Consider the following 46305-nt stretch of genomic DNA (forward strand, 5'->3'; position numbering starts at 1 on the left):
AGGCCGGTGATCACAATCGCCTGCCATTTACAGGACATGGCACCAATGACGGAAACCAGCGTTTCAGGTTTCATCCCGCCGGGATTTAGGCCGACGCTGCCAGCTGCATGCCCCAGATCAATGACCGATATGTCGATCCACAAGACAGCGCGCTCGGGCGTGTCAGAATAGTCGCCGTGCCCTTCATCCAACTGCCGCGCGGTGCGCCAATCCATCTTGCGCTGGCTGATCAGATCCCAGACACCAGCAGGTTGATCGCCGTTCAATCCCACCCAGATCGTGTTGGCTGTTCGCGTCGCGATATCACGCCGGGCCAACGGCATGGCCGCGACAACTGGCAGATCAGGCAAGGCCCCCAGCACACCCGAGGCGACATCAGACGCGCCACCCAAGACAACGGGTACAACACCGTGATCCACCATTTGCGTCACAAGTTGTTCCAACGCGGCAGGCCAATCCCCTGACAGGTCCAGATTGCCAAGATCCCGACCATCTACAGGCAGTCCGATCCCAAGTTGGGCAGTCATTTTGCGCAGCGCATCGGGTGCCAGAGAGGTGCCGGATCGGGGCCCGGTGTTAACTTCGCTCGGAACGCCCATAACCCCAACACAATCAGCCTTACATTGCGAATGAATGCCAAAAGGAAGGTCCGCATAACCAGCTGTTATCATTTGTTTCCGCGCGCTATTCATTGCCAGACGCCTTCGTTATTTGCGATTTCCAATTGCGCTCAAACCGGCTATAAAAAGCGACGGATTTGCGTCGAAAGGTCTGCCTATGCCCGACAAGCCCCGATCCCCTGACGCCAATGGTGGTGTCGAAGCGGTAGAGCGCGCATTGCGTGTGCTGGACATCTTTGAGCCGGGCGATGCAGGCCTCTCTTTGAAGGAGGTTGCGGACCGCAGCGGGGTCAACAAGGCGACAATTCTGCGTCTGAGCGTGTCGCTTGAAAAGTTTGGTCATATTACGCGAGACGCCGAGGGTCTGTTTCACCTCGGGCCGTCTTTGTGGCGTCTTGGATCCGTGTTTCGCCAAAACCTGCGGATGGGGCCAATTGTGCGACCGGTGCTTGCGAATTTGGTGAATGCGACCGGCGAAAGTGCGTCGTTTTATGTGCAACGCGGCAACTCTGGCGTGTGCCTCTACCGGGTCAATTCGCCAAGGCTTGCGCGGGATCACGTTCAGGAGGGCGAGATCATTCCGCTGAGCATGGGCTCTTCGGGTCAGGTGCTGGATGCTTATTCCATCCGGCAGGGAAAACAGGCGGCCAGCATCCGAAAGGCCGGGTATTATCTCAGCCTTGGTGAACGCGATCCTGACGTCGCCGGACTGTCGGTTCCTGTTCTTGGGTTCGAAGATGAATTGCTGGGCGCGATCAGCTTGTCCGGCCTGCGCGTCCGCTTCAATGACACAGCCGTCGAAAAGTATCGCGCGGCGGTCCTTGATGCCGCCCGCCAGATTCGGGTGGAGTTTGGCGAAAAATAAGACCCGCATCATTGTGCCTTGTCTTTCCGACGCCCGATCATCTGCACACCGATAAGCGCCGTGATGGACACGACAATCAGACAGGTCGAGATCGCCGCGATTGTCGGATCAAGCTGATCACGCAGTGAATTGAACATGCGCCGGGTGATTGTGGCGTTTTCCCCGCCCGAGACCAGCATCGAGATCACAACCTCGTCCAGCGACGTGATAAATGCCAGAAAAGCCCCTGTCTGGATCGAGAATTTCACCTGCGGTACGGTGATTGTCCACAATGCGTATGCACGGGACGCCCCTAAGCTGCGCGCTGCAAGCTCCTGATCGAAATCATAATTCTGCAATCCCGACATCACCGTCACGATCACGAATGGCAGCGCCAGCGCAGTATGGGCGATCACGATCCCGGTCAGTGTGTAATTGAGCCCCAGCTTGGCATAGAGGCTGAACACTCCAACAGCGATCAGGATCACTGGCACGACAATCGGCATGATCACAAGGATTTGAGCCGCGCTCCTGATACGAGGCGCAGAGCAATGCAGACCATAGGCACAAAGTGAGCCCAGGGGCGTCGCGATTGCCGTGGTCAGCGCCGCCGCGATCAGCGAGGTCTTTGTTGCGCTCATCCATTCCGGCGACGTGACATAGGCCACGTACCAGCGAAACGAGAGCGATGTCGGCGGGAATTCCAGATAGGATGCCCCCGAAAACGACATCGGGATAACGATCAGCGTGGGCAGGATGAGAAAGAACAGCACAGCAATGCCGACCACTGTCAGCCACAGGCCGTCGATTTTACGTTGTCCGACTTGTTCCATTTTCAGATCCTCAGCGCATAAACAGTTTGTCGAGCCCGAAGACACGGTTCATCAGCCAGATCATCGCCAGCGCCAGCAACAGCAGGACCACGCCCAGGGCTGATGCGGCCCCCCAGTTCGAATAGACTGTGATGGTGCTTTCGATACGCTGCGCCAGCATCTGAACCCGGCCACCGCCCAGCAAAGCCGGTGTGACAAAGAACCCAAGCGACAGGATGAAAACCAGCACGATGCCGGCAAAAAGGCCCGGCAGGGACATTGGGAAAAATACCCGCCAAAAGGCCCCGCGCGGGCTGGAACCAAGGCCCACGGCGGCTCGGACCAGGTCGCCGTCAATATTGCGCATAGTGGCGTAGAGCGGCAGAACCAAAAAAGGCAGCATGATATGCACCATGCCAATGATGGAGCCGGTCAGATTGTGCGCCAGTTGCAGCGGTTCTTCGATAATGCCAAGTGACATCAGCGACGAATTGATGATCCCATTGCGCTGCAAAAGCACCAGCCACGCATAGGTCCGCACCAGAACCGAGGTCCAGAAGGGGACCAGCACAAACACCATCAGAATGGCCGCTGTTTTGTTCGGCATCTTTGTCAGCCAGTAGCACAGCGGGTAGCCGAGAAGGACGCAAATCACCGTCACGGCAATGCTGATCTGAAACGTGACGACAAAGGTTCGCCGATAGAGAGCACTACTAAAGATGCGCGTGTAATTTTCCGTGCTCAGTTCGCCTGCCGCATTGAAAAACGACAGCGAAGACAGCCAGAAAATCGGCAGGAAGACGACGATCAAGATCGTCAAAACCGCAGGCATCGAAAGCCCAAGAAACGTCAGTTTTTCGCGGCGTTCTTCGGATTTGAGCGTGCTGGCATTCTGAAGAGTCCCAGCACCTTCATACGTCTCGGCGATACTCATGCCACATGTTCCGGTACGATGATCGTATCTTCGGGATGCAGGGCAAGGCCGATTTGCTCTCCCTTCGACGGCAACCCGGTTTGGCCCGCGCGATTGGCAGGCACACGCACATTGATCTGACCAGCGCTGTCGTGCTGAACGATCACTAGAACGCTGTCGCCCTGATAAATGATGTCATGCACTTGGCCGGACAGGTCATTGGCGGCGTCTGGCACCGCGCCTGCTGTGACTTCCAGCAACTCGGGCCGGATGATCAGACGATGGCCTCCGCTGCCCAGCGCAATAGGCGTATTGGATTTCAGAACGCGCTCGCCAAGCTGCGCCGTGTCATTCGCTACACTAACCGGCAGGGAAATGGATTCCCCGATAAAATCCGCCACAAAGAAACTATGCGGCTGGCGATAGAGCCGCTCAGGCGTCGCGATCTGTTCGATCCGCCCATGATTGACCACTGCAATCCGGTCCGACATCGTCAGGGCTTCGCGCTGGTCATGGGTCACGTAAACGACAGTTGCATCCAGCTTTTCATGCAGCGCCTTCAATTCGATTTGCATATGTTCGCGCAACTTCTTGTCGAGCGCTGACAACGGCTCATCCATCAGAATGATCTGCGGCTCAAAAACCATGGCGCGGGCAAGGGCCACGCGCTGTCTTTGTCCCCCGGATAATTGCGTGATGCGCCGGTCGCCATAACCGCCCAGCTGCACGGTCTCCAGCGCGCGCTCGGCGCGGGCCTTCTGATCGCTTTTGGACACCCCGCGAATTTTCAACGGATAAGCCACGTTTTCTGCGACCGTCATGAACGGAAACAACGCATAGCTTTGGAACACCATGCCAAGGCCGCGCTTGTGGGGCGGCGTTGCAATCATTTCCTGTTCGCCAAACCGGATCGACCCGCCATCAGGACGCACAAATCCGGCCAGCGCCATCAAAAGCGTCGTCTTGCCGGAGCCTGATGGCCCCAGCAATGTCAGGAACTCGCCCGCGGCGATGTTCAAAGACACGTCATTCAGCGCTTTGACCGATCCGTAGGCCTTGCACAGGTTGGATATATCGATGGGAAGGGAGTGGGCTGCAGGTGACATGGGGGCTCCTAACCTGACAAAAATGGGCGCAGCACAAGATGTGCCGCGCCCAGATATTTTTTACTGTTGGATCAGCGTGTCAAACTCTTCGGTCAACTCGCCCAGCTGGCCGATGTAAAAGTTCGGATCGACCAGAAGCTGCTTGCCATAGTTGTCGGGATGTGTGTTGACCTTCACTGCCATCTCATCCGAGATTATCCCGGTGCCGAAGGCACCCGAATTCACCGGACCCAACGGCATGGTCACCGCCAGCCTCGCCTGTGCTTCGGCGCTCAGCAATTCGTTGATAAGGCGCATCGCGTTGTCTTTATTCGGAGCCCCCTTGGGAACCAACAAGCAGTCCACGTCCATCGTGCCGCCATCAAAGGCATAGGCCACATCAATGCCCGACGCGATCACGCTTTCTACGCGGTTATGGCCCATATGGATCACGTCCACTTCGCCGTCACGCAGCAACTGCGCCGATTGCGACCCGCCGCGATACCAAACGGTAACTTCGGGGGCAATCTCACCCAGCTTGTCCCATGCGCGCGCCTTGCCCTCATTCGTGGCCAACGTGTCATAGATCTCGGCCATCGGCACACCATCCGCCATGAGCGCGGCTTCGAGGTTATAGTTCACCTTGCCGTGCATACCGCGCTTGCCGGGGAAGTTTTCCAGATCCCAGAACTCTGCCCAATTGGACGGGCCATTGTCGCCAAATGCATCCTTGCGATAGGCAATCACCTTGGTGAAGTTGATGAAGCCGATGTAATTGTCATGGATCAGCTCTTTCGGAATGCCTGTGGTGTCAACAATCGAATAGTCGATCGGCTCAAGGCTGCCTTCCCGGCTCAGGGTTTCACACGAAGGCAAATCCTGTTCTGTAACGTCCCATGCAACGGCACCCGCCGTGATCTGCGCGCGCACGTCCTGAATGCCGTTTGTCGTATCTTCCTTGACAGTGATATTCAGCGCACCAGCGGCAGGTTCCAGCATGGCTGAGCGCAAGGCATCCTGAAACGAGCCTCCCCAGGACGCAAACACGACCTCTCCCTCGGCAAAGGCAGGCGAAGCAATGGCCAGGCCACCTGCCACTAGCGCCGTGGTGAGCTTCAGTTTTTGGTTATCTTTCATCATGTCAGGCTCCTCCCGAACTGTTGGTTGGTTTGTGGCTTCGCGACATGCGCGGCTCCACATAATCATTCGCAATCGTTTCATCTAGCAAAACGTCATTTCAGTTTTACTAGAGCTGATGTTGGAATTGGTCAAGGATTCTTTTGCCCCGTAGGATTCACACTCCCGTTTCCTGAGCATCAGAGCCTGGAAAATCTCGCAATTCGCGCATTGGTGCAGCATTCATCTGGGTTCGATCTTGCACATATGGCGTCTGAAGCGATCTTCGTCTGACCCGAAGTTAACTGCCACCGATTGAAGCATTTGGTGGAACGTGCGGACCGCAAACTCTCACTCGCTTTGCGTTGATCCGCGAATTTGAGTGGCAGCTTCTTGACAGTATGCGCCAATTGATCCTGACGACAGAATTGGTCAATTTGGGCTCAGCCCCGACCTCGGATGCGACGCAGCATCCCGTGATATGGAGGCATCGTCAACGTCAGGTTGTCGTTGTGGGAGGGCATGGCGGATCGGAGGATCAGTCATGGAAACACCAAACTTACCGGCCATTCGTGCGCTTCGCCCGGCTTGGAACAAAGGGCGCATCGTTGGGCAAAAACGGCCACTGAAACCAAAACACGTCTGGGCAATCCGTGTTCGACTTGAACTCGCCGAGAACCATCGGGACCTGGCGCTGTTCAATATGGCAATCGACAGCAAACTGCGTGGCTGCGATCTCGTGAAGATGAAAGTCGTCGACGTGATGGCGTCCGGCCAGATCAAGGAACGAGCTTCGGTGTTGCAAAGCAAAACGCAGAAGCCGGTTCGTTTTGAAATCTCCGAAGGCACACGCGCCTCGGTTGAAAAGTGGATGGAAGATGAGCTCATGGTCGGCTCGGAGTACCTATGGCCGGGTCGTTTCCATGAACGCTTGCACATCTCGACACGCCAGTACGCCCGGATCGTCCGGGATTGGGTCACGTCGATCGGTCTGGAGGCCAGTGCATACGGAACGCATTCGATGCGGAGGACAAAAGTCACACAGATCTACAAGAAGACCGGCAACCTGCGGGCGGTCCAGCTGCTACTTGGGCACACCAAGATGGACAGCACCGTCCGGTATCTCGGTGTTGAGCTGGAAGATGCGCTTGCGATCGCAGAGGCCATTGAAATCTAACAACTTGGGCCGTCTTCGCGGACGGCCCAAACAAGACCTTGGCGAAATCTGCGGCGAACAGCGACGAGGAGCCCAGAGCGACGGTCTTCTTGCGGAGCAGGCAAGGACATCGCTTTAAAGTTTCAACTGACACGGCGTATTAGAAAATTCAGAAAAAACTGCCCGTCAATCCTGCGCGGCTCGTAGACAAGCCTTCTTCCTGGCGAAAGTCCTTCGGGCAGTTTGACGCTTATATTGACCTTATAGGGTGTCGCCTGCCCGAAATGCGAACTCAATGTGAAGCGCAATTTCAACTGACCGGAGTCATCGAATTTGCCAGTGAAGTCCCTAAACCAAGGCCCTTCGGCCGCAAAGCCTTGGGCAGATAGCAAGGTCAGCTTGTCTCCATTGCGATTGATGCGCAAGGCTGCAAGTGGCTCGATTTTTCCGGGGAAATAGGCCTTGTCGGGCCGACTGGTTGTTTGCCAATAATCATCGTCCCATCTGCGTCTGATTAAGACAATGTAGTCACCATCAAAAGTCGCGAAAGACGGCGCGACCAACTGATTACAGACTCTTCCTTGCTCTCCTCGAAGTGCGGCAAGAGTTTCACTGGTCTCGAGGCTCTCAGGCGTCAGTCCAAGATTCTCTCTAGCGCTGATATACCGAGAGAAAGCAGATCTCGTGCGTGGGCCCGCAACACCGTCCGCTGTGCCAGCGCTGCAGCCAACGCGATTTAGCTCAGTTTGTATATCACGGATCAGGCTGCGCGTCTCTGTATCATCCTTCGCGCTTTGAGGCGATGTCGGCACAAGAGCTGCTACTTTGTCTCGCGCAGTACTACTGTTGCCCGGCACTTCGTCCTTCTGGTGCTCAGCAAGCAAGTCGTCCCGCAACGAAAGGGCGAGCGCGACTGCAAAATGATCCCTTTCGCCTTCGTATCGCTCCAGAAACATCTCGATCGCATCAAGCCTTCCGAGCGAACGCGCAAGTTCAAAGTCCGCATAAATCTGGTCTTCGACACGCTCAATTTCTTCCTCTGGCGTCGAGCCTGCAGCCGCATCTGGAACAAGAAAAATGTCTCTGGCGGGAAGCGAGCCATAAGTAAATGGCTCCTGATAGCCTTCTGTCAGAGTGTAAACCCTGTCGCGGACTCGCCGAAACAACTTGCCAATCTCAAGTCCGGGTTCCTCGATGTGGTTGAGCAGAGCCTGAGCATAGGGGCTGTTGCGGCCATCGCCGTCAAGCGCCAGCGTTCCGCTCCTTGCAGCATATCCAACCAACACACCTCCCGGATCGATACGTGCAAGTCCGCGTCCAATTGAGCGGGTGCTGTTTGTGCGCTCCATAGTCGCGAGGAATGGATTGTTGCGGCAGGCGTCAACCAACACGATCTTCAAGCCGGGTGCGCCCGCGATGGAGCTAATCAATGTGTTGAGGCGGATTGCCTCGAGTTCGATGTCACGGTCGCTCCGCAGTTCCGCACTGACAGGGATCAGGAAGTTCGTGTTGTCCAACTCGATGCCGTGGCCGGCGAAGTATACGATGACCGACTCGGCGTTTTTTGCCTTTTCTCCAAAGTCACGTATGGCAAGGCGCATGTCGCGGTAATCCAGATCAAGACCTGTTGTGACCTCAAACCCGATCCTGCGCAATGCCTCTGCAATGTCGATCGCATCATTCGACGGGTTTTTGAGATTGCTGACATGTTGGTAGTTCGCATTGCCAATTACCAAGGCAACTTTGTCCGCCAGCACCATCGCAGGCAGAAAACAAAACACAACTGAGAACAGGATACGCTTCATGTGAAATATCGCCGTTAACGCGTCTACCATATGAACGTTTCCACACTTTCGGAATTCAATCAATATGACCGGCGTGGACAAGCTCTAGCTCGGCTTAGGCCGCATAGCGGAGTTCGGGATTGACACGACGAAGGTTCGTTTCCCGCCCATTGCGCCAGTTTCGGCATGGACCATTCATATGAAGTACGAACTCGGAGCCGCCTTGCGGCGGGACAGAAAGATGCTCGCTTGGGAAGCTATCTAAACGTCAGCTTCCGCATTTCCTGCGAGCATGCGTAGCGACTGCAGCGAACTTCCACTTCCCGCGCTTCGTGCCGTACTTCAGCCCCCTACCCGTCCCGATCTAGCTTTAACCAATATCGCGTGTACCGGAGTTCACCCGTTCGGATCAAAGCGCCCTTCTCTACCAGGTTCTGGAGATCCCGCGTTGCTGTGGCGCGCGATGTTCCCGTGATCGAGATATAGTTCTCAGCGCTCAATCCCCCTGTGAACCCATCCGGCCCAGCCTTGAACAAACGGGCGATTACCTTGCTTTGGCGAGTGTTGAACTGATCACGGTACCGATCATAGAAGTGCGTCTTGGAAATAAAGAAACCAACCCGCTCAAGCGTCACCTGCTGTGCTGTAAGGACAGTTTCGGCAAACCAGACGAGCCACGGTGTGACTTCCAGCGTCTTTTGATGGCGTTCGAGTTGGTCGTAGTAAGCCTTCCGCTCTCGCTCGATCGTGAAAGCAAGGGCAATCAGACTTGGCTGACCGATATTCTGGGCCAAGGACTTTTCAGCCAGCGCCCTACCCAACCGGCCATTGCCGTCCTCAAAGGGATGAATGCTCTCGAAATACAGATGGCTCAAACCGGCCCGGATCAGTGCGCGCAATGGTTCGGGACCATCCGGTGCGGTCCGGTTGAACCAGGCTACGAACTGGTCCATTTCAGCCGGAACCTGATGTGAAGGTGGAGCTTCGAAATGCACCGTTGGGCGGTCGAGCCTGCCTGAGACGATTTGCATCGCATCCTCATGGCTCCGGTATGATCCAATCGTTTCCAGATGCCTGTCATGGGACAGAAGCATGTCATGCCACCGAAACAGGGTGTCGTGTGACAGTGGTTCCGAATAGTTGGAATAAACATCCACCATCATTTCAGAAACGCCCTGCTCGCGCGGTTTGGATGGATAGCTGTCGGGAGCCAGTCCAAGATGTCGGCGCAAGGAAGATTGCACGCTGAGACGATCCAGCATCTCACCTTCGATCGCGCTGGTCTTCATTGCTTCTTCGCTTAGCAGGTCGATACGCAATTGATCTCGATCCGATGTGTTCACATGATGAACCGCTCCAAGAACTTCCCCTGAGGACAACAGGAACTGTTGCTCGTATGGTTCGAGTCTTGCGGCGTCGTAACGAAAGGTAGGCCAGTCAGGGTTCTGCCAGTTCCACATCGTGAGGTATAAGCTTCCTTTCTATAACTCACTATTTATGGTTGCGTGATTTATAGAGGTCAATCCTATAGCTCACCTTTTTCAGACCCTTCGATCCAGTCATCACTTGGAGGTGTAATCTGAAAACGGTAAATTTCATCCTGTTTCCCCAAATTTACGTAGCATTGGATGTCCGCGAGAGCATTGCCTTTGGAGACAATTCGCCCTTTTCGATCTTGGCCAGCAACGAAATCAGGTAAGCCCCTGGAGATTGTATGTTCTCAGCACGTTGAAAGATGTATCCGAGAACAATGAAGCGAATAGCTGGGCCAAAAGTTGATTTCATTGCATACCAGGTTTGGCCAAGCCGTAGATACTCGGCGATATCATCCATAAGCCGATCACAGTGGTGCTGATCTTTTGCAAAGCGTAGTTCTGAGCATAGCCGTGGAAAACTGCGCTCCATTTGGTCTGGAGAAACCTGAATCTGAGAAAGCTTTTCTTTCTTAACTTCCGGATTCAAAGAGTCCTCTTTGTGCCCCTCAATTTCACTGTCACTGGCCCTCAAATTTTCTGTATCAGTCTGTGTTATCTCGGAGATTTCCACAGAGATTTCTGCCAACAGCTCGCTGAGTACATTCGCATCTGGTTTGCGACGCAGAGCATTGCGTACGGTGGTCACCAAATCAGAGATCGCGGTGTCATTTGCTACGAGTTCCTTAAGGCGCGCCAGAGCGGCGGAAACTTTGTCACGGAGTACAGTGAACTCGAGAACGCGATCAGCATGCCTCTGGGCTTCCTGAATGAACTCAGCGTGCCGTTCAGACAAAGGCATCAAGGAGAGCCCAGTTGCGGTGACCACCCTGCCCTGGCGATCCCGGCGCGCCCATCGCTTACCGTTTGCGCTCATGACGCGGCGGATAAGTCCAAGGTCCACCAGCGTCGAGATATGACGCTCAACTGTCTGCACGCTGACATGAGTTCGTTTGGCTATCGCCGCGTTGGACGCGAAACAGATGTGATGATCATCCTGGTCCGCAGCAATCTGATCACCGCCCATAAAGGAAACCATCGCTCTCAGGACATTGAGAGTTGTGGATTTTAACCCAAGAGGTTCTCTGGCCTCTTCAACGGCGCGAAGAAGTATCCATTTTTTGGGCGTACTGTTCCCCTGCCCTGCCGTTCCCGACAAGGTCGCTCCAATTGGAGCCAATGCTGTTAGTGTTTTCATGATTATCTATCGGCAGACAAAAATTACCCGTTCGCTCAAGAGCGTTTTTTCTTGTGTGGCGATTCGGGTGCTGCTAGATTCTAGGTGTCTAATCTAAGAATTGCGCTTTGCGCAGCAGCCCTCGAAGCTCCGGTTTCGGGGGTTTTGTTTGTTTGCCTTCCTCCTTTCTGCTCGTCCTCAGTTCTTTTTCTTGGCGTTTACAGCTGTAAACTCAGCGTGTGAGCGCTTAATGATTTCAGCCATGTTTTCGTCCAACCAGCTAGCGAAGCCAGCGTTAGCTCCGGTCCTTTTGACCGAAACAGTTAGTGATCCGTTGGTAGATTTGATTGTAACGCCTTCGATTGGGTTGAGTTCGGCTGCACCTTCTCTTTGTCTTGCACCGCGTTTGGCAGCTGCTTTTAGGAGCATTTCCAGCCGATCATCTGACGACATCGATGGCTCAATGGTTGCAAGAAGATTTGCAGCTTCATCTTCCGCTAGCTTGCCTGCAACGAAGTGCTCTGCAAGCACGGTCCATTTTGGGCGGCCTGATTTTGGGGCTGCGCCGATCATGTCACCAATCTTTGCAGGAACATGTTGCGTAATTTTTGTCAGGTGAGACAGCCCTGATTTCGAAACGTTCAATACTTGCCGCACCGTTGCCGTGTCATGCCCGGAAGTCAGGATCGCCTCGGCGAAACGTGCTTTCTCGTAGAAGGAAAGATTGCGCCTCGCAGCATTCTCAAGCCCTTTGGCGAGAAGCGCTGAAGCATCGTCGATATCCTGAACATTGGCGCGGACTTTAATACCAAGTTCACGACAGGCTTTGAGCCTCCTCCGTCCATAAATTGCCTCGTATCGACCGTCGGATTTCGATCTTCTGACAAGAATGGGAACTTGTTGGCCACCGTCTTGTATACTCGACATCAAGCTTTCAAAACTATCGTCTTCTTCGTCAATGTTTACAGCTGTAAACTCACCGAGCCTATCGGCAGGCCCCCAGTCGTCGATCAGAGCAGGGTCAATTTCCCTGATTGCGGCAAGAGAGCCCTGAAGCGCACCAAGAGCAGGGGCATTGGGTTTTGGAGTTTTATCGATGGCCTTGGGGCCAGAGCGCGCGATGGTGTTTGCGATCCCCGACATCTCCTGAAGCGACTTTCTAGCCATTAGCTGCGTCCCCATGCTTGATGGATCATTTGCTCTACCTCAGAGCCGATCGCATCCATTGAGTTCTTTGCCCGATCATAAGTTGCGCGTGTCATTTCTGACCGCACGACTTCGTAAATTGATTGTTTGAGCATTGTGGCGTCACTGACCGCGGTGCTTTTGAGGGCTGTGGCTGACATAACGCGATCCTGAAACAGTGCCCGCATGAACGAAGCCAGTTGTTGAGACGGTACGTCTGTTGGCTCGTCACGCGTTATCAGGAATTTGAAGTTGTCGTATTCGAGCGTAGCGCCGGCATCTTCAATGACTGCCATGTAAGCACCAGCGAGTTCGAGAAATTGAGCCGTCGAAGACACGTCCAGCATCGAAGGTGTAAGTGGCACAAGCAATGAACTGGCGGCCGCCATCCCAGCAATTGTCAAGAATCCTAGCTGAGGTGGGCTATCAATCAGAACAAGGTCAAAATCTCCTTCCACCTGGGCCAGGGCATTCCGTATTCTTGTAAAGAACGGATGGTCTGGGTTGGAGTGAACGGCAGATTCTGTCTCAAATTCGGAAAGAACAAGCCGTGACGGAGCCACAGAGAGACCGGGGAAGTACGTCGGAAGCACGACGTCCGCCATATCTACCGGATCTTCATATCGAATAGCATCGTAAATCGTCAGCCCGTCAAACTCTATTTCGGGGCTTATGCCGCACATGGATGTAAGAGAGCCTTGAGGATCCAGATCAACAGCCAGCACACGGTAACCGCGAAGCGCAAAATAGTGAGCCAAGTGAATTGTTGTGGTGCTCTTACTGCTGCCGCCTTTGAAGTTCATCAACTGCCAGACTTGGAGCTTTTCTCCTTCAGTCCGGCGAGGGACATAGCGCCCTTTTTTGCGTGAGGTTTTCTCAAGCGTTTCGCGAGCCTCCCAAAGTTCTTGGGCAGTATAGTAACGCCTACCGCTGCGTACGTCATTCGGTTCAGGAATCGTTCCCTCTGCGTGGACTTTGCGCATGAATTGACCTGAGACTCCTAAGAGTTCAGCAGCTTCTGGCGCTGCAAAATTTCGCAGTGATTTGGTGTTGTCGGGGGCAAATGCAGCAAGTAGATGTTCCCGGATAGCCGAGTTTAATCTCTCAGATATTTCCGTGGCGAGTGCCGATGGTCTTTCTGCCGCAAGTGGTGTCACGGGAATCATGTAGTTGCCTCAAATTAAAGAATGTGGTCATTTTTGCGCCACTTGAGATAAACAGCCGTGATTCATAGCACTAAGTCAAGGATTTTCGCCTATATTGTAGGTTTTCCAACGCGGAGGACTACATACGCTTTGCATCAGAGCAGGGTGGTTTACAGTTGTAAACTCGGTTGAGCGGGATCATGGGTTCTTTCAGTCGATGAAGTTCTAACGTAGGCATGCGAAGGCATTCCTGTAAAACTCCTCCCTATGCTCCGCTTTGAGTAGAACGCCTCTAGCATGGAGTTGGAGTGAAGGCCGAACGGCTTTTGGCGCAAATTGCGCAATTGGGAAGGGCAGGGAGCTAGTTGAGCTGATTGGTCAAATTCTCTCACCAACAATTTCGTTATCGAGTTTTCTGCGATACCAACTTCGTAACAATACTTCTGCGCCAGTACGGGAGTACGATGCGGTGAGAATGGCATGGCGATCTGGGTCAGATACACCGAGCTCAGCCCGTGCGCAGAGGAAAACACGCGAACATTCCGGCTAGAGTCAGCCGCTCGCCAATTGCCCAAGAAATGGCATACCGTGAGGGCGGGGTTTCGGGAATTGTGCGCCTGTAAGTTGCGACGGAACACGGAACTGTCCTCGATCCAGTGCAGCTGTGCTTGCGCGGCGCGGCTTTTGACGCAAGTCTCTACCGTCATTGGATTCATATGGGATCACAGACATGATCCGTGTGTTCACGTCCCATTAGCGTCCATAAAACCAGCTTGCTCGAATTAGTGATTTTGGGCTCCTCAATCGTTGAACAGACGGTCTCGTTGGCATATATTGCCAAAAAGGAGGCTTACGCCATGGTAACCCGCAATGTTGTACTTACAGAATCGCAGGATCAACTGGTGCAGAATCTGGTTGCGTCCGGTCGATATCAGAACGCCAGTGAAGCGTTGCGCGCCGGCCTTCGGCTTTTGGAGCGGGAAGAAGCGGGGCTGGAGTCTCTCAAACAAGGCTTGCAGGAGGGTGTAGCGCAGGCTCAGGCCGGAGATTTGGCAGAAGGCAGGGGTTCGGATGCGATCCGTCGTGCCTTTGCAAGGGCACGAGCCAAGGCGTGACCAGACCCTTTCGACTGACACGCCGCGCTGAATCCAGCCTGGTGGAAATTGCCCGATGGACCATCGACAAGTTTGGATCGCATCAAGCCGATCTTTATGAACAAGAACTAATAGCGCGCTGTCAGGCCATCACAGAGGGCAGGGTGGCCAGCCGAAGTTGTTCTATATTGGTCGAAGAGGCGGCGGATCTCAGATATGTGCGCGCAGGAGAGCATTTCCTGGTTTATCTGGATCAGCCGGACGCGGTGATCATTGTTGATATCCTGCATTCCCGTTGCGATCTGCCGCGACATGTTTCCGCGCTGGCCACGTTAACAGATGCGACAGGAAACAAGACATAGGCACAGCAGCCGGAGTTTCCCTCAAGCGGGGATTATTAAATAGTCAGTAACTACTCACCCCAGTAGATCAGTCGCCGGGTTATCCGCGATGTCCACATCGTCGTAGTATTTCTGCGCCTGGGCCATGGAGCGATGCAGGGAGAGGCGCATCGCGGCCTGGATCGGGGCGCCGTCCAGCGCGGCCTGGGTCAGGAAGCCCGAGCGCAGCCCATGGGGGGAAGCGAACCCGTCCGGCAGGCCCGCCAGTTTCGCCCGACGCTTGACGATCTGCGCGATGGCATCCGGGCTGAGGCGGCGGGTTAACACCCGATCGGCTTTTGAAACAGGCCGGAACAAGGGGCCGTCCTGAATCTCACCCACCTCGATCCAATGGGCCAGCGCTTGGGCTGCGCGGCCTTTCAACACCAGCCGCGGCGTTTCACCTTTGGTTGTCGTCTTGGTCTCCAGCAGTGAAATCCAAACCAGGCTTTTCTCGTCGAACTCCTTCAGCGAGACGTCTTCAAACATCAACCCGGTGATCTCCGAGCGCCGTCTACCACCCGAAGCCCAACCCAGCATCAAGATGGCGCGGTCGCGGCAATCCCGCCGGGACCCCCGACAAGTGGACAGCAACTGCTCGAGCACATCGCGGGTAATCGGTTGCTGCGATTTTGGGGCAGGGGGCCGGGCGGCGGCGCGGCGCGCCTTGGCACGGGCCTGCTTCACCTGCGGCGCATCAAAAGGGCTGGTCAGGTTCTTCATTCGATGAAAGGCCAGCCAGGAGGCGATGCGCCGGTCCAGCGTAGAAGGGGCCGGGCAGGCGAGGGACTTGCGTAGCCCTTGCGCGATCAACATCTCGGCACTCTGACGCGCGACATCCTCGGGCGCGGCATCTCCCAGATCGCGGGCGTGATCGAGAATGAAGGCCAGCGCTGTGGCCTCGCTCTCGGGCCAGTCCAACGGCACTCCGAACCGTGCTGCCTTCCAGGCCGTTACATAGAGCAAATCGCGCTCATAGGCCCTGAGCGTGTTGGCGGGTGTGCCGCGGACATAGAGATCGGTCAGGGCGTCCTGGTCAGACTGCGACAGGGCAGGGGAGGGGGCGGGGAGATAGGGCTCAGGGGTGCTCATACGGCCCACTCTGCGCCCATTTTCCCGCAAAATCAATTATACTTGATAAGGGATACTTATCGTGTTTATTTGATGAAAGCTGAAACTGGAAATGTTGTGAGCAAAAAGATATGGAATTGCACATTAAGCGGATGGAGCCGTGCAAAGCATCATTTTTTCGATGAGTTGCGCGCGGCTGGATTTGTCAGTACTTTTTCAATGTTTCGAAAACTGCATTGCGAGTTGCGTCGTCGTTTTGAAAAATCCTGTCGGCGAGAAACTCAGACGGAAACTCGGGCCAAGTTTTGCGCATCTCGTTTACGAGGCGTTGTGCCTCTCCCGAATTTCCCAACTGATCCTGTGCAACAGCTTGGAATAATAGGGAAGGAGCGCTGACAGGATCACCAGCGGCTGGTGCGCCCTGAAAGGCATCGACAACATTTTCGTAGTTCCCGAGCATAAGTTGCGACACGCCCCAAATGTTTCTTGCGCCAAAGCGGCCAGATCCTGATCTGGGTCTTTCTGGATTGCTAACTTCGGCGGCGAGTGCAGGGGCATTGGCCATGATAGCAGTGATGCCTGTAAGGTCGAGAATATGGCCATCCTTTGGCGCCAGTTCGACTGACATTCTTGCGTATTTCAATGCCTCGTTTGGCTGGTCTTTGACAGCCAGCACCCAACCATTTACGCTGTTTGCCCACGCGTCGGTTGGAGATAACTCAAGTGCTTTTCCAGACATTTCTGAGGCTTGATTGAAGAGATAATCCCTTTGTGCTTCATCCGGTGACAACACCGCCAGGATCGCAAGGACCTGCGCTGATCCAGCATAGCCGTCGGACAGAGCCGGGTCGAGTTCCATCGCGTGCTGGAACATTCCCAGCGCTATTTGCTGACGCTTGACATCAAAAACGGGGAAAAGCATGCCGCGGGCTTGATCCGCAAGATTGGCTGCCTGGAGTCTTGTCAACGATTGTTCGCCAAGCGCCACACGTTCTGCTTGTTCGATGGATCGAGTTGTTGGCACAACCTCCCTGTTATCCTGGCTCATCCAGATTCCAAGCACAGCGACTAATGCAAGAACACCCAGTCCGGCTGGCAGCAGTTTCAGCGAACGCCGCCACCCATCAGGCTCATCGCTGTCACAAGTACCTGACGCGCGGTTTTCGATTGTAGGTTCGTATGAAAACCGAGGCTTGTATCCGCCGGGGTCGACAAAAATGCGAACACCTTCACCGTCCCAGTGATCTTCGTAAAACGCGTGTAGCAGTCGACGCAGCCGCCTGGCTTCGACGCGAACGAGGTTTTGACTGCCAGTGCCATCAATGCGACGCTCATAGACCTCCACAGCGATAGCTTTACCTCGGATCTGATCGCTTCGACCCGATAAAGATTCCTCTACTATATAGGTTAGAAATTGCTTCAGGCGGGGCGAGGCTTGAAACCCTTCACTTGATACAATTTGATTCAGAGCTTCCCGGATGAGCTCCGGAGAAGGCTGTCCAACATGTTGATTTATTGGCAATTCGTTGGATTTGTTCAATGTCAACTCACCCCCAACTCACGGTGACTCACTTGGCCTTTGCGGTCAACCGCACTCATCTTGATTTGAGAATAGATAGTGGGTGTCGGGATTTTTCCAGTGACGGTGGACCTGATTGAAGAAATTCCAGAACTTTCCGATGTGCTGTCGAGGCACATTGAAACGGACGCGCTTCTCGGCGAGGTCATCGAAGACCTGAAGAAAGCATCTGCGTTTTCGAAAGACGCATCGATCACGGCCTCAGAGCGCGCCGAATGGGCCCACATCAAATCTGAACTCATCAACGAGCTTCGCCGGATATTGAAGCGCAAACTGTGAGATACTTTTAACTGAGGACCGATCCATGACCAAGGAAGACAATAGAAAAGACCAGGACGACAAACAGGCTCAGGCGTCAGACCAAATTGAAGACCCGTCGCGGCGGAGTGTTCTAAAGGGCTTGGCTACTGGAGCGGCTGCGACAGGGGCAGCTGGGTTTGCGGCAGGAAGCGCCGAGGCCCACGAAGGAGACGGCCCTCTAGGAGAAACACTCAAAAACCCATATGGTGGTCGACCCGCAGGCGGCATATCTTTGCCGGAGTACTTCCGTCCTACGAAGTACATGACTGGTTCAAACGCGAACTATTTTCCACTGAGTGAGGAGTTGGGGCCAGATGAGATGCGCATCTCATTCTGTGGTTCAACACCCTATCCGCCGCGCGAAGATCAGGCGGGCACCTGTATTATGGTCGAGCTGGGTAACGGAAAAAGGTTCTTCTTCGATTTTGGATCCGGTTGTGTGCGCAATATCATTGCCATGCAAGTGCCGGGGCAGCTGATCAACGACATCTTCATCTCTCACCTTCATGTCGACCACTACGCCGATATTCCCTATATATACCCATTCCGTGCCTGGTCGGGTGGTTACACGCCACTACGCATCCATGGTCCCTCTGGTCGGACACCCGAACTTGGCACAGCTGGAATGGTTAAAGGCATGCAACAGATGCTCAAATGGCATTTGGAGGCCTTTGATGTTTTCCCGATTGGGGACGGCTACGAGATCGAAGTCAATGAATTCGATTTCCGCCAGGAAGGTGGCATCGTTTATGACGAAGACGGCGTGACTGTTCGGTCTTGGCCGCGCAGTCATGCAAAGGACGGCGCAGTTGGGTATCGGCTCGATTGGAACGGTCTGAGCTTTGTATGGACCGGCGATGGTCGCCCGGATGAGCTTTCACGGAAATACGGCGAAGGTGTGGATGTTTTTGTAACCGAAATGTCGGGACAGGATATTGGTCAGTTGATGACCTACAAATACGGCATTCCACAGGATCTGTTCAACTACACCATCGATACACATCACACCTCCCACTATGCTGTGGGCAAGCTCTTTGCTGATACAAGGCCGCGTCTGGGAATGGTGACACACTACACTCAGGACGAGGATATCGACGCTGAAATGCTGGCGGGCATTCGCGCTCACTACGACGGACTATTCCAATGGGGGCTTGATGTGGCTGTCGTCAACGTTACCAAAGATGCGATCTGGTACCGGAAGGCGGCGTTGCCCGGAAAATCTGGAACTGTTCCGCCATTCCGCGAACTGGCCGCGGCAGCAGAGGCCGGGCGCATTGAGCTTCCAGACGAAGTTACCTTGCCGAACCCAAGGCTCACCCGCGCAGATCAACAAGATCAGAAGTACCGGGATATGGAGATCGATCCGCGCGAATACTACCCGTCAGATGTCTTTCGTGCGCCTGGTGGGGAATGGCCCCAAAACTTCACGATCAAGGTGTCCGATGTAATCGGTCCGCGAGACGAGGACTAGGAGGTGAGTGCCATGATTGAGTTTGGCTCGACCGCTGCTGTCCCAGTCACCATTCTTACCGGCTTTCTAGGAGCCGGTAAGACAACACTTCTAAACCGCATCCTGACCGGCAACCATGGATTGCGCGTGGCCGTTCTTGTGAATGATTTTGGATCAATAAACGTGGACGCCGACCTCGTGGTAGGTGTTGAAGATGACGTAATGAGTCTGGCGAATGGCTGCGTATGCTGCTCGATCCGAGATGACCTGATCGAAACGGTGGAGGCCGTTCTCGCGCGCCCGGAAAAACCGGAATACATCGTGCTTGAAGCAAGTGGAGTGTCGGACCCTTCGTCGATTGCGATGACTTTCACTGACCAACGGTTCCGGGACATGATCCGTTTGGACAGCATCATGTGCCTTGTGGATGCTGAACAAGTATTTGCTGCGCCCGAGCAGATGGAGCTGAAACTACGCCAGATCGCCTTCTCTGACATGGTTATCCTCAACAAGATTGATTTGGTTGACCGTACTACTGTTCAGAAGGTTCACGACTGGCTTGGATCAAGATTCCGTCGCTACCGACTTGTGGAGGCCGTTAACGCTGAAGTACCGCTCGACATCCTTCTGTCGGTGGGGCGTTTTGCCGCCAAGCAGCTAGATACCGAAGTACCAGATCATCACGAACATGGTCCCGGTTGTGGTTGTCCGAACCATGACCATTCTGCCCAGTTCACGACGACCTTCTTGCAATCCGAACGACCCGTCCCCTTGTCCGGACTGCGTGACGCGATCAAGCGTTTGCCTGGCGAGGTCTACCGGGTGAAAGGGTTTGTGCTATCCGAAGAGGATCCGGACCATCGGGTAGTAGTGCAAGTCGTCGGCAAACGCGTCGACATTGCAAGAGAGGAGCCGTGGGGTAACCGCAAGCCCGAAACCCGTCTGGTTGCAATCGGAGCACCTGGAGCGGTTTCAGAGAGTATGCTGGAGGACGTGTTTCTCGAGCCAGTCTGATTGCGTGTCGGATTCATGCAAGTCGATCTGGTGTGTGCTCGAAGCCCTAGTCGTCAGAATTCTCCTGTTGTGAAAAAGCGGTTCGCGCATGGGTCACGCTCACGCGCGGGCTGACCCGTAACCAACTGGTTGACCTTTGTGTCTTCGAACACCTAGCCCTCAAGGCACGGGCACCTTTGCTAAGAGCAACCATGACGTCCAGAGGGTTAACTTGACCGTTGGAAGGTACATAGAAAGCCGATTTCACATCGTCTGTTTCGCATGAATCAGGCATTGCGCAGTTGCTGAGCATTCGGTTTCGATGACATTGAGAGCAAATCTAGCGGCCAAAGTTTGGATTTACGCTCCTAGCCTGGTGGCTTCCAACTGGCCTGTCTCATTGCATTACCAAGGTCTTCCCCGTGTTTCGGATTTGCAAAAAGCTTCTCGAATAGCGCATCCACGCGACTGTCAGGCCAATCGCGTGAGAGTTGTTCCGATAGAGTCCGAGCTTCAGCCTGATTGCCCATCATCTGATGTGACGCAATTAGGTAAGCAACGGATACAGGTCCGACAGGGCCTCCTTTTTCCGTTGCTCGTTCAAAGGCTGACACGGCGCCTTCATAGTCCTTCATATGAAACTTTGCTGACCCCATCGCGTTCTGAAACACGTAACCCCGCTCTAGCTCGATTTTTGAGAGTGCGTCCTCGCTAATTTCTACGACTTGTTCAAATGAACCGGAAAAGAGCAGGACCAGCGACACGAACTCCAACACATGTACGTCGTGTGGTGCCAAACGCTGTGCTCTTTGTGCAAATTCTATGGCCTCAGGCCAGTTTCCCATTGCAAACTTGACCCAAGCCATTGCGGACTGGCTCCAACCCGTTTCCGGGGCCAACTCGATGGCCCTGTTGGCCCGAGCGTCGGCGTAGTTCAACATTTCCTTGGCTAGGTCGGCATCGGATGTCAGCACAGCAATTGTCGCAGCGACCTGCGCAGCGCCTGCATGGCCGCCGAAATAGCTGTCGTCGTTTTCAATTGCCCCCTTGAATATGGTTAAGGCCGCGTCAATACGCGCAGGTTCCAAGGCCGGGAAGATTAGATCACGACCAGTATTGGCTAGATTTACAGCCTGAAGACGCATAGGGGATGCATCAAAAATGGCGCTGCGCTCGTCACGACTCAGGCCATCGACTGGCGAAACGACTGGATCGGCTAGTTTTTTCGATAGCAACACAACAACAACTACAAAACAGGCTAGAACGAAGAGGCCGGCAACTCCAACGAAAGGGCGACGCCAAGTGTTTACTCTGATTTCCAGCCCAAACGGAGGAGGTTGAAGCGTCTCGGGCGACCTGACCAGAATCTCAGGAGCGTAGCCGCCCTTTGGCAGGTCGAATATCATGCCCTCTTCGAGACCATCTCCGGCATAGAATTCGGCAAGCTTGCGACGCAAGCGACCGGCGTCGACCCGAACGACGTTTTCACGGCGCGACATCTCTGACAGGGTCCCACCATAAACATCCATGGCGATGGTCTTGGCACGAATATCGTCAGCTCGACCGTTGAGCGATTCTTCGACCACATACACCAGAAAGTCCTGCAATCGCTGTGAACCCGCGAAAGTCGAAGACCTGACAAGCCGCTGAAGTGCCGCCCGCACATCTTTGGGAGCAGGTGACCCGCTCTCATTCAATTGAGTAGATGTGTTTTTGGATAATCCCATATTTTCAGAAAGTTACGCAATTGGTTACACCGTATTATGCCCCGATAAACCTTTTGTGAGAAGTGAATTCGGGGAAAACTCAGCGAAGTTTGTTGATCCATCGAATGAGCCATCGCAATTGGACGGTTACGCTTTTGATACCCTGTTTCCCGATCACCAATCCGCAATTGCGGATTTACGGCTCGTGGATACGGAATTCGATGAGATCTGCCGCGACTATCAGCTTCTTTGTGACGAGTTTCTGTCAATGAATATCGAGCCGGGAAGCCACTTGTATCAATTCGCCTGCGATATCCGCGATACCCTGGATGGTCTTCGGGATGAAATCACCCAATCGTTGCGGCGCGCAGGAAAGATGTAATCCATAGGGGAAGGGATACCGATGAGATCAATATTGAAACATGCCACAGCCATGGTGCTGATGGCTGGCGCGGGTTTTGCCCAGGATGCGCCTATCATCCATGATGGCGAGTTTGAGTTCCTACGCGCACAGTTTGGCGAGCAATGGGATGCGCAGGACTCCGAGATTGAGGCGAAACTTGCCGAGATCCGCGACGCCAATGGCGGCCAGCCGCCCAATATCCTGTATATCCTGATCGACGATGTCAGCTTCGGTCAAATGGGTAACCGGACGATGAACTACGTCACAGGTTTCGACACGCCCAACATCAACGACTTTGCCAACGAAGGCATGTCCTTGATGAGAATGTATACTGAGCCATCCTGCACACCGACACGAACTGCGATGTTGACCGGTCGTCATCCGGTGCGCGCCGGCGTTGAAGAGGTCAAAGTTGCGCTGGTTGGCGAAGGTCTTGCAGCTGAAGAAGTCACGATTGCCGAGATCCTGAAGGAAGAAGGATACAACACTGCTCATGTCGGGAAATGGCATCAGGGCGATATTGAGCAGGCTTACCCGCACAATCAGGGTTTTGACTGGGCCGCATTCCCTTTGCATCAGCAGGTTCAACTCAGCCTGATGACACGGGATGCGATGGTTGCCAACAATATGCTTGGCTTCCATCCGTCCGGACAGTCCAACCAATTCCAGCTGGATGAGCGATTCAAGCCCTATGGTCTGGTAACCGGCGTTGAAGGGGAAGCAGGTGGCCTTGCTCGCGAAGTCGACATGGCGCCGGGCGAAGAATGGACACAGGCTAAATACGAAGAAATGAACCTGCGCTATCAGCGTCAGGCACTGGAACAGCTTGACCGCCTCGCCTCGCAGGACGACCCATTCTTTATGCAATACTGGCCACTCTATCCGCTGAATTTTGCTTATCCGGATCAGGCCGTTTCCCGCAATGGTGGCTTCCATGCCGACAAGTTGCAGGTTCTGGACGGCTGGATCGGTGAAGTTCTGGCTAAGCTGGATGAAACTGGCAAGGCGGACAACACCATCGTTATGATTATGGCTGACAATGGCCTGATGTATCACTACGAAGGAACGTCCGGTCTGAACCAGTTGATTTATCGCGGCGGAAAGACGCAGCACCTTGAAGGCGGAGTGCGAACTGACGCGTTCATCCGCTGGCCTGGCGCTATCGAGCCAGGCAGTGCAGCAGGTGACATCGTACATGTCTCGGATTTGTTCACGACCTTCGCGCGGATCGCAGGCGCAACTGACCGCATCCCGCGCGACCGCGTGATCGACGGCATTGACCAGACGGCGCTGTTACTTGAAGGCGAAGGCAACTCGCGTCGCGACTACGTCTATGTGTACGAAGGGCCCGTATTGCGCTCAGTCGTGAAGCAAGAGTTCAAGATGCATTTGCCGGCCCCCGGTCAGCCCGGCGCTGCGGCCCCCGTGTTCAATGTCTATCGCGACCCGCGTGAAGAGCATCCGCTTGTCGGGTATTCACTATGGTCCGGTGCATCTTTCCAAGACATGGTGAAGCGCCATCAGAAAACCATTGCAAAGCACCCGCATCTGCCGCTGGGCAAGGGTGTGCCGTATGAAGGTATTGAGAATCTTCGTCCCGAAAGCGAGTTGACCCGAGAAGTCTTCTCCAGCTGGCAATGATGAAGGTAGACGGCGGCGAGAACCTGTCGCCGTCTAACTTGACCATCCAACTTCTCTTAGGTGTCTGATGTCACGCATCTTCCATTGTCTTGTTCCTCTGATCTATGTACTGCTCGTGGTAGGCTCTGCATCAGAAGCTGAGGAAAACGCGTCAAATCCTTTGGCTGCGGTTAACAATACCGACATTCGATATCAGTATTTTGATCTGGGAGGGGGTGCAGACCGTCAGGATGCCTTTGTCGACGGTGCATACATGTTACGCCCCGATCTAAAACTAAAATACGAGCTCCACTACAATTCAACGAATGCGACTGGTGAAAGGTTCGACGGGTTCGAAAAGACCAGCTTCAAGCTGATCTACTTTCCCTCACAGAAACCCTTGAATGACACCTGGAGCGTGAAGTCTGCACTTGGTTTGGAGTGGATCCTCGATTTTGGTGACCCCGACGAAGGCATCGGCACCGGGTCGGATCAGATAGCCCCATTTGGTGGGTTCGCTTTTGCAAACACTAATACTGGGCTGACTCTGATCCCTCTGGTCCAACACTTTGCTTCATATAACGGTTCGACCGATGTCAGCCAGACTGCGATGCGCCTTATTGCGCTTCAGCCATTTGGTGACGGGTATTGGGCCAAAGCAGATATCAAGGCGCCATACGATTGGGAAAATGACGCGTGGCCCGCGACCGCCGAATTCCAGATCGGTAAGAACCTCAGCCCTGGAATTGCACTCTACGCAGATGTGTTGGTCGGTATTGGTACTGACAGACCCTACGACCAAGGTGCCGGGATAGGTCTGAGGTTCAACTACTAAGCGCCGCCAATATGCAAGGAAAATCCGATGCTCCATCGCAGATCAATTAGCGCCCTCGTATTTCTGACCGGCGTATTATCTATGCCCGGGCTTTCCCGTGCTCAGTCTCTACCTGCGCCAGGTCAAAACGAAACAGGCTGGCGGCATGGAGCCTCATTCTATCTGTTCACACCCCTACGAACCACGGGTACGTCAACCGTGGCTGGACAATCCGCGGATTTGGATCTGGACCTTGGTGACGTCCTGGATGTGCTCGATTTCGCAGCAGCCGGCCGGTACGAGGCATGGAACGGGGATTTTGGCATCATCGTGGATGCAAATTATGTGGGGATCGAACAGGATTCCAATCTGCCTGGCCCTCTGGGTGCCGGGGTAAACGTGGACGTTCGTCAAAAATGGTTTGGTGTGCTTGGGGCTTACCGTATTTCAGATGGCGAATACGGCAGCAGCGGCCAGAGGTATGCAATCGATCTCCAAGGTGGTCTGAGGTACAACTCCATCCGTCAGGAAATCGACCTAACTACCCCAGGACCGGGGAACCCACCTACGTTGGGTGGAGATCAGGGTTGGATAGAACCAGTCGTCGGCATACGCGGGATGTGGCGGCTAAACCAGAAATGGACTGGGATTGGGTCCTTGGAACTTGGCGGTTTTGGTGCCGGTGGAAATGACCTCCAGATTGGTGCAAATGTTGGTTTCGACTATCAACCTTGGGAGAAGACCGCGTTCACGTTCGGGTATCGTTACTTTAGCGTCGACTATAGCGACACACTGAGTTCCGGTGAATTTGCCTATGACGTCGACCAGCATGGTCCATACATTGGTATCAAGTACTTTTTCTAACGAACGGGCGTGAAACAAATTCCATGAGAAACAATCGAATGGCGGTTAACACGACAATGCGCCGTGAACGGGCTGCGGTTCGCAAATGCCCGGCAGCTCAAAGAGGCCAACCAAAGGCAACGTTTCGCTGACACGAGCAGCGAACTCAGATGACACCACAATGCGGTAGTTCGTACGGCGGGTGATCGCTTCTAATCGCGCCGCGTAGTTCACGGCAGACCCAATCACGGTGAAGTCAAGTCTATTTACCGCGCCCACATTCCCATAAAGCACTTCACCAATGTGCAAACCAATCCCAAATGAAATCGGCGGATCTCCTACATTACTGCGGTCGGAGTTTAGTCGATCTACGTTTTCGCAAGCTTCACGCGCGGCATTTAACACCGACGAGCACACTTTCGAAGGATCATCGACGTCTGCCGGCAAAGCAAAAAACGCTAGAATGCCGTCTCCCAAAAACTTTAAAATTGTACCTTGGTATTTTTCAACCGGTTTGGCCATAGCGTCGAAAAACTGATTTAGCATTCCAATCAAATCGCTACTGGATAGTGCTTCGCTCATTGACGTAAATCCGGCAAGGTCGCAAAACCATATGATCCCGCTTTGAGTTTTACCGGACCCACGCGTGATTTCACCATTCAGAATGCGGGTACCGGCATCATGCCCCACGTAAGCATCCAAAAGATGAACAGCCGTTCTGCGAGCTGTGAGCAGTTCAACAACACATCCGAGTGCTGGCAAAAGTGATGCGATTTTCATGACGTGTTTTGGAGTGAAACCCGAGGGCTGATCTGTTGCGCAGCACAGAACCTGTGGACGATTTTGACTGAAGCGCAAACTCATAAAGACGGCATCTGTGGCGCCGTCTGACTTGAGGGATTGCCCAAAAGCATACTCAATACTCAAGTCATGCAGCCGTATCATCGGGACACCAGAAAGTATTTTTGGAATAGGACTATTTTTATAGCTATCCAATAGCTGTGCTCCATGAGGGCGGGCAAGGATTTGCGTACCCTTCTTTGCATCCCAGACATAGGTTTCAGCAAATAGTTCGGGGTGGAGTTGCTCCACCCCGACAAACATTTTGACAAGTGGGATATCGAGTGCGGTCAGACGGACATTCAGGGACTCTAACAGCTCACAAACGTTTGCCTTGTCACGACCAGCGCTCAATAGCCACTGGTTTACGGGCGACATCGCTTCGCTTGTTTCAGGAGAGATTTCCGGTAATTTTGCTTCTTGTTGCTGCATGCAGGTCAAGCCCCACGTTTTGACTTCACTATGGTTTGGCATTCGCATTAGGTTGACCAGAATTTTGTTCTGACGTTGAACCTATACTACCGCTGGACCAGTTGTTCCTCTGACGACGCACTCTAATTCGCAGCAGATACTGAAGTGATCTGGATCGTCTGACATAATATAATTGGTGAATCTTTCGCCTGCGAGTTTTCCAATGGTTGTTGCTGGAATGCGAATAGTGGTGAGCCCTGGCTCAACATCCGCGGACCCCTTGAAATCTCCAATACCGATGATTGACAGGTCATTAGGAACCTTCAAGCCAAGGTTTTGGGCCGCAAACAAAGCGCCCTGTGCGATGACGTCGTTTCCGCAAAGTAAAGCGGTAGGGCGAGTACGTTCAGTTAGAAGAGATGTGGCCGCCTGCTTAGCCTGAGATATGCTGTATGGGGCTTCAGAATCTCGTTCATTCGGAATGGAAATACCCTTTTCATAAAGCGCGTCACGTACGGCAGAAAGACGATTTTGCGCCCGGTCATTGTCTGTAGTTTTGGGAAAGATCAGCCCAATGTCACGGTGCTCCAATGCAAGCAGGTGTTCTGCCGCAAGGCGCCCGGCCAAGCGGTTGTCGGCTCCGACACACGGAAGCGGGCAGTCATTTGAGTAGTTCCATATAGCGAGCGCCGGTGTTCTCTGCTGCTTGATCAACTGAACAGTGGCTTTAGAATGCTCCAGCCCTACCAGCGCCACCCCGTCTATCCGATGCTCCAGCAGCTTGCGGACCATCGCGTATTCTCGGTCGAGATTATAACCGTGTGATGCCAGCAAAAGGGTAAACCCGGCACTGTCGATGGAATCTGAAAATGCCTGAATGACTTCGGCGAAAATTGCGTGGTTGATGGTAGGGACGACTAGACCGATTGTGCCTGACCTTTTGCCGTGCATCGTCTGCGCTGCTCGGTTTCGGATGTATCCCAACCTTTGCACTGCTCGGTTGATCTTCTTCCGAGTCGCAGGGTTGACCAGATTGGGGTGATTAAAGGTGCGGGACACCGTTGACGGTGACACTTTTGCGGCCTTTGCAACCGCTACAATATCCACCTTACCCTTTTGATAATTAGCCATAATATTCTTCCATTCGGTCGAATTTATGAAAACATTTGCAATACTATTTTCATCGCCTACCCTGATTTGTCAACAAAGTAAAAGTGTGGACCGATGGGTTGGGAGGCCCTGAATGGAATTCATTTATTACTTCGGAGACGTCTTCACACCGTTGTCGTTTTTGTTGCTGTTGGGCGGCACGATTGGCGGCCTGATCCTGGGGGCAACGCCGGGCCTGTCGCCGACAATGGCTGTCGCACTTCTGATCCCGTTTACTTTCCAGCTTGAGGCGGCGCAGGGTCTGATCCTGCTGGGGGCAGCCTATACGTCAACCGTTGCCGGAGGTGCCGTAAGTGCCATACTTCTGAAGATCCCCGGCGCGCCTGCAAATATCGCCACAACGTTGGACGGCCATACCATGGCAAAACAGGGGGAGGGTGCGCGGGCTTTGCAACTGTCTTTTCTGGCCTCGGCGGTTGGCGGTATTTTTGGCGTATTGCTGCTGATCTTCCTGACCCCGGTGCTGGCGAAATGGGCGCTGGCTTTTGGCCCGTCACACCTTTTCTGGCTGGCCATTCTCGGCGTGACCGTGATTGGCACGCTTGACTCCGCCTCGGTGGTCAAAGGCCTACTGTCGGGATGTATCGGGTTGTGGCTGGCCACAATCGGGTTCGACGACATCATGGGCGCGCAGAGATTCATTTTTCACCCAGCACTGGGTGGCGGCATCAACATAATCGCCGCGTTGATTGGCCTGTTTGCGATACCTCAGGTGCTGACGATGTTTGCTAAGGGTCGCAACAACACGGGCGCCGAGGTCATCGAAGTACAGCGTCACTCAGTCCTCGCAGCCTTCCGCGAACTTTTCAGTCGCACACGTGCGCTGAGCATCGGCACGCTGACCGGTTCGATCATCGGTCTTATCCCCGGCGTCGGGGGACAGATCGCGGGACTCGTGGCCTATGATCAGACCAAGAAATTCTCGGCCGAGAAAGACAAGTTCGGCACTGGGCACTCCGAGGGTGTGATTGCTGCGGAATCTGCCAACAACGCTATGGTCGGACCGTCGTTGGTTCCGCTATTGACCCTTTCGATCCCCGGCAGCCCGACCGCTGCCGTGCTGTTGGGTGGCTTGCTGATCCACGGGATCTTCCCGGGCTCGGATTTGTTCGACAATCATCCTGACGTCGCCTGGACCTTCATCAACTCGATGCTGATCGGCCAAGTGCTGATGTGCATCTTTGGCCTTTACGTTGCAGGGCTTGCGGCGCGAGTCGCACAGGTTCCGCAATCCGTCATGGCAGCTATCGTTCTGTCACTGTCGGTCTTTGGGGCCTATTCCGTTCAGGGCTCGATGGGTGACGTCTATGTCATGGCCTGTCTGGGCATCGGCATGTTCTTTCTGGAACGCTTTGGCTTCTCGGCCGCGCCGCTGGTGCTGGGACTGATCCTAGGACCCATCGCCGAAGCCAACTTTATCCAAGGGGGAATGATCGCTGACGCGACCGTCGGTAAGGCGTCGTACTTCCTGACCGGTGGGTTGAACCTGTTCCTGATCGCAGTGGTTCTTGCCTCGATCGCCTACTCAGCCTGGATGGAACTGCGAAGCCGCCGCTACACCACCAAAGAGGAGGCACAGGCATGAACCGCTCGCAGCACATATTCGGGTCGGGTATGGTATTTGCAGTCGGCCTTTGGGTGACCTGGGTCAGCTATACCCAGCAACCGGCCGAGGCATTCCTGTTCCCGCGTCTGATCGCAACTGTCTTTGTGGTGCTGGCCGGGTGGACATTTGGCAAGGCGGTCATGGGTTTGTCCAAGATCGGCAACGGCGTGACGCGGACAATGTTTGTGAACATGCTGCCCGGTCTTATCGTCACACCGATCTACGTGTTCTGGGCCGCAAAAACGCTGGGGTTCTACACCGCAACAACCATCGCTTTTTTCATCCTGCTGTCGATCTATGACCCCGCACCGCATTCCGAGGGCAAAACCTGGATCAAGCGCGGGATCATCACAGCAGTCTTTGTAACAGTGATGTACGGGCTCTTTGCGATGCTTTTGAACGTCTACACACCAAGAGAAATTCTGTTCTGATCCCGCAGGCGCGTGGTCGAACCAAATCAGGGAGGAAAGGGAAAATGAAAAGATTGATTGCAGGGGCAGCAATGGCTCTGGCGTGCCTGACGGGCGCGGCAACGGCAGAGGACTATCCCGAACGACCGCTGATGATGATGGTCAGCTACGGGGCTGGTGGGGCCACCGATTTCCAGGCACGGATTGTAACCATGACCGCCGGGAACGAGGATGCACTGGGAATGCCCATCGCCATCATCAACAAGCCCGGTGCGGGCGGGCGTGTCGGATGGAACTGGTTCGCAACGCAAGCTGATCCGGACGGCTACACTTTGGCGGCCTATAACGTGCCCCACTTCATCGCCCAGTCGATCAAGGGTGGTGTCGAGTATTCGGCGGACAGCTTTGAGCCTATTGCTAACTGGGGTGCAGACCCGGCGGTGTTCGTGGTTGGTGCGGATAGCGAGTTCAACTCGATGGAAGACGTCGTGGCCTACGCCAAGGAAAACCCGGGCAAGCTGACCGTATCCGGCGCGGGTCTTTTTGTGGGTCACCACATCGCGGCGCTGCAGATCGACAAGGCCGCCGGAACCAAGATGGCCTACATCCCGACCAAAGGCGGCGGAGCTGCGGCGATGAAAGCAGTGATAGCCGGCGAAGTCATGGGCGGCATCAACAATCTGTCCGATGCCTTCCGCGCGCAAGAGGCAGGTAACGTCAAAATCCTTGGCGTCGCCGATCTGGAGCGCAATGCGTTCCTGCCCGACGTTCCGACGATGATGGAACAGGGGCTGGACGTCGACAATTCCTCGGTCAACTTCCGCGGTGTAATGGTGCCCAAAGGGACGCCGCCAGAGGTGATTGAAAAACTGGCCGCCACCGTGCCCGAGATGTTCGCCAACTCGCGCGTCACCAAGAAGATGGAAGCGGGCGGCTCGCCCATGCACATCATGACACGTGACGAAGTGATCGAGATGTGGGCGCAGCGCCAACAGACGCTGAACGAACTGCTGGCTGGCCTCTGAACGACCCCCACCGGGGCGGGTCTGGTCCGCCCCGGAAAACACATCGAGGATGAACATGAACGCTCAGAACGAGATAGCCCCCGAGATCGCCGAAGTTGACCGGATCATGGCGCAGGCGCGCAAGGCGCAGATCGCCTATGAAGCCGCAGGCAGCCAGACACTTTATGACAAGGCGGCGCTGGCAGCGGGTTGGGCGATCATGGAACCCGCGCGCAATCGGGCGTTGGCAGAGCTGGCCGTGGAAACCACAGGGCTGGGCAATGTCCCTGACAAGATCACCAAGAACCATCGCAAGACCCTCGGCCTGCTGCGCGATATTGCCGAGGCAAAGACTTACGGCGTCATCAGTGACGATCCTGAAACAGGCATCACCGAAATCGCCCGCCCGATTGGCGTAATCGGCGCGGTCGTCCCGTCGACCAATCCCGCTGCAACTCCGGCCAACAACATTATCAATGCCCTGAAGGGCGGCAACGCGATCGTCGTCGCGCCCTCGCCCAAAGGTGTCGCATCCTGTGAGCTGCTGCTGAGTTTCATTCACGCCGAGTTTGAAAAGCTGGGGCTGGACGCGGATCTGGTTCAAATGCTCCCCGCGCCGGGATCGAAGGCCAAAACCCAACGGCTGATGGAAGGCTCGGATCGGGTTATTTGCACCGGCAGCCAGAATAACGTGCACCGGGCGCAGTCCTGCGGGACACCCGCCGTCGCGGTTGGTGCGGGCAACGTCACGGTGATAGTCGATGAAACCGCCGACTTAGCGGCCGCCGCAGCCAAGATCACGGCCTCGAAGTGTTTCGACAACGCGACCTCCTGCTCGTCCGAAAATGCCGTCGTTGTTGTAGAAGCGGTCTATGACGACTTTGTCGCCGCAATGGCAGCTGAGGGAGGCGCGCTGATTCCGTCCTCTGACGAAGCAGGGATCGTTTCCCGCCTTTGGCCGGACGGACACCTGAATCGGTCAGCCATCGCTCAGGACGCTGACAAGATGCTTGAGGCGCTGGGAATGGCCGGGAAAGTCCCCGAAGGCACCAAGTTTCTGGCGGTCGAAACCGACGGCATCGGCCCCAATCACCCCCTGTCCGGTGAGAAACTAAGCCGCGTTCTGGCCCTGTATCGGGCCTCAGACTATGCCGCCGCGAAAGCCACCGCAGCGCGCATTTTAGCCCATCAGGGGGCCGGACACTCGGTCGGCATTCACACCAGCGACGACACGCGCGCGGTTGAGCTTGGTCGCGACCTGCCGACCTGCCGGGTCATCGTCAATCAAGCGCATACATTTGCCACTGGTGGCAGCTTTAACAATGGCATGCCCTTTTCGCTTTCTATGGGATGCGGCAGTTGGGGTGGGAACTCAATCGATACCAACCTGCATTGGCGGCACTTCGTCCAAACGACCAAAGTCGTGCGTGAAATAGCCCCGCGCGAACCCGCGCTAGAGGATGTTTTCGGCGCGTATTGGCAGGAGACCGGGCAATGATGGAACCGCCAAAAGGCACAGTCCGCGACTGGCTGGACCGTAGGGCCGATCAGGGCGGAACCGGGTTTGTGTTCCCCGATGGCGCACCGGATCTGAGCTGGGCGGAGCTGAGCAGCTCGTCCCGAAACGTTGCAAGCATGTTGACCCGCTTGGGCGTGCAAAAAGGCGAGAGTGTCGCCCTTGTTTACCCTAACTGCCGCGAGGCGCTGATTGCCTTATTCGGCGTTCTGTGTGGTGGGTTCCGGGCAACCATGATCAATCTTGTTGCGGGCGACAGTGCCGTAGCCTACGCGCTTGAACACAGCGGCGCACGCTTTGCCTTTGTGCACCCAGATCAAACCGAGTTGTTTGACCGAACTGCCGATCCTGCAGTGACCACGGCCTTGCAGGTCACCGACGCCGGTGACGCCACTGCCGAGCTTTACGATTTGGCGCCCGATGATCACGCCCTGCTCATGTACACTTCGGGCACAACCGGCCGTCCCAAAGGTGTCGTTCACACCCATTCCAGCCTGTTGGCTGGAGGCTGGACCACTGCTATCGCGCATGAGCTGTCAGACACGGACCGTGGCTTCTGTGTTTTGCCGATCTACCATATCAACGGGCTTTGCGTGACGGTGATGGGAACGCTCGTCTCGGGTGGATCGCTGGTCATGTGCGAACGGTTTTCGGCAAGCCGGTTCTGGGACAACGTCGGGAAAACGCAAGCTACTTGGTTTTCGGTGGTCCCGACAATAATCTCTCATCTGCTGCATTCCGACAACAACCCGGATGCCCAGACACGACAGCAGTTGCGGTTCGGGCGGTCCGCGTCATCCGCGCTGGCCCCGGATGTGCAACGCGCATTTGAAGAGCGGTTCGAGGTTCCCATCATCGAAACTATGGGGCTTACAGAAACTGCGGCGCAGATCCTGTCAAACCCCCTTCCGCCAGGCGTGCGCAAGATCGGCTCACCAGGTGTTGCGTACGGAAATAACGCCGCGATTCTGGACCTAAATCAGCAACGGGTTCCACATGGGACTGAAGGTGAGCTGGTTATAAGCGGACCGAACGTCATGCTTGAATATCTCAAGAACCCGGATGCGACTGCAGGTACTTTTACAGCCGATGGCTGGCTGCGTACGGGTGATCTGGCGCGTATGGATGAGGATGGGTACGTCTATGTCACCGGCCGCCTGAAAGAACTGATCATCAAAGGCGGTGAAAATATCGCCCCGCGTGAGATCGACGAAGCGCTGTACTCCCATCCCGACGTTGTTGAAGCCGCAGCTTTTGCGCGCCCCTGTCGCAGCTATGGTGAAACCGTTGAGGCCGCCGTGAAAATCCGGGACGGATCCGAACTGACGTCGCTGACCCTATTGCAGATTTGCGAAACCAAGCTGGGTCGATTCAAATCCCCCGATCAAGTCCATGTCTTGCCGGAATTGCCAAAAGGGCCATCAGGGAAAATACAAAGAAACAGAATACTCGAGATTCTCAACGACAAGATCGGTGGTTCGACGATGTAACCCGCAGCAGTTTTTTTATTAACAAAACACTGCTGACCTTTTTTTCATTGTTGCAGATCTGAGGAATTTCAACGGCCGTTGCTCGTTCATATCTCGTTAATATTTGCTTAACGCGTGCGTCACTCATGCGTCAGGCTTTGCAACCGCGTTCCGGACAAAGTGTGATTGTCAATACAATCCACGGCTCAGGAGGAACACATGGAAACCCACGCGACACTCAATTTTGCTTCCGTGCGGCACAAAATCAAATGGGCGTTCACGACACGCCGTGCGTTGCGTTCGGACATCGCAGGGCTTGCCCCACTCACACCAGCCACCCTGCGTGCTGGCGACCTCATATTGTGTGAGGTCGCCAGTATTGGGCAGCACAAGAAGATTCAGCAGGAAAATCAGCGCTTGTCAGTTATGTATCCTGGCGATCTCGTGGTGGTCTGTCTCGGAGACCGCTACGCTCCGGATCAGTTCCTAGGAGCCGCAAAGCTAAGTGGCGACATGCTCGATTTGTTGGCTGGTGGCGGCTTGGCGGGCACAGTTGAAGCTGCTCATCACGCGATGTCAAAACCAACACAGCTGCGCCCCATAGGTGCGCTGGCGGATCGTCACGGCATTGTAGTCAATATAGACCGGTATGCGATCGATGCCGCAACCGTGCCGGAAAACATGACGGTGTTTGGTGTTTTTGGCGCATCGATGAATGCGGGCAAAACCACCGCTGCTGTCTGTCTGGCACATGGATTGATGCGCGCGGGCTATGAGGTGGCTGGAATCAAAGCTACAGGTACTGGAGCCTTCGGGGACTTCAATGCCTTTGAGGATGCTGGCATCCCGGCGAGTGATTTCACTGATACTGGCTATGCTTCCACCTTCCGGGTGCCCTTGGCAGATATCGAACAGTCCTTTGATACGCTGGTTGGGCAAGCGGCCCGAGGTGGTGCTACGGTGGCCGTGGTGGAGATTGCCGACGGAGTATTCCAGAAAGAAACCCGCGAAATCCTGCAAGACTCTTCAATCATCCGCCGCATGGATGGCCTGCTTTTCGCAGCTCCAGATGCACTTGGCGCTGTCGGCGGCACGCAGTTGCTCTCGACCTGCGGCCTGTCACCCTTTGCTATCTCAGGCAAGGTCAGCCTGTCGGCACTTGGTGCGCGGGAAGCAGGCCATGTCACCGGAGTGCCGATCTTGACACGGGAAGAACTGTGTACCCCTGGCGTCGTTACCGATTTGACCGCTCACCTGATGCGGAATGAACGAGTTGAGACACATTCGGATGGAGCGGTTGCCGCATGAGTGATTTGAGGCTTCCTAACCCTCTTGCCCGGCCACGAGGTCGGGCAATTTTCGCCATGGTGATGCTCGGTGTACTGCAGGCGGCATGTCTGTTTCTGGCGGCACTTTCCACACGAGGCCTGTTCGAAGCACTGCACGGAAGCGCTGATGTTCCATTTATGCTGGTGGGGCTCTTGTGTTTTTCGGCGGCTGCCACGGCAACTTGCAATGCGCTTGCGCGAACAAAGGCTGAAGCCATTGGACATTCTTTCGCTATTGAACTGCGCGAAGTCGTCTTTTCGGCGATTGCGCGGCTTCCACAGAAAGTTCGAAATCGCAGAAGCGTCGGCGGGCTCTCTTTGCGCTTTGTTGGGGATATGACCGCAGCCCGGGGCTGGGTTGGATTGGGAGTACATCGGCTGATTGTCGGGGCCTTGGTTGCGCCTGCAGCATTTACTTGCTTGTGGTGGCTTGATCCGCGCCTGGCTGCTGCGGGTGCGCTCCCACTGCTGGCTGCGGTTCTGCTTATGGTAGGACTCGGTACAATTCTTCGCCGACGCCACAGGCGATTGAGAAAAAGCAGAGCCAAATTGGCAATCTTTGCGATGGAACGGATCATGATGTCGGACGCTCTGACCCGGCTTGGGCGATTGCGCCGCGAATTGAAGAGCTTGAAGAAAGAGGGCAGGGCGGTCGCAGATAATTCGGTTAGTCGCATACGTCGCGTCTCATTGTTACGAGCCTTGCCTGATGCAGGTCTTGGTTTCGGTGGAGCGGCCATCCTTTGGACTGCTCTTAATTTTGAGGTTGCGCCGGGCACAACGGCTGGAGCGTTAGCAGTTTTGGGGATAGCTGCACTGCCAATCAAAGAAATGATCGGTGTTTGGGACCGATATGTAGCTTGGAGCGTGGCGCGAGCGCGCTGCGAGGCGCTTTTGGCCTCGACCGAAGAGGAACCATCACGTTCGTCTGTTGACGCTCCGATGAGCTTGTGGCTCAAGAAGGATGGTGATCTACGATTTTACTGCCCAGCTGGCCAGGTCACTGGTCTTTCGATCCTTGAGATTGACGACGCGGTAGACGCTATGCATTGCATCGTATCTGGTTCTGAGACCAGCGGCTGGGCCGCGGAATTCGATGGTGAATCTGGGTCCACACTGCAGGTTGGTTTTGTCAATGATGATCCTTCGTTATTGAAGGGATCTCTTCGTCGCAATCTCTCGCTTGGCTGTAAGCGTCGTCCGTCTGATCATGAGATAGAAGACTGCGCGCGCGCGAATGGTCTGGGTTCACTGATGGACCGACTTGGTGGTCTTGATGGGACGGTAACCGAGCGTGGTACCAATCTTACCGCGACTGAAAAACTGAGGATTTCCGTAGTTCAAGTGATACTGGCAGAGCCAGTTTGCATTGTGATTCAGAGCTATGTCTGGTCGCATTTGGCTGACCGCGATAGGCTTCTGCCGAACCTTGGAAATAACGGTGCGACCATCGTGCACACCTTGGGAGCAAAGGAGGCGCCGGGTACGGAGGTTTGGCTCTCGGACGGGTGCAGCGATCTGAAGCGGGCTGCCAGTCATGGCATAGTAGAGGGAGACAACAGAAAATGCGCCTGACCAGTGTAGTAACTGGATATACGTTTGGAGTGTTTCTACTTGCGCTACTGAGCGGTGGTCTGGCCTTTTGGGCTATTGACCGGACCAGCAATCATATTGAGCGTATGGCTCTGGCGCAGGCCTCTTATGAGGCACATCTTCGTCTGTCCACAAACGGTTTTCAGCTATTCAAGCACTACGGCAATACGCTTTTGACGCCCGACGTTGATGATGAAACAGAAACACGCGCGCTCGCTGACCAAATTCGGTCAGATATCGCGGAGATCCGAGGTATCATCGCAACTGAGATTGAGATGGTTGGCGAGGAAGAAATTGAAGAACTGGAACTTCTAGAACGCCTGGAAACAAAGCTCGAGGTATTGATCCGGCACTTTGAACGCCGGACGAAGATACAAACACTTAACGAAGCCAGTACCCGCTGGATGGCGTTTGTCGGTCTGCTCGGCAACGATACCGAGGCTGGGTTTCGTGCCTTGATGACAATGGCGTTAGACGAGGAGCAGGAAGAAGTTGCGGAAACACGGGAAGAGCTTCGCCAAGAGGTACTTTTGGTCACAACCATGGGTGGTGCGTTTATTGTAGTTGCTGGAGGACTGGCATTTGCGGCAATTCGGTTTTTCCATCGCAACGTGACCAAACCGCTTCAAGGACTGCTGAGCGGCGTGGAAGGCATGGAGCGCGGAGAGTTAGATAAGCGCATTGCTGTTTCAGGAAGCCAAGAGATAGATCAAGTCTCAGCTCTGTTGAATTCCATGGCCACAAAGGTGAGTGAGCGCCACCAGATATTGGAAGATAAAAACACCGATCTTGAAACCATCGTGAAACAGCGGACGAGTGAACTGGAGCGGCTCTTAGAGGAGGCTCGTGTCCAGTCTGGCGGGCGGCAACGCCTTCTGGCTGATGTCAGCCATGAATTGAAGACGCCGCTTACAATCATCCGCGGCGAAGCAGACATTGCCCTGCGCAACAGGCAGCCCGAGGTTAGTGAACTCCAGGAGGCATTGCGCCGTTCTAAAGTCGCTGCGGAGCATACATCGGCCATTGTCGACGACCTGCTTTTGATATCCAGGCAAGAAAGTGGCGAACTGAAGCTCAAGAAAGAGGCGAGCAACTTATCAAGGATCGTCCAGGATGCGGTTGCACTCTCACCAATTGTTTCTGAAATTTCTGAACCGGATGGGTCTATTCCAGTCAGTGTGGACCGCCTTCGTCTACGCCAGGCACTTCTGGCTGTGCTTCAAAATGCCAATAACCATGGGGCAACAACCACTATCATAACACTTAGTGAAAACGGGGATACATGTGAGATTTCTGTTGCAGACAATGGTCCAGGTATGAGTGATGCAGAGAAGCAAAACGCATTTGCTCGTTTTTACCGGGGATCCAATGCAGGAGGGAACCGCGATGCAGGCTACGGGCTTGGTTTGCCAATTGTAAAATCCATAGTTGAAGCTCACGGCGGATTGGTCAAACTGTCAGATAGTGAGTTCGGCGGATTGCAGGTTCTGATATCCTTGCCACTGCGCGCTCCATTGAGATCTGTTTCATGAATATTTTGATAGTTGAAGACGAAGATGGGATTGCCGATTTTCTGGTGCGCGGATTGAGAGCCGAGGGCATGATTCCAACTCATGCACAAGATGGCGAAACGGCGTTGGAGCTATTAGGAGAAAACGAGTTCGACGTGGTCGTATTGGATGTCATGTTGCCTGGTATCTCGGGCCATGAAGTTTGCACCAAGATGCGATTTCGCAAGGACTACACGCCGGTCCTGATGCTGACAGCCCTTGAATCGACACATGAAAAGATCGCAGGTCTAGAAAAGGGTGCGGATGATTATCTGGCCAAACCTTTCGATTTTGACGAGTTATTGGCCCGGATTGCGGCTCTTAGGCGGCGCTGCAAGACCTGGGTGATGTGTTGTGAGCCGGAAGAAAACGTAGGCCCAATAATCCTGGATAAAGACGCACAATGCGTCCGTGTTGATGGTGCACGTCAAGACCTATCCGTCAAAGAAATGGCCATACTTACGATGCTGATGACAAATAAAGGCAAAGTGATGAGTAGGGAGCGTATCCTTAACTCAGTCTGGGGTGCGACTGCGGACCCGTTGACGAACACAGTGGACGTGCATGTGGCAAGGCTTCGCAAGAAGATTGCGCCGCATGGTGATCTGATCGCCACCGTGCATGGAACCGGTTATCGTTTCGGATGAGGCCGGGGCGAAAAGGAGATGAGTGCGAAACCTACGGAATTTCAGGTCTCAGTGCGGTGTGGATGTAGTGTGAAGATTTGTGACCTGATGGGGCCGCGCTTTGCGGCTGCGGTCGGCGCAAACGGCAGCTGCAACTCATCTGACATGGCGGGAAGCGACTGAAAAATCAAAACATTTCGAACCGATCCAGCCAACACGTTGTTATTGCGAAAGCTGTGGAAATGCCACAACTGGCGCAGAATGAAGCTAAGGCGTGATTGAACCAATTTGTCAGAAAGACAGGAGGCTATGACACGCGAAAGGAGACAGACCATGATCCCAACAATCCTAGATGATCTTGTCGGCCAAATCCGCCAAGCTGCCGCATCAGAGGATCGCTCCACAGCTATTCGGGCTTTTCTGGAGGGAAGTCTGTCGCAGATGGATGACCTGGCAGACGCCATCGCGGCAACGGAAGAGGACGAGGTTATGCTGTTCGAGGATGAAAGCTGCTCGATCTGGACCTGTCGCTATGGCGCGGAAGTCGTTTTTGCACCGCACGAACATTGCATGTCGGTACATATCGCTGTCTATCGCGGTGCCGAGGTCGAAGTTCTTTACAAGAAAGAACCCGGGAAACTGCGCCACGGCGGCAACCGTATTGTTAAGGCAGGCGAGGTTGTACGCCTTGGGCCCGAAGCCATCCACGCGATCACGGCGGATGGCAAAGAACAAAGCTGCGCTATCCACGTCTATGAAGGTCCGTTGACACAGGTAGAAAGGGCACTCTTTGACTGGACCACCGGCGATGAAATCGAGTTCACAATGGAGAACTTCCATTCAATGGCGCGTCGCAAGGCGGATATGGCAGAGTTTGACTAACCTCGGAAAGCAAGATTGACCCCATGAAGATAACATCTGTGGACGTCTATTTCCTCGATGCCGGAGATCAGAGGGGTATGCGCAATCCGATCGTTTGTCGCATCCACACCGACGAAGGCATCTATGGTGATGGTGAATGCGGCATCGGCTATGGTGTCGGCTCGACCGCGGGGTTCGGCATGGTGGCCGATCTAGCCGAGATGATAATCGGCATGGACCCGATGGAGAACGAAGTCATCTGGGACCATATGTTCAAGGAAAGCATCTGGGGCCAAGGCGGTGGCGGCGTGGTGTTTTCGGGCATCAGTGCCATCGACATCGCGCTGATGGACATCAAGGGCAAGATGCTGGACCTGCCCTGCTATCAGCTGTTGGGCGGCAAGTTTCGCGAAGATCAGCGCGTCTATGCCAGCCAGCTGCAATTTGGTTGGGACGATAGGATTGGCCCGTTCGGCAAGGCGTCTGACTACGCCATGATCACCGAGTACGCTATGGCGCAGGGCTATGACGCGGTGAAGATCGACTTCACGATGTACGATCGTGAAGCAAATCTTATCCCGAAATCCGCTTTTGAGGGGATCGTGCCGAATGCGCTGCTGGCGCTGGTTGATGAACGATTGGCCGCGATCCGCTCTGCCTGTGGTGATGAGGTGGATATAATCGTCGAGAACCACGGTCGGACGGATGCTCCTGGCGCCATCGCCATCGGCGCGCTTTGCGATAAATATCGGTGTTTCGCCTATGAGGAGCCCACCACCCTAATAAACCCAGAGACGCACAGGTTGGTGCGGGAAAAGGTGAACACTCCGATTGCCTCGGGCGAGCGGATCTACTCCCGCTGGGGATTCATGAATTATTTCCGCGAGCACGCGATCCAGCTGATCCAGCCGGATATTTGCTGCGTCGGCGGGATGACCGAGGCCAAGAAGATTTGCGACATGGCGCAAGTGTTTGACGCCACAGTGCAAGCACATGTCGCCGGCTCGCCAATTTCGACCGCAGCAGCGCTGCATTTGCAGGCGGCAATCCCGAATTTCTGCATCCATGAACATCACTTCCGCTCTACACATCCCGACGTGGTTGCCCTGTGCAAACACGACTACCAACCGGAGAATGGCCGTTATCGCGTACCGGAAAGGCCTGGTCTGGGGCAGGAAATCTCAAACCAAGCAATCAGGGGAGCGTTCATGCACAAACGTGTCGCTTGAACTAGCTGAATTGGAGATCTTCAATCTAACCAAAGGGCCTGCGAAACAGATGGCTAGATGCAAGAATCAATTTCTCAGGATAGTATTAGTCAATTGTTGAATCTGAGATTCTGGCAATCTTTTTCAAAAGGCTGACGACTTGCTTGCGTTCATCCATTGAAAGCATCTCAAGAGTTTGGTCGTTTACTTGCCGAACGATTTTCGGAAGTTGCATCGCTTTTTCGCGTCCAGCATCCGTCAAAAAAATTAGAAACGAACGACGACTGTCCGGGTCGGGCCTTCGTTCAGCGTAGCCAGCTTCGACCAGCGCATCGATGTTTCGGCTCGTGAAATAGTCCGGGAAATTGAGTTTTTCACCCAAAGCCCTCTGGTTGATCCCATCTTCGTCAGCCAGCAGCATCAAGTTGGCGAACACTTTTACGTCGACGTCCACTTCTTTCAGCGCGTGCTTCATCCGAGCGTCGATTTCGCGGGCTAAGGTCTGGATCAGAAACCCGAAACTGTTTTCTCGAATGTGCTTTGTGCTTTTCATTTGGGTCATCAGGAATGCGCTCCTGATCATGGCCTTAATCCCTAATCTTGCATCCTGCAAGTGTTGCAGTGATTTTTGCATTTACAATGATTGTAAGTGCAAGTATTGCGATTACAAGTCAAGCAGCAGGTTGAGTCGGTGTTTATCAGTCGAAATAGCTGAGGTGCCGCGCTCATAGCCAATATCATGAGGAGTGCGGGCGATGCTCAAGCGGCAGGGTGTTTTGTTGATCTTAGGCCTGATCGCAGTTTTCGGGCTTCTGCATGTCGTGTTTGCGCCAACGGATCATGACTCGAGAACTACCGCTACGACCCTGCTAGGTGGGGCTGCGTTTCTCCTGATGACCTGCTCGGTAGTGTTGTCCACGCGCGCTCCGGTTCTAGAAGACTGGTTTGGTGGGTTGGATCGAATGTATCAGACCCATAGAGTTGTCGGAGTGCTTGCCGCTCTGCTCGCGCTTGTTCATTTTTTTGGCGTACCAAAGGAGCTTCCGGCGGGCGTTGATCCTCTGCAAAACCCGCTGGTTCCTTCTGCCCCACTTGGGATGTTAGGACTTATCTTTCTCGTAATCGGTCTGTTCATCGCTTTGAACAGAAAAATCCGATATTCCTTCTGGCGACCCACACACAAGATCATGGCGCTTGTATATGTGCTTGTGATCGGACATTTCTTCACAGCACCTCAGATCTTCTTTGTGCAGTTTAGCCCCTCCGGTTTGCTGCTGCTGGCCGCCGCAACATGCGGTGTGGTCTGCCTGATCTATTCAATATTCGGGATGAACAAGAGAACTGCGGCACCCTACACAATCGAGGCTGTTAATGCGCTTGAACGGGCCACCGAGATCGTCCTTAAACCCACAGGACCGCACCTTGACTTCAAGCCCGGTCAATTTGCCTTTGTTGAGATTGCAGGCAAAGGGTGGAGCGAGCCTCATCCTTTTACAATCTCAAGCGCTCCCAGTGATGGGCACTTGAAATTTACTATCAAGGTTCTGGGTGACTGGACGCGCAAGGTGCGCGAAGAACTGCAGCCTGGTGGTCACGTCAATGTTCGTGGGCCATACGGGCGATTTGACGCGACGAAGGCTGGAGATAAGCAAATCTGGCTGGCCGGTGGCATTGGATTAACTCCGTTTCTGTCAAAAATCCGAGCTATGGAGTCTGGGGATTCCCGACAAATTCATCTGGTTTATGCAGCTCGCGAAGCGCAGGATGCGATTTTTCTGGATGAACTTCGTGATCACGCTGCCCGATTGGGGAACGTCACGTTGGTGCCCTTGTTCTCAGACGAGGGGAACTTTGCTCGCGTAGACATGATGAAACAGAAACTGCCCGATCCCTTGGATAGCTATGAGTATTTCATGTGTGGTCCAAAGCCGATGGTGGACGGTTTGATGAAAGACCTCAAATCCGAAGGCGTTCCACGCAGCAAGATTCACACCGAGGCATTTGAGTTCCGTTAATCACCAATTCATCAGGCTGTATTTCCATGAAAAAGCTTCTCTCATTCATCGCTGAGATTGGAACCATCATGTATGTGGGCGGCATTCTATCCCACATTGTAATCGGTGCCATCAACGCACATCCATCTCCCGAAACAGCTGCTGTCATTTACCACTACAAGCTGCAGAGCGCTTACATTCTCATTCTGCCCGGTCTTGGTCTGAAAATCCTGGTCGATCTGATCCTATTCTTTGGCTTTGCAGAACGCGCCTGGTGGATGCGGATCAAACTTGCGATGACGGCCTTTCTGACAGTCAATGCGTTCGTTTTTCTGGTCCCGATGATGCCGGAACTGCTGGAGATGGCTAAAGCCTCAATCCCAGACGGCGAACTGAGCAAGGCTTTTCTCGACCGTGAAAACACTGAGAAGCTGGTTGGGATGTCGAACGTGATCCCCTTGGTTACAGAGATGATCATGGGGGCGTTCCGACCTAGGATTTCAAAGGCTGAACGGATGCAGTTGGTCGAACGGGCCTGACCACAACCTCTCAACCCCCAAGACGCCGAGGAATAGTCACATGAACTTCCGACCCCTGTTGTTTCTCCCCCCTCTGGCAATTGGCGTGGGCGGGTTCATGTGGCTAACCAGTGAAGACGCGGCGGAAGTAACACCTCCGGCTGAAACAGTAACGGTCGTGCGCACGATGGCGCTGACCCCAACTTCCGCAGTACCGAACGCATCCGGGTATGGTCGCGTCACTGCCGTGGACAGCTGGCAAGCAATTTCGCAGGTCGATGGGCGCGCAACCTTCGTGTCTCCTGAACTCGAGGTGGGGACAGTTATTTCAAAAAACACGGAAATTTTGCGGGTTGATCCCCGGGACTACGAAATCTCACTAGCGAGGGCGACTGCATCCCGAGACAGCGCCCAAGCTGCATTGGATGAACTGGAAGCGACCGAGCAAAACACGAAGGCTTCGATTGAACTGGAAACCCGCCTTTTGGATGTACGCAGGGCAGAGTTGGCGCGGCAAGAAACTCTGTTGGAACGCGGAAGTGCATCCCAGTCTGTTGTTGATACGGCTATCGGTAATTTGCTCGCGCAAGAAAAGATGGTTTTGAATCTTGAAAATGCGCTGCGGTTACTCCCCGCGCAGCGCGCCTCGCTGCAGGCTACGATCGACACCCGTGCTGTCGAAATCGAAGAAGCCGAGCGAGCATTGGCAAACACGACCATTACCACTCCACTCACTGGGCGTGTTGTAGCCAAATCGGTGTCACCGGGACAGTTCATTCGTTTCGGTGACACCGTAGCCACAATAGAAAGTACCGCCGCATCGGAAGTCACGGCAGAATTCCAAACTCGTGTTCTTGGCAATTTGTTCACAACGCTAAGAGGTATTGAACCCATCGATGCGCTGCGAGGTATGGATGTATCTGATGCTTTTGATGTGTTGCAGAGCTTTGACCTTCAAGCAGAAGTGCGCATGTCTGTCGCAGGCGAGGTCTACGCATGGCCAGCTGAGCTCGTTCGGTTTGATGGCAGCGCAGACCCGACAACGGGAACGGTTGGTCTGGTTGTCCGAATAGAAAGCCCAAGCGTACCAAACCCCGACAGACGCGGGCCACCGCTTTCAAATGGCACCTTTGTTGAAGTCCAAATATCTGCGCCGTCCGCGCTAGAGGCACTGCGTGTCCCACGCGCAGCTTTGCATACCGATGGACCAACCCGCTTTGTCTATGTTCTGGACGATGAATCCCGGCTCGAGCGGCGGGAGGTGGAAACTGGTTCGGTTCAGAACGACGAGGTCATTGTCCACAAAGGTCTCGCAATCGGCGATCAGCTCGTCTTGTCCGACCCCCGACCCGCAGTCATTGGTATGTTGTTGGAGCCTGTTGAGGAATCTACAGGCCAAGAGTCATGATCGCATACTTCACACGGCATCCCGTCGCAGCAAACCTCGCCCTGATCGCTGTCTGTTTAATCGGCCTATCCACACTGCTGGACATGGAGCGTGAAAGCTTCCCGGAATTCACTGCGTCCGAAGTTTCGGTCTCGGTCGAATTCCCGGGCGCGTCGGCCAGCGATGTGGACGAGCAAATCTGCCTTATTCTCGATGAGGCGTTGGGAGCAGTTAACAATCTAGAAGAGATTGAGTGCCTGTCTGTTGAAAACCTGGCGACGGCCACCCTCACTATGGCGGAGAACGGAGATATCGGGCAATTTTACAACGATATCTCATCAGAAGTCTCCAGTATTAATGATCTACCGTCAGAGGCCGAACTTCCGTCGGTCAGCATTCTTGGTCAAACGGAAGTGATCGCATCTGTAGCGGTTTCGGGCATTGAAACACATGATGGCCTGATTCAATACGCTGACGCGTTTGCGGAAGAATTAGCCAATTTGCCAATGATCGCGACCGCCGAGGTCACGGGTATATCGGAAGCCGAATACCGTATTTCGTTTGATCAACTGGCATTGCGACGGTTTGGGCTTAGTCCGAAGGACGTCGCTGACGCTGTTGAGGCGCGCAGTTTGCGCGCGCCCTTAGGTACAGTCGCAACGACGGGGCGCGAGATCACCCTGCGCTACTTCGATGCGCGCCGTTCAGCAACCGACCTGGAAAACTTGGTTCTGGTGGAGACGCCGGAAGGCGGGATCGTGCGTCTGGTAGATGTGGCTGAGGTCACATTGTTTGAAGCCGCACCAGAGCAGCAGTCTTTTATTGACGGGGATCGGGCCGCAATCATTCAGGTCAGCAAACGCAAAACCGATGACGCCATTAAGGCCTTTGCACAGGTGTCTGACAAAATTGCGCAAGAAGAAATGCGGTATCCTGCGCCGTTTCGAATTACGGTCGTCAACAATTTGACCGAAACCGTTGAGACCCAGATCAATCTGGTTCTAGGCAATGCTGTCCAGAGTTTGCTGCTCGTGGTTTTGGTCATGTGCCTGTTTTTTTCCGTGTCCGAAGCAATTTGGATTTCATTCTCGCTGCCGTTTTCGTTCCTCGGTGGTATTTTCCTCATGGGTCTGGTCGGGGTGACGATCAACACGATCTCTTTGATCGGATTGCTGATGGCAATCGGTCTGATCATGGATGACAGCATCGTCATAGCGGACAATATCGCGAAATGGCGCCAGAAGCTGGGGCC

The 46305-nt window shown here is 54.4% G+C and carries 42 protein-coding genes (1 of these 42 running past the window's edge); 26 read left to right on the top strand and 16 right to left on the bottom strand.

The genetic code is table 11. The annotated features are described in order from the left end of the window. A protein-coding gene (locus ACR0IV_RS19065; protein ID WP_170608326.1) for an arginase family protein crosses the window boundary here: on the bottom strand, window positions 1-692 show its 5' portion. Its footprint begins 79 nt before the window's first position; 692 of the gene's 771 nt are visible here — the first part of the coding sequence; its start codon is at window positions 690-692; its stop codon lies beyond the left edge, outside the window. Between the two features lie 85 nt (window positions 693-777). Here ACR0IV_RS19065 and ACR0IV_RS19070 point away from each other — a divergent pair, with 85 nt between their 5' ends. Then, window positions 778-1485: an IclR family transcriptional regulator gene (locus ACR0IV_RS19070; protein ID WP_170417827.1), complete on the top strand. Its 708-nt coding sequence runs from the start codon at window positions 778-780 to the stop codon at window positions 1483-1485. A gap of 8 nt (window positions 1486-1493) precedes the next feature. Here the strand turns inward: ACR0IV_RS19070 and ACR0IV_RS19075 are convergent, their stop codons facing one another. The 4 genes from ACR0IV_RS19075 to ACR0IV_RS19090 are packed head-to-tail and all read right to left on the bottom strand — an operon-like array spanning window position 1494 to window position 5414. Beyond that, complete coding sequence (locus tag ACR0IV_RS19075) at window positions 1494-2297, bottom strand: ABC transporter permease (RefSeq protein ID WP_170417829.1); 804 nt, start codon at window positions 2295-2297, stop codon at window positions 1494-1496. A gap of 10 nt (window positions 2298-2307) precedes the next feature. Beyond that, a complete protein-coding gene (locus ACR0IV_RS19080) occupies window positions 2308-3210 on the bottom strand; it encodes an ABC transporter permease (RefSeq protein ID WP_170417832.1) in 903 nt (300 codons plus the stop codon). Then, the gene (locus ACR0IV_RS19085) at window positions 3207-4295 is read right to left on the bottom strand and encodes an ABC transporter ATP-binding protein (RefSeq protein WP_170417835.1); all 1089 of its coding nucleotides are present in this window, start codon (window positions 4293-4295) and stop codon (window positions 3207-3209) included. The genes ACR0IV_RS19080 and ACR0IV_RS19085 overlap by 4 nt, the downstream gene beginning before the upstream one ends. A 60-nt stretch (window positions 4296-4355) precedes the next feature. Then, the gene (locus tag ACR0IV_RS19090; protein ID WP_170417838.1) at window positions 4356-5414 is read right to left on the bottom strand and encodes an ABC transporter substrate-binding protein; all 1059 of its coding nucleotides are present in this window, start codon (window positions 5412-5414) and stop codon (window positions 4356-4358) included. A 520-nt stretch (window positions 5415-5934) separates the two neighbouring features. Between ACR0IV_RS19090 and ACR0IV_RS19095 the strand changes: the two genes are divergently transcribed. After that, window positions 5935-6567, top strand: coding sequence for a tyrosine-type recombinase/integrase (locus tag ACR0IV_RS19095; RefSeq protein ID WP_093037018.1), 633 nt, complete (start codon window positions 5935-5937; stop codon window positions 6565-6567). Window positions 6568-6689: 122 nt separating this feature from the next. On the opposite strand, the gene ACR0IV_RS19100 is transcribed toward ACR0IV_RS19095, so the two are convergent. From ACR0IV_RS19100 to repA, 5 genes are all read right to left on the bottom strand, one after another. Beyond that, window positions 6690-8351: a caspase family protein gene (locus ACR0IV_RS19100; RefSeq protein ID WP_170417841.1), complete on the bottom strand. Its 1662-nt coding sequence runs from the start codon at window positions 8349-8351 to the stop codon at window positions 6690-6692. A 329-nt stretch (window positions 8352-8680) separates the two neighbouring features. Further along, entirely contained in the window at window positions 8681-9790 is a 1110-nt protein-coding gene (locus ACR0IV_RS19105) for a Fic family protein (protein WP_170417844.1), read from the bottom strand. Window positions 9791-9944: 154 nt separating this feature from the next. Beyond that, window positions 9945-11000, bottom strand: coding sequence for a helix-turn-helix domain-containing protein (locus ACR0IV_RS19110; protein ID WP_170417847.1), 1056 nt, complete (start codon window positions 10998-11000; stop codon window positions 9945-9947). Between the two features lie 177 nt (window positions 11001-11177). After that, window positions 11178-12146 carry a plasmid partitioning protein RepB gene (repB, locus tag ACR0IV_RS19115; protein ID WP_170417850.1) on the bottom strand — a complete coding sequence of 323 codons (969 nt, stop codon included), beginning with the start codon at window positions 12144-12146 and terminating at the stop codon, window positions 11178-11180. Continuing rightward, a complete protein-coding gene (gene repA, locus ACR0IV_RS19120; RefSeq protein ID WP_170417853.1) occupies window positions 12146-13330 on the bottom strand; it encodes a plasmid partitioning protein RepA in 1185 nt (394 codons plus the stop codon). The genes repB and repA overlap by 1 nt, the downstream gene beginning before the upstream one ends. A gap of 836 nt (window positions 13331-14166) precedes the next feature. On the opposite strand from repA, the gene ACR0IV_RS19125 reads away from it, so the two are divergent. Together ACR0IV_RS19125 and ACR0IV_RS19130 are read left to right on the top strand one after the other, a co-directional pair. Further along, window positions 14167-14424: a type II toxin-antitoxin system ParD family antitoxin gene (locus ACR0IV_RS19125; protein ID WP_170417856.1), complete on the top strand. Its 258-nt coding sequence runs from the start codon at window positions 14167-14169 to the stop codon at window positions 14422-14424. Beyond that, window positions 14421-14765: a type II toxin-antitoxin system RelE/ParE family toxin gene (locus tag ACR0IV_RS19130; protein WP_170417859.1), complete on the top strand. Its 345-nt coding sequence runs from the start codon at window positions 14421-14423 to the stop codon at window positions 14763-14765. The genes ACR0IV_RS19125 and ACR0IV_RS19130 overlap by 4 nt, the downstream gene beginning before the upstream one ends. Before the next feature lie 54 nt (window positions 14766-14819). Here ACR0IV_RS19130 and ACR0IV_RS19135 read toward each other — a convergent pair whose 3' ends face one another. Beyond that, complete coding sequence (locus tag ACR0IV_RS19135; RefSeq protein WP_170417862.1) at window positions 14820-15875, bottom strand: tyrosine-type recombinase/integrase; 1056 nt, start codon at window positions 15873-15875, stop codon at window positions 14820-14822. Between the two features lie 184 nt (window positions 15876-16059). Further along, window positions 16060-17394, bottom strand: coding sequence for a tetratricopeptide repeat protein (locus ACR0IV_RS19140; RefSeq protein ID WP_170624856.1), 1335 nt, complete (start codon window positions 17392-17394; stop codon window positions 16060-16062). Window positions 17395-17493: 99 nt separating this feature from the next. On the opposite strand from ACR0IV_RS19140, the gene ACR0IV_RS19145 reads away from it, so the two are divergent. From ACR0IV_RS19145 to ACR0IV_RS19155, 3 genes are read left to right on the top strand one after another with little or no spacing between them, the layout of a single operon-like run. After that, entirely contained in the window at window positions 17494-17712 is a 219-nt protein-coding gene (locus ACR0IV_RS19145) for a hypothetical protein (protein WP_170624857.1), read from the top strand. Window positions 17713-17737: 25 nt separating this feature from the next. Continuing rightward, on the top strand, window positions 17738-19204 hold the full coding sequence (gntH, locus tag ACR0IV_RS19150) for a guanitoxin biosynthesis MBL fold metallo-hydrolase GntH (RefSeq protein WP_480588556.1): 1467 nt from the start codon (window positions 17738-17740) through the stop codon (window positions 19202-19204). A 12-nt stretch (window positions 19205-19216) separates the two neighbouring features. Continuing rightward, window positions 19217-20197 (top strand): CobW family GTP-binding protein, encoded by a 981-nt coding sequence (locus ACR0IV_RS19155; protein WP_170624858.1) that lies wholly within the window; start codon window positions 19217-19219, stop codon window positions 20195-20197. Window positions 20198-20544: 347 nt separating this feature from the next. Here ACR0IV_RS19155 and ACR0IV_RS19160 read toward each other — a convergent pair whose 3' ends face one another. Then, window positions 20545-21783, bottom strand: coding sequence for a tetratricopeptide repeat protein (locus ACR0IV_RS19160; protein ID WP_170624859.1), 1239 nt, complete (start codon window positions 21781-21783; stop codon window positions 20545-20547). A gap of 106 nt (window positions 21784-21889) precedes the next feature. Here ACR0IV_RS19160 and ACR0IV_RS19165 point away from each other — a divergent pair, with 106 nt between their 5' ends. The 4 genes from ACR0IV_RS19165 (at window position 21890) to ACR0IV_RS19180 (ending at window position 25583) form a co-directional block, all read left to right on the top strand. Then, on the top strand, window positions 21890-22264 hold the full coding sequence (locus ACR0IV_RS19165; RefSeq protein ID WP_170624860.1) for a hypothetical protein: 375 nt from the start codon (window positions 21890-21892) through the stop codon (window positions 22262-22264). Window positions 22265-22297: 33 nt separating this feature from the next. After that, on the top strand, window positions 22298-23926 hold the full coding sequence (locus ACR0IV_RS19170) for a sulfatase-like hydrolase/transferase (RefSeq protein ID WP_480588552.1): 1629 nt from the start codon (window positions 22298-22300) through the stop codon (window positions 23924-23926). A 67-nt stretch (window positions 23927-23993) separates the two neighbouring features. Beyond that, window positions 23994-24740 carry a hypothetical protein gene (locus tag ACR0IV_RS19175; RefSeq protein ID WP_170624862.1) on the top strand — a complete coding sequence of 249 codons (747 nt, stop codon included), beginning with the start codon at window positions 23994-23996 and terminating at the stop codon, window positions 24738-24740. Window positions 24741-24959: 219 nt separating this feature from the next. Next, a complete protein-coding gene (locus tag ACR0IV_RS19180; protein ID WP_480659625.1) occupies window positions 24960-25583 on the top strand; it encodes a hypothetical protein in 624 nt (207 codons plus the stop codon). Window positions 25584-25628: 45 nt separating this feature from the next. On the opposite strand, the gene ACR0IV_RS19185 is transcribed toward ACR0IV_RS19180, so the two are convergent. Both ACR0IV_RS19185 and ACR0IV_RS19190 read right to left on the bottom strand, forming a co-directional pair. Then, window positions 25629-26834 carry an adenylate/guanylate cyclase domain-containing protein gene (locus ACR0IV_RS19185; RefSeq protein ID WP_170624864.1) on the bottom strand — a complete coding sequence of 402 codons (1206 nt, stop codon included), beginning with the start codon at window positions 26832-26834 and terminating at the stop codon, window positions 25629-25631. 81 nt (window positions 26835-26915) lie between these two features. Further along, window positions 26916-27944: a LacI family DNA-binding transcriptional regulator gene (locus ACR0IV_RS19190; protein WP_170624865.1), complete on the bottom strand. Its 1029-nt coding sequence runs from the start codon at window positions 27942-27944 to the stop codon at window positions 26916-26918. A 112-nt stretch (window positions 27945-28056) separates the two neighbouring features. On the opposite strand from ACR0IV_RS19190, the gene ACR0IV_RS19195 reads away from it, so the two are divergent. The 11 genes from ACR0IV_RS19195 (at window position 28057) to ACR0IV_RS19245 (ending at window position 41175) form a co-directional block, all read left to right on the top strand. Continuing rightward, entirely contained in the window at window positions 28057-29568 is a 1512-nt protein-coding gene (locus ACR0IV_RS19195) for a tripartite tricarboxylate transporter permease (RefSeq protein ID WP_170624866.1), read from the top strand. Then, entirely contained in the window at window positions 29565-30020 is a 456-nt protein-coding gene (locus ACR0IV_RS19200; RefSeq protein WP_170624867.1) for a tripartite tricarboxylate transporter TctB family protein, read from the top strand. Before ACR0IV_RS19195 ends, ACR0IV_RS19200 begins: the two co-directional genes overlap by 4 nt. Before the next feature lie 44 nt (window positions 30021-30064). After that, window positions 30065-31024 (top strand): tripartite tricarboxylate transporter substrate binding protein, encoded by a 960-nt coding sequence (locus ACR0IV_RS19205; RefSeq protein WP_170624868.1) that lies wholly within the window; start codon window positions 30065-30067, stop codon window positions 31022-31024. Window positions 31025-31079: 55 nt separating this feature from the next. Next, complete coding sequence (gene sauS, locus ACR0IV_RS19210; RefSeq protein WP_170624869.1) at window positions 31080-32501, top strand: acylating sulfoacetaldehyde dehydrogenase; 1422 nt, start codon at window positions 31080-31082, stop codon at window positions 32499-32501. Further along, window positions 32498-34009, top strand: coding sequence for an AMP-binding protein (locus ACR0IV_RS19215; RefSeq protein ID WP_170624870.1), 1512 nt, complete (start codon window positions 32498-32500; stop codon window positions 34007-34009). Before sauS ends, ACR0IV_RS19215 begins: the two co-directional genes overlap by 4 nt. A 198-nt stretch (window positions 34010-34207) precedes the next feature. Further along, complete coding sequence (locus tag ACR0IV_RS19220; protein ID WP_170624871.1) at window positions 34208-35296, top strand: P-loop NTPase family protein; 1089 nt, start codon at window positions 34208-34210, stop codon at window positions 35294-35296. Beyond that, complete coding sequence (locus tag ACR0IV_RS19225) at window positions 35293-36891, top strand: ABC transporter ATP-binding protein (RefSeq protein ID WP_170624872.1); 1599 nt, start codon at window positions 35293-35295, stop codon at window positions 36889-36891. Before ACR0IV_RS19220 ends, ACR0IV_RS19225 begins: the two co-directional genes overlap by 4 nt. Further along, complete coding sequence (locus tag ACR0IV_RS19230) at window positions 36882-38441, top strand: sensor histidine kinase (RefSeq protein ID WP_170624873.1); 1560 nt, start codon at window positions 36882-36884, stop codon at window positions 38439-38441. Before ACR0IV_RS19225 ends, ACR0IV_RS19230 begins: the two co-directional genes overlap by 10 nt. After that, window positions 38438-39106, top strand: coding sequence for a response regulator transcription factor (locus tag ACR0IV_RS19235; RefSeq protein ID WP_170624874.1), 669 nt, complete (start codon window positions 38438-38440; stop codon window positions 39104-39106). The genes ACR0IV_RS19230 and ACR0IV_RS19235 overlap by 4 nt, the downstream gene beginning before the upstream one ends. A 312-nt stretch (window positions 39107-39418) precedes the next feature. Then, entirely contained in the window at window positions 39419-39967 is a 549-nt protein-coding gene (locus tag ACR0IV_RS19240) for a cupin domain-containing protein (protein WP_170624875.1), read from the top strand. A 23-nt stretch (window positions 39968-39990) separates the two neighbouring features. After that, window positions 39991-41175, top strand: a complete 1185-nt coding sequence (locus tag ACR0IV_RS19245; RefSeq protein ID WP_170624876.1) for a mandelate racemase/muconate lactonizing enzyme family protein — start codon at window positions 39991-39993, stop codon at window positions 41173-41175. An 85-nt stretch (window positions 41176-41260) separates the two neighbouring features. Here ACR0IV_RS19245 and ACR0IV_RS19250 read toward each other — a convergent pair whose 3' ends face one another. Beyond that, the gene (locus ACR0IV_RS19250; protein ID WP_170624877.1) at window positions 41261-41716 is read right to left on the bottom strand and encodes a MarR family winged helix-turn-helix transcriptional regulator; all 456 of its coding nucleotides are present in this window, start codon (window positions 41714-41716) and stop codon (window positions 41261-41263) included. 193 nt (window positions 41717-41909) lie between these two features. Between ACR0IV_RS19250 and ACR0IV_RS19255 the strand changes: the two genes are divergently transcribed. The 4 genes from ACR0IV_RS19255 to ACR0IV_RS19270 form a co-directional block, all read left to right on the top strand. Continuing rightward, on the top strand, window positions 41910-43169 hold the full coding sequence (locus tag ACR0IV_RS19255) for a ferric reductase-like transmembrane domain-containing protein (RefSeq protein WP_170624878.1): 1260 nt from the start codon (window positions 41910-41912) through the stop codon (window positions 43167-43169). 26 nt (window positions 43170-43195) lie between these two features. Next, a complete protein-coding gene (locus tag ACR0IV_RS19260) occupies window positions 43196-43687 on the top strand; it encodes an enoyl-CoA hydratase (RefSeq protein ID WP_170624879.1) in 492 nt (163 codons plus the stop codon). A gap of 85 nt (window positions 43688-43772) precedes the next feature. Continuing rightward, entirely contained in the window at window positions 43773-45074 is a 1302-nt protein-coding gene (locus ACR0IV_RS19265; RefSeq protein ID WP_480659624.1) for an efflux RND transporter periplasmic adaptor subunit, read from the top strand. Next, window positions 45071-46305 (top strand): efflux RND transporter permease subunit (locus tag ACR0IV_RS19270; RefSeq protein ID WP_480734422.1); only part of this gene is annotated, 1235 nt, incomplete at its 3' end. The genes ACR0IV_RS19265 and ACR0IV_RS19270, both read left to right, overlap by 4 nt.

Source organism: Ruegeria sp. C2 (assembly GCF_056537765.1).

What these genes read in the sequence shown, in the direction of transcription:
- ACR0IV_RS19070 (WP_170417827.1), top strand. Translation starts at nt 778, where the DNA reads ATGCCCGACAAGCCCCGATCCCCTGACGCCAATGGTGGTGTCGAAGCG.
- ACR0IV_RS19075 (WP_170417829.1), bottom strand. Translation starts at nt 2,297, where the DNA reads ATGGAACAAGTCGGACAACGTAAAATCGACGGCCTGTGGCTGACAGTG.
- ACR0IV_RS19080 (WP_170417832.1), bottom strand. Translation starts at nt 3,210, where the DNA reads ATGAGTATCGCCGAGACGTATGAAGGTGCTGGGACTCTTCAGAATGCC.
- ACR0IV_RS19085 (WP_170417835.1), bottom strand. Translation starts at nt 4,295, where the DNA reads ATGTCACCTGCAGCCCACTCCCTTCCCATCGATATATCCAACCTGTGC.
- ACR0IV_RS19090 (WP_170417838.1), bottom strand. Translation starts at nt 5,414, where the DNA reads ATGATGAAAGATAACCAAAAACTGAAGCTCACCACGGCGCTAGTGGCA.
- ACR0IV_RS19095 (WP_093037018.1), top strand. Translation starts at nt 5,935, where the DNA reads ATGGAAACACCAAACTTACCGGCCATTCGTGCGCTTCGCCCGGCTTGG.
- ACR0IV_RS19100 (WP_170417841.1), bottom strand. Translation starts at nt 8,351, where the DNA reads ATGAAGCGTATCCTGTTCTCAGTTGTGTTTTGTTTTCTGCCTGCGATG.
- ACR0IV_RS19105 (WP_170417844.1), bottom strand. Translation starts at nt 9,790, where the DNA reads ATGTGGAACTGGCAGAACCCTGACTGGCCTACCTTTCGTTACGACGCC.
- ACR0IV_RS19110 (WP_170417847.1), bottom strand. Translation starts at nt 11,000, where the DNA reads ATGAAAACACTAACAGCATTGGCTCCAATTGGAGCGACCTTGTCGGGA.
- repB (WP_170417850.1), bottom strand. Translation starts at nt 12,146, where the DNA reads ATGGCTAGAAAGTCGCTTCAGGAGATGTCGGGGATCGCAAACACCATC.
- repA (WP_170417853.1), bottom strand. Translation starts at nt 13,330, where the DNA reads ATGATTCCCGTGACACCACTTGCGGCAGAAAGACCATCGGCACTCGCC.
- ACR0IV_RS19125 (WP_170417856.1), top strand. Translation starts at nt 14,167, where the DNA reads ATGGTAACCCGCAATGTTGTACTTACAGAATCGCAGGATCAACTGGTG.
- ACR0IV_RS19135 (WP_170417862.1), bottom strand. Translation starts at nt 15,875, where the DNA reads ATGAGCACCCCTGAGCCCTATCTCCCCGCCCCCTCCCCTGCCCTGTCG.
- gntH (WP_480588556.1), top strand. Translation starts at nt 17,738, where the DNA reads ATGACCAAGGAAGACAATAGAAAAGACCAGGACGACAAACAGGCTCAG.
- ACR0IV_RS19155 (WP_170624858.1), top strand. Translation starts at nt 19,217, where the DNA reads ATGATTGAGTTTGGCTCGACCGCTGCTGTCCCAGTCACCATTCTTACC.
- ACR0IV_RS19175 (WP_170624862.1), top strand. Translation starts at nt 23,994, where the DNA reads ATGTCACGCATCTTCCATTGTCTTGTTCCTCTGATCTATGTACTGCTC.
- ACR0IV_RS19185 (WP_170624864.1), bottom strand. Translation starts at nt 26,834, where the DNA reads ATGCAGCAACAAGAAGCAAAATTACCGGAAATCTCTCCTGAAACAAGC.
- ACR0IV_RS19190 (WP_170624865.1), bottom strand. Translation starts at nt 27,944, where the DNA reads ATGGCTAATTATCAAAAGGGTAAGGTGGATATTGTAGCGGTTGCAAAG.
- ACR0IV_RS19195 (WP_170624866.1), top strand. Translation starts at nt 28,057, where the DNA reads ATGGAATTCATTTATTACTTCGGAGACGTCTTCACACCGTTGTCGTTT.
- ACR0IV_RS19200 (WP_170624867.1), top strand. Translation starts at nt 29,565, where the DNA reads ATGAACCGCTCGCAGCACATATTCGGGTCGGGTATGGTATTTGCAGTC.
- ACR0IV_RS19205 (WP_170624868.1), top strand. Translation starts at nt 30,065, where the DNA reads ATGAAAAGATTGATTGCAGGGGCAGCAATGGCTCTGGCGTGCCTGACG.
- sauS (WP_170624869.1), top strand. Translation starts at nt 31,080, where the DNA reads ATGAACGCTCAGAACGAGATAGCCCCCGAGATCGCCGAAGTTGACCGG.
- ACR0IV_RS19215 (WP_170624870.1), top strand. Translation starts at nt 32,498, where the DNA reads ATGATGGAACCGCCAAAAGGCACAGTCCGCGACTGGCTGGACCGTAGG.
- ACR0IV_RS19220 (WP_170624871.1), top strand. Translation starts at nt 34,208, where the DNA reads ATGGAAACCCACGCGACACTCAATTTTGCTTCCGTGCGGCACAAAATC.
- ACR0IV_RS19225 (WP_170624872.1), top strand. Translation starts at nt 35,293, where the DNA reads ATGAGTGATTTGAGGCTTCCTAACCCTCTTGCCCGGCCACGAGGTCGG.
- ACR0IV_RS19230 (WP_170624873.1), top strand. Translation starts at nt 36,882, where the DNA reads ATGCGCCTGACCAGTGTAGTAACTGGATATACGTTTGGAGTGTTTCTA.
- ACR0IV_RS19235 (WP_170624874.1), top strand. Translation starts at nt 38,438, where the DNA reads ATGAATATTTTGATAGTTGAAGACGAAGATGGGATTGCCGATTTTCTG.
- ACR0IV_RS19240 (WP_170624875.1), top strand. Translation starts at nt 39,419, where the DNA reads ATGATCCCAACAATCCTAGATGATCTTGTCGGCCAAATCCGCCAAGCT.
- ACR0IV_RS19245 (WP_170624876.1), top strand. Translation starts at nt 39,991, where the DNA reads ATGAAGATAACATCTGTGGACGTCTATTTCCTCGATGCCGGAGATCAG.
- ACR0IV_RS19250 (WP_170624877.1), bottom strand. Translation starts at nt 41,716, where the DNA reads ATGACCCAAATGAAAAGCACAAAGCACATTCGAGAAAACAGTTTCGGG.
- ACR0IV_RS19255 (WP_170624878.1), top strand. Translation starts at nt 41,910, where the DNA reads ATGCTCAAGCGGCAGGGTGTTTTGTTGATCTTAGGCCTGATCGCAGTT.
- ACR0IV_RS19260 (WP_170624879.1), top strand. Translation starts at nt 43,196, where the DNA reads ATGAAAAAGCTTCTCTCATTCATCGCTGAGATTGGAACCATCATGTAT.